Origin of the sequence: Nesterenkonia sp. LB17, from assembly GCF_022565915.1 — a bacterium.
In the GTDB taxonomy this organism is placed as follows: Bacteria; Actinomycetota; Actinomycetes; order Actinomycetales; family Micrococcaceae; genus Nesterenkonia.
Window position 1 is genome coordinate 721,993 of sequence record NZ_JAJOYX010000002.1, and the last position, 56,496, is coordinate 778,488.

The following is a 56,496-nucleotide window of genomic DNA, read 5'->3' on the forward strand; positions in this document are numbered from 1 at the left end:
GCCGGAGACTCCGGGCCGGGGAAAGACCCGCTGCACCCGATGATGGTGAGTTTCATATGGTGCGTAGCTCCACTTCAGTCATCCTGCGCTCCGGTCAGCATAGCGGGAGTGATGCGTCGGATCATGCCGGTGGGATAGGTCTCTCGGACGTGGTCGACCTGCCGCACTGCGAGCACCTCGGGGCCCAGGAAGCGCCGGGCGAGCAGCGCGAACGCCTCCGCGTCCCCGGTGGAGAGAAAGATGTGTTCCTTCGACGCGGCGGTCCCCGGTGCGTCGAGAGCCGGCGGGCGCTGGAGGTCCTGGCGGGTGAGCGCCCGGTAGAGATCCTTGGCGGTCTCCTCTGCGGAGGACACCAGTGTGACCTCCTCCCCCATCACGAAGGAGATCACGCCGGTGAGCAGCGGGTAGTGCGTGCAGCCGAGCACGAGCGTGTCGACGCCGGCGGCCTTCAGCGGCGCGAGATACTCCTGCGCCGCGTCGAGCAGCTCGTCCCCGGTGGTGACGCCGCGTTCGACGAACTCGACGAAGCGCGGAGCGGCCGCGGTGGTGATCTGCAGCGCCGGGGCGGCGGCAAAGGTGTCCTCGTAGGCCCGTGAGCTCACGGTGGCGGAGGTGCCGATGACCCCGATGCGTCCGTTGCGGGTGGCCGAGACGGCGCGTCGCACCGCGGGCTGGATCACCTCGATCACCGGGATCCCGTGACGATCGGTATAACGTTCGCGGGCATCGCGCAGCACCGCGGCTGAGGCGGAGTTGCACGCGATGACCAGGGCCTTGACCCCGGACTCGACGAGTGAGTCCATGACTCCCAGCGCATGGGCGCGGACCCGGGCGATGGGCAACGGTCCATAGGGACCGTGGGCGGTGTCACCGAGGTAGGTGATCGACTCCCCCGGCAGCTGGTCCAGGACCGCGCGGGCCACGGTCAGCCCGCCGACCCCGGAATCAAAGATCCCCACCGGAGCGGAGGCGTTCATGGAGCAGATGTCCCGGCACCGCCGCTCGCGTCGGGGTCTGCCTCGTCGGCGTTCTCATCGTCGTCGGCGGTCCCGCGCTCCGGCAGGAACTCGGTCATCGCGCTGAACAGGGTCTCCTGGAGCCAGGTGATGAAGGTGTAGATCTCGGCCATGAAGGCGTCGGTGTCCTTGGCGCTCGACCCGACCGCGAGGTCATGCACCCGCTCGGCGTCCTCGGCGCTGTGCAGCTGGAGCCGGCTGGCCAGGGTCAGCCGCAGATCGTTCAGCGCCCGGCCGAAGACCGGGGCGACGTCGTCGTCGATGCTGATCGGAGTGCTCTCGAGCAGCATCCGAGCGGTGCGCAGATCCGCGATCTTGGCCCCGCGCAGCGAGTTCTCACTGAGTCGACGGAAGTGGCCGGCCTCCTCCGGATCGGTGGAGGCATCGGGCAGGAGCCGCCGCAGCACGTCATCTTCGGGCGGTGCCAGCGGCTCCTCCCCGCCGAGACCCGCGAGCTCGGCCCGGAAGTGCGCGAAGGCGGGATCCTCGGCCGCGGATCCCGGCCCAGCCGGCGACCCAGACCCAGCCGGCGACGCGGACCCGTCCGGGGCTGCGGCCTCGTCCGCTGGATCAGCCTCGTCCTCGCGGCTCTCCAGAAGCTGGATCACATCGGCGCAGAGCGAGCTGAGCAGGCGGCGCTCATGCTGTTCGAGATCGGCGCGGTATCCCTTGGTGGTGGCGCGAAAAGCTGTCGCCACGGGTTACTCGGCCTCTTCCAGGGTCGCCTGCAGACCGTACTGGTGCATGGCCGTGACGTCCTGCTCGGCCTTCTCCCGCGGACCGTGGGAGACCACGGCGCGGCCCTCCTCGTGCACCTGCATCATCAGTTTCTCCGCGCGCGACTTGGAATGACCGAAGTAGCTGCGGAAGACCCAGCTGACATAGGTCATCAGGTTGACCGGGTCGTTCCAGACGACCACCTGGTAGGGGCGCGCCGCAGAGAGGAGCTGGGAGAACTCGGAATCGAGGCCAGTCTCCTCACGGCTGAGCGTGGATCCTTCGGCTGAACTCATGCTGAGTATTCTACGCTGGGACCGTGCCACCTGAATCTGCCTCCGCCCAGCCCGACGCTGCCCGCGCCACCGCGGCCTCCGCCACGCCCGCCGTCCGCTCCAGACCGACGGCGCCCTCCACCGCGCTGCTCACCGATCAGTACGAGCTGACCATGGTCCAAGCCGCGCTGGCCTCCGGGGCCGCTGGGCGGCGCTGCGTCTTCGAAGTCTTCACCCGCCATCTTCCCGCGGGCCGACGCTACGGCGTGGTGGGGGGCACCGGGCGCATGCTCGAGGGCCTCGCCCAGTTCCGCTTCGGCAGTGCCGAGATCGACTGGCTGCGTGACCGCGGCATCGTCGACGAGACCACGCTGGAGTTCTTGGCGGACTACCGGTTCTCCGGTGATGTCCACGGCTACGCCGAGGGAGAGATCTTCATGCCGGACTCCCCGGTGCTGCGCGTGGAGGCGAGCTTCGCCGAGGCCTGCCTGCTGGAGACCTACGTGCTCTCGGTGCTCAACCACGACTCGGCCATCGCGTCGGCGGCCTCGCGGATGACGGTCGCCGCCGGGGACCGGCCGTGTGTGGAGATGGGATCGCGACGCACCCAGGAGTTCAGCGCCGTGGCCGCGGCCCGGGCGGCCGCGATCGCCGGCTTCACCGCCACCTCGAACCTCGAGGCCGGGCGCCGATGGGGCCTGCCCACCCTGGGCACTGCGGCCCACGCCTTCACGCTGCTCCACGATTCGGAGGAGGAGGCCTTCGAAGCCCAGGTGCGAGCCTTCGGACCGGGCACCACGTTATTGGTGGACACCTACGACGTACAGACAGCGGTGCGCCGCGCCGTGAGCATCGCCGGGCCGGAGCTGGGCGCGGTCCGGCTGGACTCCGGGGACCTGGTCGAGCAGGCCGGCGAGGTCCGGGCGCTGCTGGACTCGCTGGGAAACACCCGTACCAAGATCATCGTCTCCTCCGATCTGGACGAACATGCCATCGCGCGGCTGCAGTCGGCTCCGGTGGACTCCTACGGGGTGGGCACGAAGCTGGTCACCGGCGGCGGCTCCCCCACGGCCGCGATGGTCTACAAGCTGGTGCAGCGCACCGACGACGACGGCGAGCCCGTCTCCGTGGCGAAGACCGCCCCCGGCAAGTCGAGCCTGGGCGGGGTCAAGCAGGCGGTGCGCAGCTTCGATGAGTCCGGCCGTGCCGACGCGGAGCTGATCGGGGTCGGCGCCGCGCCGCAGACCCATGGCCAGCGCACCCGCGAGCTGATGGTGCCGCTGGTCCGCGCCGGCGAGGTCGCACCCGAACATGTCGGGCAGGCCGGCGTGGCCGATGCGCGTCGGCGTCACGCGGCATCGCTCGCCGAACTCCCGCCCGCAGCGCAGCGGCTGCAGCATGGGGACCCGGTCCTGCCCACGATCTTCAGCTGATCGCCGGCAGGTCAGCAGCGTCGCCCGAGCCGCCGCCGACCGCGCACTGGTCTTCAAGGAGTTCGACCTCGCCGAGGCCGGGTAGAACCAGTAACGTGGTGGGTGTGCTGCTGTGAGTACCTCGCGTCGCACACCCATACCCGGAGCTTTCCGACCAGGAGGACGTAGTGGCCCAGGCGCTGATCATTGTCGATGTGCAGCAGGACTTCTGTGAGGGCGGGACGCTTGCGGTCGCGGGCGGCGCGCAGGTCGCCAGCGAGATCAGCGAATTTCTGGAGGACAGCTACGCCGAGTTCGACGCGATCCTCACGACGCAGGACTGGCACATCGATCCCGGACCTCACTTCTCCGACACCCCGGACTTCAAGGTGAGCTGGCCCGAGCACTGCGTGGCTGGCACCCCCGGGGCCGAGCTTCATCCGAATCTCGACACCGAACACGTCGATGCGCGCTTCCTCAAGGGCCTCTACTCCGACGGCTACTCAGGATTCGAGGGCCTGGAGGGTGATCCCGAGAAGGTGGGCAGCCTGGAGGGCGAGAACGGCTCCAAGGTCGGTCCCGCAGCTGCCATCACCGAGGGTTCAGCAGATCTCCACGCCTGGCTCCGCGCCCAGGACATCGACGCGGTGACCATCGTCGGCATCGCCACCGATCACTGCGTGCGGGCCACCGTGCTCGACGCGGTGGAGAACGACTTCCAGGTCCGCATCATCCGGGAGCTCACCGTGGGCGTCAGCGACGACTCGGTCGAACAGGCCTATGCCGAGTTCGACGCCGCCGAGGTCGAGGTCGTCAGCCTCGAGGACCTCTGAGAAGGAAACTCTGGCCAGGGGCAGCCGAGTCACAGGCCTCTCGCTCGGCTACTTCCGCCCGACGAACCACATCTGGATCTTCTTGAGCCGCTCCTCGAGCTGAACCTGTGTGGCCTGGCCCACCGCGGGTCCCCCGCAGGCGTCGCGGAGCTTGGTGTGGATGCTGCCCTGATGCATGCCGGTCTTCGCCGCATAGGCCGAGACCGACTTGTTCAGCGTGGCGCGCAGCGTCTTGAGCTGCCGGTGGTCCACCACCGGCTCCGCCGACGCCGCGGCGGCGGGTTTGCGGCGCAGCTGGTCCGCCTGGTGCTGGCGCAGCAGCGTGGAGACCTGCTCGGGCTCCAGCAGACCGGGGATCCCTAAGAAGTCCAGCTCCTCCTCGGAGCCCATGGCGCCACCGAGGCCGAACTCGGCGCCGTCGAAGAGGACCTTGTCGAAGGAGGCGTTGGAATGCAGCGCGGCGAACTCGCCGCGCTCGAGCTGATCTGAGCCACGCTCCTCCTTGTTGGCGGCATCGAGCAGCTCATCGTCGAGGCCCTCCTCGGAGTCCTGCGCCGCGGCGCGCGGGACGTCCAGCGCGTGGTCGCGCTCCTGCTCCATCTCATTGGCCAGGGTGGTCAGCACCGGCACCGAAGGCAGGAAGACCGACGCCACCTCCGCCTTCTTGCGCAGCCGCACGAAGCGCCCGACCGCCTGGGCGAAGAACAGCGGGGTCGAGGTGGAGGTGGCATAGACGCCCACGCAGAGCCGCGGCACGTCAACACCTTCGGAGACCATCCGCACGGCGACCATCCACAGCTTGGAGGGGTCATCGGAGAACTTCTCGATCTGGTTCGAGGCGCCCTTGTCATCGGAGAGGACCACGGTGGTCTTCTGCCCGGTCAGCTCGTCGAGCTGGGCGGCGTAGGCGCGGGCGGTCTCATGGTCGGTCGCGATGACCAGTCCGCCGGCGTCGTCGATCTTGTCTCGGACCTTCAGCAGCCGCTGATGCGCGGCCTTGAGCACCGAAGGGATCCACTCCCCTTCCGGGTTCAGCGCGGTGCGCCAGGCATGGTTGGTGATGTCTTTGGTGGCGGCGGCCCCGAGCTGGGCCTCCATCTCTTCCCCGGCGGAGGTCCGCCAGCGCATGTTCCCGGAATAGGCCATGAAGACGACGGGACGCACCACCCGGTCCTTCAGCGCCGGACCGTAGTTATAGGCGTAGTCCGCCTTGGATCGGCGCACCCCGGCGCCGTCCTCCACGTACTCCACGAAGGGGATCGGTGAGGTGTCGGAGCGGAACGGGGTGCCGGTGAGCGCCAGCCGCCGCACGGCGGGATCGAAGGCCTCCCGCACGCCGTCGCCCCAGGAGAGCGCGTCACCGGCATGGTGGATCTCGTCGAAGATGACCAGGGTGCGACCGGCCTCGGTCTTGTTTCGGTGCAGCGCGGGCTTGTTCGCCACCTGCGAGTAGGTCACGACGACGCCGATGTACTGGCGGCCATGGCGGCCGTCGGAGTTCTTGAAGTTCGGATCCAGGGCCAGACCCACGCGCCCGGCGGCATCGGCCCACTGCCGCTTCAGGTGCTCGGTGGGCGCGACCACGTAGATCCGGTTCACCTCACCGGATTCCACCAGCAGCTTCGCCACTCGCAACGCGAAGGTGGTCTTGCCCGCACCGGGGGTCGCGACGGCGAGGAAGTCCTTGGGCCGCTTCTGGATGTAGAGGTCGAGGGCCTCCTGCTGCCATTGGCGCAGGGTTCCCGCGGTGCCGTGGGCGGCACGGTGCGGATAGACCGGGGGTAGTGATCTGCCGACATCGGTGCCGACGTCGAAAAGCGTCTCAGACTGCTCCACTGTGTGCTTGGCTCAGCGCAGGTTCAGCTGCGGCCGAAGCCGAAGAAGCCGCGCTTGCCGCCGGAGTCCCCGCCGGACTCGCCGTCCCCGTCTCCGCCGCCCATCATCTCTTCGTAGATCTCTTTGCACTCCGGGCACACGGGGAACTTCTTGGGATCCCGCGACGGGATCCAGACCTTGCCGCAGAGCGCCACCACGGCGCCGCCCTCGAGGGCGGACTCCATGATGCGGTTCTTGTTCACGTAATGGGCGAAGCGCTCGTGATCACCGGGCTCGGAGAGCTGCTCCTGGTGCTCGCGCTCGATGGTGGCGGCTCCACCGGGTGCCGGCGCGGCGGCCGGATCAGCGGTGTGCATGCCAAACCGGGCGGGGGCGGGCTGGAGTCCGTTGTCATTGACCATCATGGGTCCTAGTCTAGCGAGCCTGCGAGAGCAGATCATCCCCGCGCGACGCGGTGTCAGCCCATCTGCTTCGCCTCCGCCGCCGCTGCTCCGAGCTCGCTGCAGCACCGGACCCGCCGCTCTGGGCCCGATCCGCGGCGCCTCAGTATTGGCTGACCTGCTGAAAGAGCTCCGGCTGACTGCGATCATAGACCCGCGCCCCGAGATGCACGCCGATCCAGACCAGCGCCAGACCCTTGAGGACCGATCCGATCCCTAGCACCCAGGCCAGCCATTGAGCGTCGCTGACCATCCAGATGATGACCAGGATCACCTCCGGCAGCATCAGCACCAGGGTCGCGATGAGCATGCCCAGCTGAACGATCATCAACCGGCCGGTGGAGCCCGAGGGCTGACTCAGCGGACCGTCCCCGGGCTTGGGGACGGGATAGGTGAAGCGGGCCGAGATCAGACAGGAGAGTCCGGCGGCGCTGAGCAGCATGCCGACACTCGCACCCACCAGCGCGGCTGCGGTGCCCGGTTCGGCGAACATCACCGCCGGGATCAGCGCCGCGAGCACCGTGGCCGGCAGGCCGAAGGCCAGCAGCCCGACCAGGCGTCCCACCCGGTCCGCCATGCCGGAGACGCCGCTGGTGATGTGCAGCGCGAAGGCGGAGTGGTCGTAGGAGATGTCCGCGGAGATCGCGAAGCCCAGGCTGAAGCCGAAGATCGGTCCCAGTGCGAGCAGCACCCAGGGCGCCTCGAGCTGGAAGTACATGACCACCGCGAGTACCACCAGTGCCGGCAGGACGACCAGGGTCCCGCCGTAGCGGGCGTCCTTGAGCCAATAGGTGCTGGCCCTCGCGGCCACCGCACCCCAGGGCGTGGCGGGGAAGCGTGCGAAGATCCCGAGTCCCTTCGCACTCCTGGACCCGGAGGAGCTCGGCACGGTGGGCTGTTCGGTGATCTTCACCAGGGCGGCTCGGATGACCACGAGGGCGACGGCCACCGTCGCTGCCAGGATCCCCAGCCGCAGCGTGAATGAGCCCCAGTGACCGGCCGCCGCGTCGGCAGGCAGAGCGGCCCCGGCGCCCAGCGGAGTCAGTGCGAGGAAGTTCACCACGGCGGGCAGCGCGTCGGCCAGCGACGCGAAGGCGCTCTGCAGCCCGACCATGATCGGGTAGAGCAGCACCATCAGGCTCAGCGCCAGCACGGCGAGGAAGTCCCGGGACCGGCGCCCGCTGAGCCAGGCGCTGATCGAGGTGGTCACTGCCTGGGAGACCAGGCTGTAGGTGATCAGCAGCAGCGGCAGCGTGATCGCCGCCGTCACGGCGGCCGCGGCGTCCCAGCGCCAGTGCAGCACCTGTCCGATCAGCCAGATCAGGGTGAGCACCGCTCCGATCGAGATCAGCCCGGTCAGCGCCAGCCCCAGGATCAGTCCCCGCCGGGGGATGCCGAAGGTGACGAACTGACGCGGGTTCATCGCGGCGTCGGCCCCTGAGATGAACACCGGGATGATCAGCCAGAGCAGGAAGACCGCCGAGCCCATCAGCACGCTGGCGGTGTGGACGAACTCCGGGTCGGCGACGTCGGCGCTGCCCTCCATCACCTGGAGCGCGAAGACCATCCCCACCATGCCCAGGCCGTAGAGCCCGGCGAAGACCGTGCCCAGGATGTGCCAGCCTGATCGGTTGAACCCGTTGAAGGTCAGATCCTTCTTGAGGCGTATCAGAGCTGCAACCATTCGAGCTCCTGATCTCCGCCTTCGAGTCCGACCAGCTCCACGAAGCGCGCCTCGAGGTCCGAACCATTGCGGACCTCCTCCAGGGTTCCCGAGGCCAGCAGCCGCCCCTCGGCGATGATCCCGACGTGGGAACACATCCGTTGGACGAGATCCATGACGTGGCTCGAGAGGATCACCGTGCCCCCGGAGGCGACGTAGGACTCCAGCAGGCCGCGGATCGTGCGCGCGGAGACCGGGTCCACGGCCTCGAAGGGCTCATCGAGCACCAGAAGCTCCGGTGCATGGACCATCGCCGAGGCCAGTGCGATCTTCTTGGTCATCCCGGCGGAGTAGTCCTGGACGAGTCTGCCCCGGGCATCTTCAAGACCGAGCACCCGCAGCAGGTCAGCGGTGCGAGATTCGACGGTGTCACGGTCCATCCCGCGAAGCAGCCCGGCGTAGGTCACCAGCTGCGCACCGGTGAGCTTGTCGAAGAGCATGACGCCGTCCGCGAGCACTCCCATGGAGCCTTTGGCCTCCTGGGGCTGCACCCAGACGTCGATGCCCACGACTTCTGCGCTGCCGGCATCGGGTCGCATCAGGCCCGTCGCCATGGACAGGGTGGTGGTCTTTCCCGCACCGTTGGGGCCGACGAACCCGTAGAAGGATCCGCGCGGCACGTCCAGGTGCAGATCCTCCACCGCGGGGGTCTGTCCGAATCTCTTGTTCAGGCCGCGCAGTCTCAGTGCGGGCGTGCTGACGCTGGCTGAATGCATGGACCGAGACTACCGAGCCCAGCTCAGCGGCGCCTCCGCCCTGAGAAGGACATCTCCTGACTCTTCGAGCGGGGTCGAGACGAGGCCTTCTAGAAGAGGGCGCGGGCGAGCTGCCTGCGCGAGGCGGAGACGCGGGGATCGGTGTCACCGGTGATGGAGTAGAGCTCGACCAGGTGAGCCCGTGCCGTCTCTCGATCATCACCGAAATGGGTCTGGATGAAGCGCACCAGGCGCGAGAAGCCATCTTCCACGTGACCGCCCAGCACGTCGAGGTCGGCGACGGCGATCTGTGCGGTGACATCGTCGGGGTTCGCGGCCGCGGCCTCACGGGCTGCGGCGAGATCGGCTCCGGTGGTCCGCTGCAGCAGCTTCACCTGGGCCAGGCCGATCTTGGCGTCCTCATCGTCGGGCTTCTCCTTGATGGCCTGCTCGTAGGCCTTCGCCGCAGCGGCGTAGTCGCTGTTCTCCAGAGCATCGAGCGCCTCCTGATGCAGCGGCGGCAGCTCCGGCTCCGCCGGGGGCTCCTGGCCCTCCACGACTCGGGTGGACTGCGCGGGAAGCTTCTGTGTCATGCCATTCTGGGTGGCCATCTGCACCATCTGCGTCACCAGCTGGGAAAGCTGCTCGGTAGGCACCGAGGCGTCGAACTCCCCGACCGGACGGCCGCCGATGAAGGCAGTGGCCACCGGGACCTGATCGGCGCTCTGGGCCAGCTCCGGGTGCGCGGAGGAGTCGATCTCGGCGAGCAGCAGGCGACCCTGCTGGGCGTCGACGAGGTCCTCCAGGGTGGACTTCATAGTCGCCGAGGCCGCGTCGGTGCCGTGGATGAGCACGATCACCGGAGCCTGCGAGGAGAGCTCCACCACCTGCTGCAGCTGCTGCGGCTGCACCTGGATGGCCCAGCTGTTGGGCGCTCCCGGTGCAGCCTGAGCGGCTGGGGCCTGACCCGCCGGGGCGGCGGGCGCGGACGCCCCGGGCGCACCGTCGGAGGCGAATCCGGAGAGATCCACTGCCCCCCTGGCGTCGACCCGTCGGGACTGGGGTTCCTGGGCGGAATCGGTCACAGAAGCGCTCCTTGCACGTCGGGGTCCATCATGGTGGTCCTGCAGATCGATCTCCGGCTGCGGAGATCAGTCGAGTACGTTGACCTCATTCACAATATCGTGGACTCCGAGCACGACGACCCGCTCGCCGTCCTCGGCCGGGATGTGCAGGATCATCGATTCACGATTGACGATGTCGACGTCGTCCGTGGTGGAATCGGTGCCCGCCAGATCCGCGGTCACGCCGGTGAGGTTGATCGAGGCGCCGTCCTCGGGTCGCAGCTGCGTGGTGGAGTCGAAGCTGCCCACTGCGATCACCGAACCATCAGGCAGACGCATCGCGGTGCTGCCCTCGCCGATGAACGGCCGGGTGTAGGAGATGCTCAGGTCCTCGGCGCTCTCGCTGAGCTCTTCCTGGTACGCCTGGAGGTCCTCGATGTAGGCGTTCTCCTCCACACTCATCCCGAAGTAGTACTCGCTGTTGTTCAGGAAGACGGCGACGCGCTCCATGGCGTGGTTGGCGGCGAACCGAGCTTCCTCGGCGTCGGGATCCACAGGCTCCACACCGCCGTCCTCGGCCGCGATGGCCGGGAACTCCGTGCCGGGGACCATCAGCACCGCCTGAATGAGCTCATAGTTCTCCCGAGGTGAAGCCTGCTCGATGACCAGCACCTGCGGGATCTCGGCCTCGGCGTCCTGGGTGATGACCACCGCTTGACGCGGGAAGTCGGTGCCGGAGGTCACCGCGGCGCTGAGGATCTCGGTGCCGATGGCGTCCGCGGTGACATCCTCGTCCATCTCGTGGTTCCGGTAGGTCAGTTCACGGACCTGCGCCGCATTTCCCGAAACTCGTGGCGAGAGCATCTCGGCATCGAACTCGGCGTCGGCCGCCGCGGTCTGCTCCGCGATGTCATCGACGATCCCCTGCAGCTGGGATTGGAGCAGCACCGAATATCCGGCGCCCTCGCCATCTTCTGCCTCAACCTCTTCTGCTTCGACCTCCTCGGTCTGCGCCGACTCGTCCTCGGCGGGGTCTTGAGCGGGATTCTCCGCATCGGCCATGAGCGCAGCAGGGCTCAGCGCCAGCGCAAAGGCCGCGGCAGTGGCCACCGAGCGGCTGCGCCAGGTGCGGCCTTCCTCGGTATCGTCCTCGGTGTCATCCTCGGTGTCATCCTCGGTGTCATCCTCGGTCGCTTCGGGAGCGGTCGGCTCCGGTCCCACCGGGTCGATGATGCCGGTGGCATCGGGATCCACCGGATCGGCTCCTCCGGCTGAGTCGGTGCGGGCAGTTTCGGTGCCGGCTGCGGCGGAGTCTTCGTCCTTGAGCGCCTCCGGGTCGTAGGTGCTCTCGGTGGTGGAGACCGAACCGAGGACCCCGGTCAGCTCTTCTTCGGAGGGATCGACGTGCTGGGGAGCCTCAGGGTGAGGGCTTTCGTGGGGCCCTTCGGTCTGGTTCATATCATCCTCGACTGTGGTGGTATCCGTGGCGCCAGCACCGGTTGCGGCAGCGGCACCGGTCGCGGCGGTGGCACCGGTCGCGGCGGTGGCACCGGTCGCAGCGCCCGCGGCGGGACCACCGACCCGGGTGGTCCCGGGGTCGGTCTCGGGGCTGCGGTCGCGGCGACGGGTGGCGAGTGCGCGGTAGAGCAGGAAGATGCCCACCAGGATGACCAGCGCGCCGAGCACGATCAGCACCGTGCCGAGCAGGCTCTCTTCCTCTTCGGGAAGCTCCACTGTGACGGCGCTGGGAGCGGGCTCCTCGCCGTCGCGGAAGATCAGCAGGCTCCACTCGCCGCTGTCATCGGGTGCGCTCCAGCGGTAGCGAAGATCACCCTCGGTGGTCTCGCTGGCGGCCCAGAGGTCAGAGCCGCTCGGATCCGGCACCGTGGTCTCACCCTCGGTGAACTGCGTCTCGATGGTGGACGGGGCATCATCCTCGCCCTCCTGCACCGCTCCGATGGTGACGTGCGCGGCGTCGCCGACCCAGGCCTCGATGTCCTGGGTGCGCGCCAGTGCGATGGTGTACTCACCCTCGGCGCTGATGGTGAACTCGTCGCGCTCCGCCTGAGGGTCGATCAGGTCTTCACTGATCACGGTCAGCGGGGCATCCTCCACCTCCTCGGTCTGCGCGGTGGGAACCTCGTCGGAGGCCCAGACGGTGAGCAGCCCCACTCCGATGCCCGCCATAAGCAGACCCAGGATGAAAGCGATGATGGAAGCGGGGAGACGCACGGGTGAGGAGTCCTTGATCGGAGGAGGAGGCGGTGGTTCAACCTCTTAGAATACCGAACATAACAATAGGATCACAGTCTGGGCGCCCGCTGGACGGATTTCCGCCAGACCATGGTGTCCCATGGACGGCGCGTGGCTAAGCTGACCCCGTGACAGAGTCCGAGCATGATCCTCAGGAGCTGGGCCCCGACGGGCAGTCCGGCAGCGGCGAACAGGACCGCTCAGCCGCTCCCCGTCGACGCCTGTTCGGCCGTGGACCCTCGAGACGTCGTCCGCGCGGCCTGCAGTACCGCATGCGCATGATTCGGTCAGCCCGTGCGCTCAAACCACCGGCGGCGCTTCCCGAGTTCGACCGATATGGCCTGCCCCCGGTCTCGGCGGAGTCCACGCAGAACGCCGCCGCCCCCTACGCGTCGCGCCCGATCTACACCGGATTCATGCTCGCCCTGGGCGTCGGCCTCGCGCTGTTGGTCTTCTTCGTGGCCCAGGCCAACACGCAGCTGCTGTTGTGGATCACCGCCGCGCTGTTCATCGCCATCGGCCTCGATCCGGTGGTGCGCAGCCTGGAACGGGCAGGCCTGCCGCGGCCCGCGGGGGTGGCTGTCACGATCACGGCATTCCTCGCCGTCGTGGCGACATTCATCGCGGCTCTCGCCCCGATGGTGACGGAGCAGACGTCCACCTTCGTGCGCTCGCTGCCGGTGCTGGTCAACAACATCTCCGGCTCTGAGTGGTTCCGGAGCGTCGAAGATGAGTTCCAGGTGCAACAGATCATCGACACCGAGGTCAACCGGTTCATCTCCGACCCCACGAACATCACCAATGCCCTCGGCGGGCTCTTCGGAGTCGGGACGGCGATCCTGACCACCGGACTCGGCACGCTGGTGGTGTTCGTGCTGGCGATCTATTTCCTGGCCTCACTGCCGGTGATGACCGCATGGGCCTACCGTCTCGCACCGCGCTCGAACCGCGGCCGGGTCCAGCACCTCGGGGATCGGATCCTGGACGGGGTCGGCCACTACGTGATCGGTCAGGCCGGTGTCGCGGTGCTCAACGGGCTTGTCGCATTCCTCGCGATCAGCATCGCCGGCGTGCCCTTCGGCGTGCTCTTCGCAGTGGTGGCCGGAGTGCTGGCCTTCATCCCCCTGGTGGGGCCGGTCACCGGCGGCACGATCGTGACCCTGGTCGCCCTGACGGTGGACTGGCAGACCGCCGCAACCTTCGCCGCCATCTACTTCGTGTACCTGCAGGTCGAGGCGTACTTCGTCTCGCCGCGCATCATGGCCCGCGCGGTGCGGATCCCCGCCGCCGTCGTCGTGATCTCGGTCATCGCCGGCGGCACGCTGCTCGGGGTGCTCGGGGCTCTCATGGCGATCCCGACCGCCGCCGCGGTGATGCTGCTGACCCGCGAGGTCCTGATCCGCCGCCAGGACGCCCGCTAGCCCGGAACCCAGTCAGGCCGCGCGGCGCAGCGCAGACCGGTCGGTCGCGCGGCGCAGCGCTACTCCGAGGCCATCGGCCCGGTCCAGGTGGTCGGCAGATCCGCGGTCACGCCCAGGACGGTGGACGCGATGTCCTCGAGCACCAGGCGGGAATACCGCTCCCCCACCCAGAGGTGCTTGGCACCCTCGACGCCGCGCAGCTGAGCCTGGGTGATCGGGGCGAAGCGCTGCCGCGCCTCCGCAGGTTTGAGGAAGTCATCAAGCTCGGGCACCAGGATGCGCAGCGGGCGCCCATCCTCGTTCCAGGCCTCCAGGTGTGCCGGCTCGGCGCGGTGCAGCGGAGGCGAGAGCAGGATCGCGCCTTCCGTCTCCGAGCGTGCGGGCTCGTCGGTGCCATATTTGAGCACCAGCTCGGTGCCGAAGGACCAGCCGAGCATCCAGCGGTGGGGCAGTTCGCGCTGCGCGGCGAACCGGATCGCGGCGGCCATGTCGAGTCGCTCCTCGACACCTCCGGAGAATTCCCCCTCCGAGGTCCCGCGCGGTGAGCTGGTGCCACGGGTGTTGAAGCGCAGCACCGCGATGTCTGCCAGTGCAGGGAGCCGGTAGGAGGCCTTCTTGTAGATGTGGGAGTCCATGAACCCGCCGTGGGTGGGCAGCGGGTGGAAGGTCACCAGAGTCGCCTCGGGCCGAGCATGCAGGGGCAGCGCCAGCTCACCGACCAGGGTCAGCCCGTCCTCGGTCTGCAGCGTGATCTCCTCACGCCGCGCCGGCAGCACCGACTTGGGTCCCAGCTCCTCGTCGTGGACCTCGGTGTATTCAAATCTCTGAGCAGACATGACCTCAGCCTATCCGCCAGCAGTGGCTGTGCCAGTGGCGTCGCTCGGCGGCCGCGTGCTCATCGCCGAAGATCGAATCGGCCCGCCAGGCGACGACGTGAGCGGTCCCTGCCGGCACGGGAAGGTGACATCCCGGGCAGGTGTAGCTCTTCTGCGCTGCGGAGGCGGAGATGTGCCGCACGTGATATTCCCCGTCACGGCGGCGCACCGTCCCGGAGGAGAATGCGCCCTGACCGAAGACCCCCGTGGACAGCGGTCGGTGCTCGCGCTGCCACTTCGACGCGCGCCTTCCGGGTCCCTTCGCTGACTTGGCCATGGGCTCCATTGTTTCAGGTGTGGGGCTCCGGATACCACGACACAGCTGGGCCACTGGTCCCGGGTGCGGCCCTTCCCCCGAGACCGGGTAGGATCAGTCACCGTGCGATTGGTAATTGCGACCTGTTCAGTGTCATATTCCGGCCGGCTCAACGCCCACCTGGCCCAGGCCACGCGCCTGCTCATGGTGAAGGCCGACGGCGGCGTGCTCATCCACTCCGACGGCGGCTCCTATAAGCCGCTCAACTGGATGTCCCCGCCCGCCACGATGCGGGTGACCGCGCCCGACGCGCAGCAGCGTGAGGCCGGTATCACCGAGGTCTGGAACGTCTCGGCGACCAAGAGCGACGACACCCTGTCCATCCTGATCAGCGAGGTCCACGAGGACGTCTCGCATGATCTCGGCGTGGACCCGGGTCTGGTCAAGGACGGCGTGGAGTCCGATCTGCAGCGGCTGCTCGCCGAGCAGATCGAGCTGCTCGGCGCCGGCCACCGGCTCATCCGTCGGGAGCACCCCACCCCGATCGGTCCGGTGGACATCCTCGCCCGCGGCCCACAGGGCAGCGTCGCCGTGGAGCTCAAGCGTCGCGGCGACATCGACGGGGTTGAGCAGCTCACCCGCTACCTGGACCTGCTCAACCGCGATCCGCTGCTGGCGCCCGTGCAGGGAGTCTTCGCGGCCCAGCAGATCAAGCCCCAGGCACGCACCCTCGCCGAGGACCGCGGCATCCGCTGCCTCGTGCTGGACTATGACGCGATGCGCGGGGTCGACGACGCCGACTCGCGCCTCTTCTAGCCGGCTGAACCTCCGGCCCGAAACGTCGGGAGGCTCACCCCTGGGGTCGGCGTCGCCGCAGAGCCGGCTGTCCCGGCCGGACTCGGCATCGAGCTCGCGCACCATGGCGGGCATCTCGCCCCTGGACCATCTCGACGCCCCTCGCGTTCGGCAGCGCCTGATGCGCCGCCATGAGCTGGCGAAGCTGTCCATGAGCTTCGCGCACGCGCGCACAGACAGGATGAGCTTCGCGCACGCGCGCACAGACAGGCGGGCCCCCGGCCTCCGTGAGGAGTCCGGGGGCCCGCCTGGCGATGAGGTGGATCAGTCGATGATCGGGTCAGCTCTGCGTGAGCTCGGCCTCGTCCGCGACGATGGTCACCTGATCGGAGTCCACCGAGAAGAAGCCTCCGGTGACCTTCGCGTTCACTGGGGAGCCCTCGACGGGGTTGATGACCAGCTCACCTTCGGCCAGCAGCGAGAGCACCGGAGTGTGACCCGGCAGGATTCCGATGTCACCTTCCACTGTGCGCGCGCGCACCGACTTGGCGGCACCGGACCAGACGGCGTGGTCGCTGGCGACCACCTGAACGTCGAGTTCGGCCATGATCAGGACCTCTTCTTGATCTCGGCGTAGAGACGCTCGACATCATCGAGGCCGCCGACGTTGTAGAACGCCTGCTCCGGGATGTGGTCGAGATCACCGTTGGCGATGGCGTTGAAGCCCTCGATGGTGTCCTTGATCGCCACAGTGGAACCGTCGACGCCGGTGAACTGCTTGGCGGTGTAGGTGTTCTGTGACAGGAACTGCTCGATGCGGCGGGCGCGGGAGACGACGATCTTGTCTTCTTCGCCGAGCTCATCGATGCCGAGGATCGCGATGATGTCCTGCAGCTCCTTGTTCTTCTGCAGGATCTGCTTCACCCGAGTCGCGGTGTCGTAGTGCTCCTGACCCACGTACTGCGGGTCAAGGATGCGCGAGGTCGAGCTCAGCGGGTCCACAGCCGGGTACAGACCACGCGAGGCGATTGCACGGGAAAGCTCCGTGGTCGCGTCCAGGTGGGCGAACACGTTCGCCGGCGCCGGGTCGGTGTAGTCATCGGCGGGGACGTAGACGGCCTGCATCGATGTGATGGAGTGGCCGCGGGTCGAGGTGATGCGCTCCTGGAGCACACCCATCTCGTCGGCAAGGTTCGGCTGGTAACCCACTGCTGAAGGCATGCGCCCCAGCAGCGTGGAGACCTCGGAGCCGGCCTGCGAGAAGCGGAAGATGTTGTCGATGAAGAGCAGCACATCCTGGTTCTGCACATCGCGGAAGTACTCCGCCATGGTCAGCGCACTCAGTGCCACACGCAGACGCGTGCCTGGCGGCTCATCCATCTGACCGAACACCAAGGCGGTGTCCTTGAGGACGTTGGCCTCTTCCATCTCGACCCAGAGGTCGTTGCCCTCACGGGTGCGCTCACCGACACCGGCGAACACCGAGGTGCCGCCGAAGTTGCGGGCCACACGGGTGATCATCTCCTGGATGAGCACCGTCTTGCCCACACCGGCGCCGCCGAAGAGGCCGATCTTGCCGCCCTGGATGTATGGGGTCAGCAGGTCGATCACCTTGATGCCGGTCTCCAGCATCTCGGTGGAGCCCTCGAGTGCCGCGAAGTTCGGAGCCGGGCGGTGGATCGGCCAGCGATCCTGAACCTCCAGCTCGGAGATCGGCATGTCCAGGGTCTCGCCCAGGACGTTGAAGATGTGTCCCTTCACGGACTCACCCACGGGCACCGTGATGGCTGATCCGGTGTCGTGCACGGGGGTGCCGCGCACCAGGCCGTCGGTGGCCTGCAGCGAGATCGCACGGATCAGGTTGTCGCCCAGGTGTGCAGCGACCTCGAACGTGATCTTGCGGGTCACGCCGCCGAGGGTGACCTCGGAGTTGAGCGCGTTGTACATCGATGGGATGGAGTCGGCGGGGAACTCAATGTCCACGACCGGACCGATCACCCGGGCGATGCGACCAGTCGCACCCGGCTGACCGGCTGCTCCGGAGCTCTGCTCTGCAGTAGTGGCAGTCATCTCTCTCACTTCACTTGATCTTGGATGATGTCAAAACGTCTGTTGTTGGCCTGCGGGGGTACCCGTGGGCTAGCTCGCGGCCAGAGCGTCGGCACCCGCGATGAGCTCGCTGAGCTCCTGGGTGATCTCGGCCTGGCGAGCGTTGTTGCGCAACAGGGTGAACTTCTTGATGAGGTCGTCCGCGTTGTCGGCAGCAGACTTCATCGCCCGCTGGCGAGCCGCGAGCTCCGACGCCGAGGCTTCCAGCATCGCCGCGAAGATCTTGGACTCGATGTACCGCGGAAGCAGCGCATCGAGGACCTCTTCGGCGGCGGGCTCGAAGTCATACAGCGGGGTGGGCTCGTGCTTGGCTTCCGCATCCTGCTCCACGAAGGCCAGCGGCAACAGACGTCGCACCACCGGCTCCTGCTTCACCATGGACTGGAACTCGGTGTAGACGAGATACAGCTCGTCCACGCCGCCCTCCTCGGTGGGCTGCAGGAAGCGATCGACCAGCGTGCGGCCGATCTCCTGAGCACGTTCCACCTCGGGGGCGTCCGTGTTTCCGGTCCATACCTGGTCATACTCCCGCTCACGGAAGTCATAGAACGCCTGCGCCTTGCGTCCATAGAGGTAGGGGCGGATCTCCTTGCCGTCCTCCCGAAGGCGCTTGGTCAGGGCTTCGCCCCGCTTGAGCACGTTCGTGGAGTAGGCGCCGGCGAGTCCGCGGTCGCTGGTGACGATCAGCACTGCCGCGCGGGTGGGGTTCTCCACCTTCGTGGTCAGCACGTGATCGATGTCGTTCTGCGAGGCCACGGCGGAGACCGCACGTGTGATGGCATCTGCGTATGGCGAGGCTGCCCGCGCACGGCTGCGTGCTTTGCCGATGCGAGACGTCGCGATCAGCTCCATCGCCTTGAAGATCTTCTTCATCGACGAAGTCGATGCGATCTTCTGGCGGTAGACCCGAATCTGGGCTCCCATGCTTGTCCTTCCTTGATGTCGTTCAGCAAGTGATTCTGCTCAGCTGCGGTGTGGACCTCAGCTGCGTGCGGGAATCTCTTCCTGGCTGATCTCGTCGGCGGACATCGCGTCGGTCTGCTCGTTGCCCACGATGGACGTGGCACCCTCGGCGTGGAATTCCTTCTTGAACGCGACCATGGCTTCTTTGAGCGCACTGACGGTGTCGTCCTCGAGCTTGCCCGAGGCGGCGATGTTGGTCAGCACGTTGGTCTTGCGACGCAGGTAGTCCAGCCAGTCCGTCTCGAAGCGCTTGATGTCCGCAGTCTCGACATCGTCCAGGTGACCCTGGGAACCGGTCCAGATCGATGCGACCTGATCCTCGATGGCGTACGGCGTGTACTGCGCCTGCTTGAGCAGCTCGGTCTGGCGCTCGCCGCGCACCAGCTGCTGCCGGGTGGCGGGGTCGAGGTCCGAGGCGAACATGGCGAAAGCCTGCATGTCCCGGTACTGCGCCAGGTCCAGCTTCAGCGTGCCGGAGACCTTCTTCATGGCCTTGAGCTGAGCGGCACCACCGACGCGGGACACCGAGATGCCCACGTCGACTGCCGGACGCTGGTTGGCGTTGAAGAGGTCCGACTGCAGGAAGATCTGACCGTCGGTGATCGAGATGACGTTGGTCGGGATGTAGGCCGACACGTCGTTGGCCTTGGTCTCCACCAGCGGAAGTCCGGTCATCGAACCCGCGCCGAGCTCGTCGGAGAGCTTGGCACAACGCTCGAGCAGACGAGAGTGGAGGTAGAACACGTCGCCGGGGTACGCCTCGCGTCCCGGTGGGCGACGCAGCAGCAGCGACACCGCACGGTAGGCCTCAGCCTGCTTGGAGAGGTCATCGAACACGATCAGCACGTGCTTGCCGCCGTACATCCAGTGCTGGCCGATGGCCGAACCGGCGAACGGTGCCAGGTACTTATAGCCGGCGGGGTCAGATGCCGGGGACGCCACGATGGTGGTGTACTCCAGCGCGCCGCGCTCTTCGAGGGTCTGCCGCACGGCCGCGATGGTGGAGGCCTTCTGGCCCACAGCAACGTAGACGCAGCGAACCTGCTTGGTGACGTCGCCGGATTCCCAGTTGGCCTTCTGGTTCAGGATGGCGTCGATGGCGATCGCGGTCTTGCCGGTCTGGCGGTCACCGATGATCAGCTGACGCTGACCGCGGCCGATCGGGATCATGGCGTCGATGGCCTTGATGCCGGTCTGGAGCGGCTCGTGCACGGATTTGCGCTGCACCACCGAGGGAGCCTGGAGCTCCATCGGACGGCGACCCTCCGGGGTGATGTCGCCCTTGTCATCGATGGGCGTGCCCAGCGGGTCGACCACGCGACCCAGGAATTCGTCACCGACCGGGACCGAGAGGACCTCGCCGGTGCGGGTGACCTCCTGGCCCTCCACGATGCCGGAGAACTCGCCGAGGATCACGACGCCGATCTCTCGGGTGTCGAGGTTCTGGGCCAGGCCCAGGGTGCCGTCTTCGAAGCGAAGAAGTTCGTTTGCCATGGTCGAGGGAAGTCCCTCGACTCGAGCGATGCCGTCAGCCGCGGAGATCACGCGTCCGACCTCGACGCGCTCTGCGCTGCCGGGATCGTAGGATGCGGCGAAATCGTTCAAGGCGTTGCGGACGTCGTCGGCGTTGATGGTCAAGTCGGCCATCTGCAGTCCCTGCTCTCCTCAGTAATGGCCGCGAGGTGCGGCCGGGTGGTTCAAAGATTCACGTATGTGTTGAGCCAGTCTGAAGAAGACTAGCTGGCCAGTCTCCGGTGGAGATCATTGAGTTTGGTGGCCACCGTGCTGTCGACCACCTCATCACCGACCTGGACTCGGATGCCGCCGACCACAGCAGGGTCGAGCACGACGTCGAGCTTCAGCTCTCGACCGAAGTAACGGTCCAGGCTTGCCCCGAGCCGCTGCATATAGCCGGGGTCCAGCTCCTTGGCGACGGTGACCAGTGCGATCCAGCGCTGCTGGCGTGCCGCGATCTGCTCGGTGAAGCGCTCGACGAGCTGCGCGGGTCGAAGCCCGCGCGGCGCCGTCACAGCACGATCGATGAGCAGCCGCGCCTCGGCGCTGGCTCCCGGGGAGAGCTGGGCTGCGAGCTTCTGCTTGGCCTCAGGCGTTGCCTGGGCGTCAGTCAGCGCGCGCTGCACCTGGTGCGAGGAGGCCACGGTCCGCCGGAAGTCCAGCAGTGCCGACTCCAGCTTCTCCAGACCTGCCAGGCCCTCGCGCTCGGCCTGCACCACCACCACGACGACGGCGAGGATCTCGACGGCGTCGCCGAGGTCGCGCTCCTTGCTCCAGCGTCGCGAGACGAGGGCATCGAGGACTTCCGTCGTCGTGCCCCTGACCTTCGCGCCGAAGAGGCTGCGTGCCATCGCCACCCGGTCCTGAGGATCGCGGGAGGGGTCGGTGAGGCTGCGGCGCAGCCCTGCCGAGGAATCGAGCACATCCAGTACAGCGAAGAGCTCACGGGCGACCTCAAGGTCGGCCTGCGCCAATGAGGGCGCGAGCTCCTTCTGCACGGCTGCGAGGGATTCGGTGGTCACCGCTGCCATTACTGTGCTGCTCCTGTCTGGCCAGCCTGGGCTGACTGATCAGCGTCGAGATCCGCGAGGAAGCGATCGACCACTCGCTGGGAGCGGGTGTCGTCCTCGAGCGCCTCGCCGACGATCCGGCTCGCGAGCTGTGTGGCCAGCGAACCGACCTCAGCCTTGAGCGAATGCGCAGCCGATGCCCGTTCTGCGGCGATCTGCTGCTGGGCCTGCTCGGTGATGCGGGCCGCCTCAGCGGCGGCCTTCTCCTTGTGCTCGGCGACGATCTCGGCACCTTCGGCGCGAGCTTCCTCGCGCATCCGGCTCGCCTCTGCACGGGCATCCCCAAGGTTCTTCTCGTACTCGGCCTTCATGGCTTCGGCCTCAGCCTTGGCCTTCTCAGCCTCGTTGAGTCCACCTTCGATGGCCTCGGTACGGGCCTGATAGGCCTTCTCGAATGCTGGCACGATCCATTTCTGGACCACGAACAGCAGCACCAGGAAGCCCAATAGCACAACCAGGAATTCCCAGAAGTTGGGGAGCAACGGGTTGGCGTCACCTTCTGCTGCCTGGATCAGAGATGCACTGATCATGTGTTCACCCTTTTTTCAGTAGTCTGACGATCTCAGAGGGCCCGGAGTTCCGGTGCCCGTCCCAGAAGAATCGGACCAGCGTCAGAGCACGAAGGCGAAGACGATGGCAAGGATGAAGACCGCCTCCGCCAGCGCGAAGCCGAGGATGGCGATGGGCTGCAGCACGCGCTGCGCCTCAGGCTGGCGGGCCACACCGTTGAGGTAGGCCGAGAAGATCATGCCGATGGCCAGTGCAGCGCCGAAGCCTGCGAGACCCATGCCGACCATGTTCAGAGTGCCGTCCATATGTGTTGCTCACTTTCTGTCTGAGTCCCCGTGCGTACCACGCGGACGGTTCTAATGTCTGGCCTACCGGCATGTGCCGGTCCGCCGCTGCGCCTCGACGTCCTGGTAGGAACGCCGAACCGCATAGAGGGAAAAATCAGTGGGCGTCTGCCTCGATCGAGCCCTGGATGTAGATCGCTGTCAGCAGCGCGAAGACGAAGGCCTGAAGGACCATCATGATCAGCTCCAGGAAGTACAGCGGGATGGAGCCGACGAGGATGAGCGCGCCCAGGCCGTAGTCGGCCAGGCCGCCCTGCTGGGCGACGAGGAACTCGACGCCGGAGCCGGCGAGCATCACGATGATGTGCCCGGCGAGCATCACGGCCATGAGTCGCAGCGAGTGCGTCAGCGGGCGGATGATGAAGTTGGAGAGGAACTCCAGGACCACGAGCAGCGGCAGCAGCCACTTCGGCACGCCTGAGGGCACCGTCATGAGCTTGATGAACTTGGGGCCGTGGGTCTTGAAGCCCAGCGCGATCCAGGTGATCCAGATGATCAGGGCCAGCGCGTAGGCGGGGCCTGCGTGGGAGAACGTGGGCAGCTGCAGGCCCGGGACGGCGCCGAAGATGTTGTTGACCAGCACGAAGAAGAACACCGCGAAGAGCAGCGGGATCCACTGCCGGAAGTGCTTCTCGCCGAGGATGTCGCGTCCCAGGGTGTGCCGGACGAACCCGTAGCCGGACTCGGCAAGGTACTGGGTGCGCGACGGGACGAGGGACTGCTTCCGGATCGCCCACATGAAGAACCAGGAGATGACGATGACCGAGAGGATGACCATCAGCATGTTCTTGCCGAAGCCAGTCCCCCACTCCGCCATCCAGGGAAAGATCTCCGGAAGGTGCGTCTCAGAAATCGTGGGCGGCTGGAATCCACCTTCATTGGTGGCCATGGGCGCAAGCGAATGCAACGCTGGTCCTCTCTGCGGTGTCCGTCAGTGGGTTTCAACCCCGGGCATCGGAAGCCGGATCAACTCCGTCTCGCCTTTTATGTGGACCGCCAGTCTATGAGCAAGACTTCCGAAGACGGTCCACGGGCAACTCCCCCACGCAGGTGTTGGAAAACACAGAACTGGTGTGGGAAGTCACCGAAAGCCTACCAGAACAACGACCCCCGGCACTGCCGGAGGACCACCGACGAAGGCGGTCCCACCACACCGAAAGCCGTCCTGACCCGGGTCATCAGTCGTTGAGTCGGTGCCGCAGCGCACGCTGGGCGGCGGCCCGGTTGACCCGCAGCGCACGACGGCGGAGCCAGGGCCCCAGCGTGAGCACCACCGCGGCGCCCAGGCTCAGCACCATGCCCAGAGTGACCAGCCACCAGGGCAGGAAGTTGAAGGAGACGGCTCCGAAGGCGAACAGCGCAGACCAGAAGTAGAGCAGCAGCACCGCCTGCGGGTGGGAATAGCCGCCGTCGACCAGCTTGTGGTGCAGATGGCCACGGTCAGGGGTGAAGGGTGAGGCGCCCCGAGCGGTGCGTCGGACCACCGCCAGCGCCAGGTCCAGCAGCGGCAGCAGGGTCACCGCCAGGGGCAGCAGGATCGGCATGTACGCGGGGATGTTACGGAATCTGAAGCCCTCGGCGAGCTGGCCGACGTCGGCGGTCACTGCCAGCGCCCCGGCCGCCATGACCAGGCCCAGCAGCATGGCCCCGGTGTCGCCCATGATGATCTTCGAGGGGTAGAAGTTGTGCGGCAGGAAGCCCAGACACGAGCCCACGAGCACCGCCATCAGCAGCGTCACCAGGTTCGAGGCGTCGAAGGCGTTGATCGAGAGCGTCAGCAGGTAGCTGTAGATGAAGAACGCGGCGCCGCCCAGCGCGGCGACTCCGGCAGCCAGTCCGTCGAGCCCGTCGATGAAGTTGAAGGCATTGATGGTCAGCACCACCACGAACACGGTCAGCATCGCCTGCACCAGCGGCCCGCCGACTCCGAGCCAGCCCACCGGCATGACCTCGAGCTGGATCCCGTGGAGCACCAGGATGATGGCGGCGCCGACCTGTCCGCCGAGCTTGACCATCCAGGGGATGTCCCAGGCGTCATCGGCCATGCCGACCAGCAGGATCACCACCATCGCCGCGAAGACGCCGCGCACGGGGGTCAGGTCGGCGAAGATCCCACTCAGATAGGGAATCGTGGAGGCGGCGGCGAGACCGACGACCATCCCGAGGAACATCGCCACCCCGCCCCAGCGCGGCTTGATCTGGTTGTGCACATCACGTTCCCGGATCGGGGTGTAGATGCCCAGCTTCAACGCGATGGTCCGCACCGCGGGGGTGAGCAGATAGGTCACCACCATCGAGACGGCGAGGACGGCCAGGAAATAGATCATGAGTGCGAGTCGGACGCCTCTGCCTCGGGCGCCACGCTGGCTACGACGGCCTGCAGCTCGGCCAGGGGCAGGGCCCCGGTGCGCACCACGCGGGGCGGCGTCACCGTGGCGTCGATGATGGTCGACGCGGCGGATGAGCCGCGGTCACCGGCGTCGAGGTACACCGCGACCGACTCGGCGAGCATCTGCTGGGCCTCGGTGACGGTGGTCGCGGCGGGCATTCCGGTGCGGTTGGCCGAGGAGACCGCGAGCGGCCCAGTGGCGTTGAGCAGATCCAGGGCGAGCTCATCGGCCGGCATGCGCAGCGCGACGGTGCCATGGGTCTCCCCCAGGTCCCAGCGCAGCGAGGGCTGGGCGTTGAGGATCAGCGTCATCGGGCCGGGCCAGAACGCCTGCGCCAGGGTCCTGGCCTCCTCGGGCACGTCGATGGCCAGCGCGTCCATGATCTCGGGGCGACCGATCAGCACCGGCGGCGGCATGGTGCGACTGCGGCCCTTGGCCGCGAGCAGCACCGCCACGGCCTGCGGGGAGAACGCGTCGGCGCCGATGCCGTAGACGGTGTCGGTGGGGAGGACCACCGTCTCCCCTCGAGAGAGCGCGTCCTGCGCCGCGGAGATGCCCTCGGCGCGGGAGGCGGGGTCCGTGCAGTCGACTGTCTGGCTCACGCGCGCCATTCTTCCACGCCGACGGCGGGATACGGGTCAGCCACGAGACCTGCGTCAACGGCGGGAGCTGGGTCAGTGACCGCGCTGGTGGCGCGATCCCGGCCGGTGAGGTCCTGGTGCGTGCTCACCTGAGCCAGCGAGCTGTCTGCCTTGCAGTGCTCGGCCAGCGCCTGCGCCTGAGCTTCGGCGTGTTCGAGGATGAACCAGCCTCCCGGCACGAGCAGCCGCTTGGCGGCGGCGATCACCGCATGGGGCATGGTGAGCCCGTCGGCGCCCCCGCCGTAGAGCGCCAGCTCCGGATCATGCACCCGCACCTCCTCCTCACGCGGCACCATGCCGGCGGGGATATAGGGCGGGTTGGACACGACGACGTCGAAGCTGGACTCCCACTCCTCGGGCACCTCACGCAGGTCGCGCTGGTGCAGGGTCACTCCGAGCGGGGCCAGATTCAGCTCCGCCCAGGCGACGGCCTGGGTGGAGAGCTCCACGGCGTGGACCTCGGCCGAGGGGTGTTCTGCGGCGATGGCGGCGGCCAGGGCGCCTGAGCCGGTGCCGAGATCGACCACGCGGGGCCGCCAGGAGGGTGGGCGCTGCGCGGCCATCCGGGCCAGCTGTTCGAGCGCCGCCTGGGCGACCTGCTCGGTCTCGGGGCGCGGGATGAAGACTCCGGGGCCCACCCGCAGCTCGAGGTGCCGGAAGGGCGCCAGTCCGGTGAGGTGCTGCAGCGGCACCCGGTCCGCACGTTCGGCCACCAGGTCGGTGATCCGCTCGGCGTCGGCAGCGGTGACCGAGCTTGAGGCTATGGCCATCGCGGCGAGGCGTCCGCGCGGGACGCCGAGCACGTGGGCGGCGAGGATCTCGGCGTCGACCCTGGGACTCGGAACGCCCGCTGCGCGGAGCCGGGCGGCGGCGTCGTCGATGAGCTGATCGGCCGGGTGGTCCCCCGGCTGGGCACCGGCTGGCTGATGTGTGGGCATGGGACTCAGTCCTGGGTGTCGTTCAGCGCCGCGAGCCGCTCCTGCTCGTCGAGCTCGACGCAGGACTGGATCACGGCCTCCAGGTCGCCGTTGATCACGGTGTCCAGGTTGTAGGCCTTGTACCCGCTGCGGTGATCGACGATCCGGTTCTCCGGGTAGTTATAGGTGCGGATGCGTTCGGAGCGATCCATGGTGCGGACCTGGGACTTGCGCACCTGCGCATTGTCGGCGTCGATCTGTTCCTGCTGGTGGGCCAGGATGCGGGAGCGCAGCACGCGCATCGCAGCCTCCTTGTTCTGCAGCTGGGACTTCTCGTTCTGCATGGCCACCACGATCCCGGTGGGCAGGTGGGTGATCCGCACCGCGGAGTCCGTGGTGTTCACACTCTGACCTCCGGGCCCGGAGGAGCGGTAGACGTCGATCTTGAGGTCGTTCTGGCTCAGCTCCAGCTCCTCAGGCTCGTCGACCTCTGGCAGGACCAGCACACCGGCCGCCGAGGTGTGGATCCGGCCCTGGGACTCGGTCTCGGGCACGCGCTGGACCCGGTGCACGCCGCCCTCGAACTTCAGGTGCGCGTAGACGCCCCGGGCCGGGTCATTGGTGGAGGACTTGATCGCCATCTGCACGTCCTTGTAGCCACCGAGGTCCGAGGGGGTCGAGGAGATGATCTCGGTCTTCCAGCCCCTGGCCTCTGAATAGCGGGTGTACATGCGCAGCAGGTCTCCGGCGAAGAGCGCGGCCTCATCGCCCCCGGCACCGCCCTTGACCTCGATGATCACGTTGCGCACGTCGTTCTCGTCGCGCGGGATCAGCATGCGCAGCAGCTTCGCCGCGGCCTCCTCGAGCTGGGCTGTGAGCGCGGGGATCTCGGCGGAGAACTCGGAGTCCTCCTGGGCGAGCTCCTGGGTGGTCGCCAGGTCCTCGCTGAGCTGCTTCCAGGTCTTGTGCGCCTCAGCCACACCGTTGAGCTGGGCGTAGCGGCGTCCCAGCCGGCGGGCCAGCGACTGGTCGGCGTGGACCTGTGGGTCGGCGAGCTGCTCCTGAAGTTCGGCGTGCTCGGCGAGCAGCGTCGATACGGAGTCGAACATCCGGGCGTTGATCTCTTCGCTCATGACTGGATTCTCTTTCATTTCCGTGGCTGAAGCGCGAACGGAGCGCTGGCGGACCGGGCTGGTACAGGCGAAGCCCGGGGTGAGCGCATGCTCTCCCCGGGCTTCGCCTGATGAGTCGGCTAGTTGCCTTTGTCTCCGAGCGTGGTCTTCGACGCCAGCATCAGGAACTCAGCGTTGGACTGGGTCGCCTTGAGCTTGTTGATCAGCAGCTCAAGACCCTGCTCCTGCTCGAGTCCGGAGAGCACGCGGCGCAGCTTCCACATGATCTTGACCTCCTCAGCCGAGAGGAGGTTCTCCTCACGACGGGTGGAGGACTCGTTCACGTTCACGGCTGGGAAGATCCGCTTGTCCGCCAGGCGGCGGGACAGCCGCAGCTCCATGTTGCCGGTGCCCTTGAACTCCTCGAAGATGACCTCGTCCATCTTGGACCCGGTCTCCACCAGCGCGGTCGCGAGGATGGTCAGCGAACCGCCATGCTCGATGTTGCGCGCTGCACCGAAGAACCGCTTCGGCGGGTAGAGCGCGTTGGCGTCGACACCGCCGGAGAGGATCCGACCGGAGGCCGGAGCCGCGGTGTTGTAGGCGCGACCCAGTCGGGTCATGGAGTCCAGCAGCACGACGACGTCCTTGCCCAGCTCCACCAGTCGCTTCGCGCGTTCGATGGCCAGCTCGGCGACGGTGGTGTGGTCATCGGCCGGGCGGTCGAAGGTCGAGGCGATGACTTCGCCGTCGACCGTGCGCTGCATGTCGGTGACCTCCTCGGGCCGCTCGTCGACCAGGACCATCATGAGGTGGACCTCAGGATTGTTGGCCTTGATCGATTTCGCCAGGGCCTGCAGGATGATCGTCTTGCCTGCCTTGGGCGGGGAGACGATCAGGCCGCGCTGGCCCTTGCCGATCGGAGCGATCAGGTCGATCACGCGGGGGGCGATGTCCTTCGGGTCACCCTCGAGGCGCAGACGATCCTGCGGGTAGAGCGGAACCAGCTTGCTGAACTCGACACGATCGGTGTTGGCCTCCGAAGGGCGGCCGTTGACGGCGTCGAGCTTCACCAGCGCGTTGAACTTCGCGCGCTTCTGCGGGTTCTCCCCGTCGCGGGGGGCGCGGATGTGTCCGTGGACGGCGTCACCCTTGCGCAGGTTGTGCCGCTTGACCTGGGCCAGGGAGACGTAGACGTCGTTGGGTCCGGGGAGGTAGCCCGAGGTGCGCACGAAGGCGTAGTTGTCGAGCACATCCAGGATGCCCGCCACCGGGACCAGGACATCGTCCTCGGTGACCTCGGTGTCGTCGACCTCTGGATCGCGGCCGCGGCGACGGTTGCTGCGGTCGTTGCGGTCGTTACGGTCATTGCGGTCATTGCGGTCATTGCGGTCGTTGCGGTTGCGGCTGCGCCGGTTGCGACGCTCCTCGTCACGGCCGCCGTCGCTCCGCTGACCCTCGCTGCGCTGGCCGTCATTGCGCTCGCTGCGGCTGCTGTCGCGGCCGCCGTCGCTGCGCTGGCCGTCGCTGCGATCGCTGCGCTCGCTGCGGTTGCCGCGGCCACCGTCACGACCGTTGTTGTCGCGGTTGTTGTCGCGATTGCGTCGGCCGCGGCCTTCGCCGTCGTTGCGCTGGCCGTTCTCCTGAGTCTGGTCCTGAGTCTGCTCGTTGGAGCCCGACTGAGAGTTCGACTGCTGGGAATCCGACTGCTGGGCGTTGGACTGCTGGGTCTCGGCCGGCGCAGTGTTCTGCTGCTGGCTCCCGTTGTCGTCGCGGTTGCGGTTGCGGCGGTTGCGGTTGCGTCCGCGGGGCTGAGAATCGCCGCCGTCATCGCTGCCGTTGTTCTCGCCACCCTGCTGATCAGCGCGCCGGTCGATGCCGTTGCTGTCATTGCGGCCGTTGTCGCGAGAGTTCTCGGTGCGCGTGTCATCGGTGCTCGCGGCGTTCTCAGCGCTGTCCGCGGTGGAGCCGTTCTGCTCTGCGGCAGCTTCGCTCGCCTTGGACCGGCGGCGGTTGGGGCGCTTGGCGGCAGGCTCCTCGGAGCTCGCGGTCTGCCCATCATTGCCGCCCTTGGCGTCGTCGTTCTCGCGGCCTGCGGCGGCCGCCTGGTCCTGCTTCTTGTCCCGTTCGGCGACGGCGCCTCCGCGCTGATGAGAGGAGATGGCCTCCACCAGAGCAGATTTGCGCATCCGGGAGCTTCCGGTGATGCCCAGCTGTGAGGCAAGCGCCTGCAGCTGAGCGAGCTTCAGACCGGCAAGCCCGGAGCTCTTGGCCTCGGGTGCAGCGGACTCGGCCTTCTCGGGGCTCTGAGTCGCAGTGGTCTCAGCGGTGGTTTCTGTCACGAAGGTTCCTTCCCCCTCGTCAGGCAGGCCCGGCGGATGCGCCGTCCTGCGATGTCTTCAACGGAGCGTCAGAAGTCCGTTGGCTTATTTCAGTTTCTTTCGCGCATACACCGTCGGGGAGACTTCTTGCACGGTCCTCGTCCCCGGCGGGGAGTGGGATCATCGCGGGACTCTGCTGATTCACTCTGTTGAGGAGTCTGCACCGTCCAGCGCGCAGGAAAAAGCGCAATTCGCGCGAAAGAACATCATGGTGATCTCTACAGGGCCAACTCAATGGATCTGGGGAGAGAGCGTGCGGGGCACGCCATCAACGCTGATGTGCCTCCACTGTAGCACCCGCGCCCGCGATCGGCAGGATTGAGGGGGTGAACACATGGCCCCGCGCGTCGGGCCCGCCAAGTGCCGAGATCTGTTGTGCCGCGGCGCTGGCCTGGGCGTCGGAGTCAGCGAGCACAAGCACCGTGGGTCCCGCGCCGGAGATCACGGCGGCGAACCCCGCTGCGCGGAGTCCGTCCACCAGAGCCATCGACCCGGGGAATGCGGGACGGCGCTGTTCCTGATGCAGCGCGTCCTCAGTGGCGTCGAGCAGCAGCTCCGGAGCGCTGGTGAGGGCGTGGACCAGCAGCGCTGCGCGCGCGGAGTTCTGCGCCGCGGCGGAATGATCGACCTGGGCGGGCAGGAGGTCTCGTGCCACCTGGGTGGACTGCTCGAAGTTCGGCACGGCCACCACGGTGCGCAGGTCCGGGTGCGGGATCAGCGGCGCGGTCTTGAAGGCTCCGTCTCGGGGGTGGACGGCGGACCCGTCAGGCTCACCGGCGGAGCCCAGCGCGGTGGCGGCTGCCTGCCAGGAGATTGCAACCCCTCCGCGCAGCGCCGGGACGTAGTTGTCCGGATGGCCCTCGATCCGGGAACCGATCTGGAGCTTCTCGTCGTCGCTCAACCCGTCTGGGAGCAGCGTGTGCGCGGTCATCACGGCCGAGGCGACGGCCGCTGCCGAGGATCCGAGCCCGCGACTGTGTGGAATGTTGTTGACCGCTCGGACCTGAAGGTCGGGGAGGCTGAAGCCCTTGGCGTTGAGGATCTTCTCGACCAGGGTGACCACCAGGTGGGATGCATCGCGGGGCAGCGTTGCGGAACCCTCACCCTCCACCGTGATCTCCACCTGCGCGGTGGTGCCGCTCCGCGGCGCGGCGTGGACGGTGATCTCATCGTAGAGACCCAGTGCCAGACCCATGGTGTCGTAGCCGGGGCCGAGATTGGCGGAGGTGGCCGGCACCTTCAGGTGGAAGGACGCCGGGGCGGCCAGCGGCTCACGAAGGGCAAGGTCGTTGGCACCTTCCGCGTCATGTCCCTGCGCGGCAGGTGGCGTCGCGGCCGAGGGGGCCAGTGCCTGTTCAGGGGCGAGGCCCTGTCCTAGCTTGTGCATGCTGGGCTGCCCGCTCATCGAATCAGAGCCCCAGCTGCCGGGCCACGGTCTCGACATCCTGCGGGACCATGGTCGGGGTGACGTCCGAGCCGTCGGCGTTCTTCAGCGCCCAGTCTGGATCCTTCAGGCCGTGACCGGTCACGGTGATCACGATCGTCTTGTCCGCCGGCATCTCACCGGCGGAGTGCTTCTTGATCAGTCCGGCGACGCCGGCAGCGGAGGCGGGCTCCACGAAGACGCCCTCCTTGGAGGACAGCCAGCGGTGCGCGACGAGGATCTCCTCGTCGGTCACCGACTCGATGACCCCGGCAGACTCATCCCGAGCGGCCTCGGCCTTCTCCCAGGAGGCGGGATTGCCGATCCGGATGGCCGTTGCGACCGTCTCGGGCTCGGTCACCGGGTGGCCCATGACGATGGGCGCGGCGCCCTCGGCCTGGAACCCCCACATGATCGGGGTGTGGCTGGCCACCGCGGCGAGCTCCTCACCGGTGCCTCCCCCGTAGGGGTTGGTCCAGGGCTGGGAGTACTCCTTGTAGCCCTTCCAGTAAGCGGTGATGTTGCCGGCGTTGCCGACCGGAAGCAGATGGTAGTCCGGGGCATCGCCGAGTGCGTCCACCACCTCGAAGGCTCCGGTCTTCTGGCCTTCGATGCGCGCCGGGTTCACCGAGTTCACCAGGAAGACCGGGTAGTTCTCGGAGAGCTTGCGGGCGATGTCGAGACAGCCGTCGAAGTTGCCGTCCACCTGGATCAGCTCCGCACCGTGGGCGACCGCCTGGGAGAGCTTGCCCATCGCGATCTTGCCCGCCGGCACCAGGACGGCGCAGGTCAGACCGGCCTGGGTCGCGTAGGCGGCGGCCGAGGCGGAGGTGTTGCCGGTGGAGGCGCAGACCACGGCCTTGGCGCCCTCGGCCACCGCGGCGGTGATCGCCATGGTCATGCCGCGGTCCTTGAAGGATCCCGTGGGGTTCATCCCTTCCACCTTCAGGTAGACCGTGCCGGAGACCAGCTCGGAGAGCGCGGGGGCGTAGACCAGCGGGGTGCCGCCCTCTCCCAGGGTGATGACCTCGGTGGTCTCCTCCACGGGGAGTCGGTCTGCATACTCACGGATGACTCCGCGCCATTGGTGCGCCACGAGTGGGGGCTCCTTCATCGTCGTGCTGGTGGGATCTGCTCTGTGTGGGCTGGGCCCAGGACTACTGTTCGACCTCGACGCGAAGCACCGAGTTCACTGCCAGGACCACGTCCAGGGCGCGCAACGTGGACACGGTGTCGGAGAGGTGCTTCTCCTTCGCCAGGTGCGTGACGATCTGCACGACGGCGCCGCGTTCGCGCGCCGCCTCGGTGTCCACCTCACCGTCGGTCGATACGCTTCCGGGCTGGCGCATGGATTCGATGGAGACGTGGTGATCGGCCAGCACGCGGGCCACCTCGGCGATGACACCCTCACGGTCAGCGACTTCCATATCAATGTAGTACTGCGTGCGGGCGTCATCCACCGGCAGTGCGCGAACCGTCTGGGAGTCTCCGTTGGTGTCGGTGGTCCCGGGGTGGTCCGGTCCGCTGTGCAGTCGGCGCGCCACGGAGACCACATCACCCATGATGGCCGAGGAGGTGGGCAGCCCGCCGGCTCCCTGTCCGTAGAACATGAGCTCCCCGGCGTTCTCGGCGACTACGAAGACCGCGTTGAAGGCTCCGCGGACGCTTGCAAGCGGGTGGGTGCGGGGCAGCAGGGTGGGGTGCACGCGCAGGATGGCACCGTCGTCGTTCTTCTCGACGATCGCCAGCAGCTTGATCACATAGCCGGAAGCCGCGGCGGCCTCGATGTCGGCGGAGGTGACGGAGGTGATGCCCTCGCAGTAGACGTCGTCGATGCTGAAGGGCGCGTGGAAGGCCAGCGCGCCGAGGATCGCGGCCTTGGCTGCGGCATCGTGGCCCTCGACGTCGGCGGTCGGGTCGGACTCGGCGTACCCGAGCCGCTGCGCCTCGGCCAGCGCGTCGTAGAAGGCGGCGCCGGTGGAGTCCATCTGGTCCAGGATGTAGTTGGTGGTGCCGTTGACGATGCCCATCACCTTGGTGATGCGGTCGCCGGAGAGGGATTCCTGGATCGGGCGCAGGATCGGGATGGCCCCTCCGACCGCGGCTTCGAAGCGCAGCAGGGCGCCGGACTCTGCGGCGGCCTGGCTGAGCTTTCCGCCCTGGACCGCGAGCAGCGCCTTGTTTCCGGTCACCACTGCGGTGCCGGCGCGCAGCGCGCGCTCCACCAGGGTGCCGGCGGGCTCGAGGCCGCCCATGAGTTCGATGATCAGGTCTGCCTCGTCCACCAGCGCCTCGGCGTCGGTGGTGAGCAGCTCGCCGGGGATCTTCCAGTCGCGCGGGGCCTCGACGTCGCGGACGGCGACGCCGATCAGCTTGATCGGGGCACCGACCCGCGAGGAGATGAGCGCCCGCTCCTCGACCAGGGTGCGTGCGACCTGTGAGCCGACGTTGCCTGCGCCGAGCAGACCGATCTTCAGCGGCTCTGCGGTGGTCCTTGCTGCGGACATCATGACCTCAATCCCTTGTGCCTGTTCGGTTCCCGGCGCTGCGCGCGTGCTGTGTGTCAGTGTGCGGCAAAGCCGGTGTCACGCCCGAGCATGTCCTGCTCGGTCTCTCGGCGGATGAGCACCTGGGAGGCGCCGTCTGCGACGGCGACCACTGCGGGTCGAGTCAGGTAGTTGTAGTTGCTCGAGAGCGAGTGGCAGTATGCGCCGGTGGCGGGAACGGCAAGGAGATCATCCCGGGCCGTCGCCGTCGGCAAGTATACGTTTCGCACGACGATGTCGCCGGACTCGCAGTGTTTGCCCACGATGCGAGACAGCGCGTGGTCTCCGGTCACCCGGCGCGAGGCGAGCACCGCTGAATAGTCGGCGTCGTAGAGCACGCCGCGGGCGTTGTCGCTCATGCCGCCGTCGACGGCCACGTAGCGCCGGGACACGGTGGTGCCGTCGGGGGCGTCGACCTGGACGTCCTTCTGCACCCCGACTCGGTAGAGCGTGACCCCGGCGGGGCCGACGATGGCCCGGCCGGGCTCGATGGAGATCCGTGGGACGCTCAGTCCGTGCTCCGCGCAGGCCTGCTTCACCGTGGCGGCCAGGGCTGCGGCGATTGCTTCGGGGGCCCGCGGGGTGTCGGCCTCGGTGTAGGCGATCCCGTGTCCCCCGCCGAGGTCGAGCTCGGGCAGTTCCACGCCGTAGGCCGCACGCAGGCTGGCCAGGAAGGCGATGAGCTTCTGCGCGGCCAGTTCGAAACCGGCAGGTTCGAAGATCTGCGAGCCGATATGGGCGTGGATTCCACGGAGTTCGACGCCGGGAAGCTCCAGTGCGCGCGAGGCTGCTGTCCAGGCGGGCGAACCGAGGTAGGGGTTGGTGACTTTCGCCTCTGCCCCGGCAGCGTCTGCACCGGACGCGTCTGCACCGGACGCCGGGGTCAGGGAGAGGCCGAACTTCTGATCCTCGTGCGCGGTGGCGATGTATTCGTGGGTGGAGGCGTGCACGCCGGGAGTCAGCCGGAGCATGACCGGGGCGCGGGTGCCGGCTGCCACGGCCAGCGTGGAGATCCGTTCAAGCTCATCGAGGGAATCGGCGATGATGCGGCCGATCCCAGCGTCGAGGGCGCGCTGGATCTCGGCGTCGGACTTGTTGTTCCCGTGCAGTCCGATCTGCCTCGGCGGAACCCCGCCGGCCAGGGCGAGGGCCAGCTCGCCGCCGGAGGCGGTGTCCACGCAGAGCCCCTCCTCCACGGCCCAGCCCGCCACATGGGTGCTCAGGAAGGCTTTGCCGGCATAGAAGACGTCCACCTCGGCCTCAGGGGCGAAGGCTGCGCCGAAGGCCTCGCGGAAGCTGCGGGCGCGGGCCCGGAAGTCTGCCTCGGAGAGCACGTAGAGCGGCGTGCCGTGCTGGGCGGCGAGGGTCACGACGTCGACCCCGCCGATCACCAGGCGGCCCTCGGCGTCGCGGTGCGCGTCGGCCGGGAGCAGCGCCGCCTCGAGGTCATCGGTGTCCCGACGGGCGGTGAGCCAGGCCGGTGCCAGCGGATGCGCGCTGGGGGTGGTTGATTCTTCGGGGGCAGAGCTGCGGGTCGTGATGGCGGCTCACATCCTTTCGGGTGCGGTGACGCCGAGCAGCGCCAGTCCGTTGCGCAGCACCTGGGCGGTGGCGTCGTTGAGCCAGAGCCGGGTGCGGTTGAGATCGGTGACCGGGTCCTGGACGCCGTCGGGGCTGACGCTGGGCGCCACCCGGCACACGGCGTACCAGCCGTGATAGGCGCTGGCCAGGGACTCCAGGTAGCGCGCCACCCGGTGGGGTTCGCGCAGCTCGGCTGCCGAGGCCACCACGGAGGTGAAGCGTCCCAGGTGGGAGAGCAGCTCCTCCTCGGTCTCATGCGTCAGCAGCCCGGCATCGAAGCCGTCGCGGTCCACTCCGGCGGCCTCGGCGTTGCGCGCGGCATTGCGGGAGCGGGCATGGGCGTACTGGACATAGAAGACCGGATTGTCATTGGTCCGCGACTGCAGCAGCTCTGGGTCCACGTCGATCGGGGAGTTCGCTGGGAACCGGGCCAGCGTGTAGCGCAGCGCGTCGGCGCCGAGCCAATCGATCAGGTCGGTGAGCTCGATGATGTTGCCGGCGCGCTTGGACAGCTTCGCGCCGCGGATCGACATCAGCTGCCCGATGAGCACCTCGATGTTGCGCTGCGGATCGTCACCGGCGCAGGCGGCGATGGCCTTGAGCCGGGAGACGTAGCCGTGGTGGTCCGCGCCGAGCAGGTAGATCTTCTCCGTGAAGCCTCGCTCCCGCTTGGAGAGGTAGTAGGCGGCGTCGGCGGCGAAGTAGGTGGGCTCACCGTCGGCCTTGAAGAGCACCCGGTCCTTGTCATCACCGAAGTCGGTGGTGCGCAGCCAGACGGCGCCGTCGCGGTCCTCGATGTGGCCCTGCTCGCGCAGCGTCTCCACCGCGGCGGCGACCTTGCCCTCGGCGTGGAGGGCCTGCTCGGAGTAGAAGACGTCGAAGTGCACGCCGAACGCGGTCAGGGTGTCCTTGATCTGACCCATCTGCGCCTGGAAGCCCAGCTCGCGCACGATCGGCAGCGCCTCTTCGCGGGGCATGTCCTTGACGTCCGGGCGGGCGGCGAGGATCTCGTCGGCCAGCTCGATGACATAGTCACCGGGGTAGCCGCCCTGCGGGACGTCCTCGCCGTGGATGCGGGAGAGCACCGAGTGGCCGAAGACGTTCATCTGGTTGCCGGCGTCGTTGACGTAGTACTCGTTGGCGACCGTGGCGCCGGAGGCGCGCAGCAGCCGGCCGATGGCGTCGCCGAGCGCGGCCCAGCGGGTGTGCCCGATGTGCAGCGGTCCGGTGGGGTTCGCGGAGACGAATTCGACGTTGACGCTCCGCCCGGCCAGCGCCTCGTTGTGACCGAAGGTGTCCCCTGTTTCGACGATCGTGCGGGCAAGCTCCCCTGCGGCGGCGGAGTCCACGGTGATGTTGATGAACCCGGGGCCCGCGATCTCGATGCGCTCCACGCCGGCGACCTGCTCCAGCCTGGCGCCGACGATCTCGGCGAACGCACGCGGGGGCATCCCGGCCTTCTTGGCCAGCTGCAGGGCGATGGTGGTGGCCCAGTCGCCGTGCTCGCGATTCTTGGGGCGCTCGATGACGACGTTCTCGGGGAGATCGACGCTCAGCTCACCGGCTTCGACAGCCTCGGCGAGCACGCTCTTGACAACGGTGGAGAGTTCTTCTGGAGTCACCGGAACAGTCTACGCGGTCCGCCCCGGGAGCCGGGTCAGCACAGGATGGCTCAGCTGAGCAGACCGAGCACACCGCTGATGCTCAGGTAGACGCCGAGTCCCGCCAGGGTCAGGCCGCTGCCCATCTCGATGCGTCCGGTCACCACGGGGTTCGAGAGCCAGGAGTTCGCGGCATCGACCAGCAGCACGACACCGATCAGGTAGAGCCACATGCTGGCGGCCACAGTGCCGCCGAGCACCCCGATCGCAAAGGCCGGGGAGGCTCCGACGGGAGTGAACTGCGGGAAAAGTGCCAGGAAGAACAGACCGACCTTCGGGTTGGTCATGCAGCTGCCCAGCCCGATCAGGAATGTGCCGCGGAAGCTGGTGATGTCGCGGCGGGTGCGACGGCGGGGGGAGTCCTCCGATCCGCGAGCGCCTGGGCCCTCCTCCGCTGCGGGGGGTTGGGGATCGTAGGGGCCCCCGACCAGCACGGGAACTTCGACGTCGGCGCGGGCCAGTCGGTGCGCCTTCAACGTGATCGAGGCGCTGCGCACCGCGCGGGCACCGAGGAAGATCACGTAGAGGCCGCCGACGAGGCTGAGCAGCTCATAGGCCACCGGGGAGGCCTGGAACAGCGCCGCCAGGCCGGTGGCGGCCAGCGCCGCCCAGATCAGCGCGGCCACTGAGGATCCGGTCGCCGCGCCGAGGCCTGCCCGGCGGGAGAGCAGCGCATTGCGCAGAGACAGCATGGTGTCCTGCCCCGGGGTGATAGCCAGGACGGCGGAGACGGCGAGCAGACCGAAATAGCTGGAGAGTGTCACAGCTCCATCCTGGGACACCACACCGATCAGGACAAGCAGATAAAAGCTTAAGACTGTTCGGTATAAACGAATCTGCGCCATACTGGTGCCATGTTGAACCCTCACAGGCTGCGCGTGCTGCACTCTGTGATCGCCACCGGCTCGATCCAGGGCGCCGCGCGCAGCCTGCACTTCTCCCCCGCCACGGTGAGCCAACATATGAGCATCCTTGCGCAGGAGACCGGGCTCAAGCTCTTCGAGCGCAGCGGTCGCGGACTCACCCCGACGACGGCGGCACTGTCCCTGGCACGGGGCAGCGCCGCCGTGCTGCAGGGTCTCGACGAGCTGGACCGTCAGGTGGAGAGCCTGCGGCTGGGCCGGTCCAGCCACCTGATGCTCGCCAGCTTCACCTCCGCGGCGAGGGAGTGGCTGCCTCGTGTGGTCGCCACCCTGCGCGCCAAGGACCCTGGGATGACGGTGCAGATCAGCCTCAACGAGCCCTACGCCGAGAAGACCGGACGTCCGGTGGACATCGACATCCGCAATGAGTCACCGCTGGAGCCCGAAGAACACTTCAAGGGATATCTGCGGCACCTGCTTCGGCACGAGGACTTCGCCGTCGTCGTTCCTGCTGATCATCCGCTCGCGGACTCTGCGACGGTGGAGGTCCAGGAGCTCAGCAATCAGATGTGGGTGGACCATGACATCAAGGACAGCCCCAACGGCAGGATGATCCGCACCGCCTGCCAGGCCGCCGGATTCGTGCCCCAGTTCGCGGCCCGGCTCGATGACCACAACGCCGCCCTGTCTCTGGTGGCGGCTGGACTCGGGATCACCGTGCTCCCCCACCTGGCTCTGCGCGATCTCCCGCTCGGCACGGTGGTCCGCCCGCTGCGAAATCCCAAGGTGCAGCGCCGGATCGTCGCCCACGTGAAACAAGATCGCGCAGGCGAGGAGCTGGTCGTGGCGGCACTTGAGGTGCTGCGCGAAGAATCCGAGAAATCACTCGACGAAGAACCCTTGACCTGACCCCTCAGCAGTCCTAATGTACAACCACATGGTTATACGTTCTGAGGTGTCGGCTCCCCCCAGTGACGCCCAGGTGGACCGGATCTTCCGGGCCCTGGCAGACGCCACTCGCAGGGACATCGTCAGGCGCACCCTCGGTGAGGAGGCAACAGTCTCCGCCCTGGCCGCGCTCTATGAGATGTCCTTCGCCGCCGTGCAGAAGCACGTCAGCGTCCTCGAAAGCGCCGATCTGGTGACCAAGCGCCGGCAAGGGCGCGAACGCCTGGTCCGCGGCAACCCTGACACCATCCGTGGAGCCCAGGCACTGCTCGATGAGTACGCGCGCATCTGGCAGGGCCGCATCTCCCGCCTGGACGCCCTCCTGGCGGACACCACGACGCAAGACACCAGTGGGCAGCACTGATACAGAAAGGCTCGTCATGCCCATCACCTCAGTCACCAAGGACGCCGAAGCATTGACCATGACTGTGGTCTCCGACTTCTCCGTGCCGGTCCAGCGGCTCTGGGACGCCCACGCCGACCCCCGCCAGCTTGAGAAGTTCTGGGGACCCGAAGACTGGCCGGCAACCTTCACCCGCCACGACTTCCACCCCGGGGGCCGTTCGCACTACTGGATGACCGGCCCGGACGGCACTCGGGCCGCGGGCTACTGGGAGTTCCTCGCCATTGACCCCGGGCGCTCCTTCGAGGTCACCGATGGCTTCGCGGACGAGTCTGGCACACCGAATCCGGAGATGCCGCAGATGCGCCTGCGCCTGACCTTCGCCGAGACTCCGCATGGATCCAGGCTGACCTCGACCTCCTGGTTCAACTCCACCGAGGACTATCGGCAGCTGCTCGAGATGGGCATGGAAGAGGGCCTGACCTCGGCCATGGGCCAGATGGATGCGGTCCTGGAGGATCTCTCCTCCTTCGCCGCCGGCAGGGGCGCCCAGACCCAGATGCTCACCGACACCAAGGTGCGGATCAGTCGGATCATCCGCGGAACTCCCGAGAAGGTCTGGCAGGCCCATCGTGACCCAGACCTGATGCGGCGCTGGCTCCTGGGCCCGGACGGATGGCGCATGAGGGAATGCCAGCTCGGCGAGAAGGTCGGCGAGAGCTACCGCTTCGTCTGGGAGCGGGAGGAGGACGGTTCGGACAGCTTCGCCTTCTTCGGCGAGCTCAAAGAGCTCGACGCGCCCCACCGTGAAGTGACCACCGAAAACATGGAGGGGATGCCCTGTCCCCCCAACATCAATGAGCAGACCCTGACACCGGTCCACGGCGGCACCCTTCTCACCGTGGTGATCACCTACCCCGACAAGGAGACCCGCGACATCGTCCTGGGAACGGGCATGGCAGACGGCATGGAAGCCAGCTACGCCAGGCTGGAGGCGGTCTTGACAGCCTCCTCCCGGTCATAGCGGCAGGCTCATCCCGACCACGCCCCCGACCAATATCAGTGAGGACCTGTATCGATGCCGCAGCCATTCACCATCACCCTGCCGATCGCTGATCGTCGCCGCTCCCACACGTTCTACCGGGACGGCCTCGGGCTCGATCCGGTGGGTGACGTGGCGCAGGACGGCCTCCCCGAACCGCTGCAGTTTCGACTGCTCGGGGAGGCCTACCTCTGCCTGGTCCCCACCGAGGCCTTCGACTGGGTGCTGGGTCCCCGCGAGCTGTCCCCGGCGGAACACAGCGAGTGCCTGCTGGGCATCGCCCTCGCTGATGCCCAACAGGTCACCGCCATGACCGAACGACTGGTCACAGGCGGGGGCACGGTGCTCACCCCACCCACCCACCAGCCCTGGGGATTCGAGTCCCTTGTGGCGGACCCAGATGGTCACACCTGGCAGCTCTACGTCGGGTGAGCCAGAGATCTCCTCGGCCCGATGGGAAGGAGCACCCCAAGCGGCTCATCATGGTCCTCGGCGGTGCATCAATGCAACCGCGTTCCGGCCGGTCGGAGATCTCAGGAGCGGACCTGGCGATCGCCTTCCTCGTCACCGCTCTCTTCCTCGTCACTCGCTGCACCGTCCTTCTGCGAATCCTCACCCTTGGGGCGCCGTACCAGCAGGTAGGTCGCGCCGAAGAGCAGCACGCCTGCGCCGATCGCCGCGGCGATCGCCCACTCCTCCCCCACCAGATCGTCCAGGAAGGACCGCGCAGGGGACTCTGGATCGACGAGGGCGACCACCACGAAGGCGGTCACGACAAATGTGGCCAGAATCGTCCCCAGTCGCCGCCACCACCGCGAGGATCCGACCTTCTGCAGAGAATGCCCGGCCTTGGCCACCTGTTTGGCGCGCAGCACCCGCAGCGCCCCGACGCTGCGCAGAAGACGCAGGAGCTGCATGGGACCGACGCTGAAGACCACGCCGACGATGACCAGCACGCTCAGACCCACGAGCCACCAGTTGCGGCGCAGCCAGTCGATCTTCTTGGGCGACACCAGGAACAGCACGATGGTCTCGAAGATCAGCACCACACTGGTGATCCAGAGCCCCACGTGGCCGATCATCTCGAAGGGCTCATCCAGGAGGGTGAGGAAGACCGCGGGGACCGACACCACGGCCGCGATCAGCACCGGCCAGGCAAGCCTGTCCTCCCAGCGCTCTTCGAGCTCGCGGGCTCGGTCCTGGGACGCTCTGCCGCTGGCAGTCTCGGCGAGCTCTCCCGCGGCGGCGGAAGCACGCTGCCTCTTGGACTCTGGACCGCGCTCGTGTTCGTCGGCGGAGGTGGGTGCGGAAGTCATAGTCCCAGGGTAGAGGGGTTCTCAGCCGGTTGAGCGAGGCATCGGGCCGCCGAGGTGTGCGACCGCGCCGCGGCACTTCGCAGTCGATCGATCGTGAGTCGCCTGGTCCCGCGCGGCGAGATCCTCGGCCAAGGCGCAAAAAAAGGCCCGCATCCTTGCCGAGACAAGAATGCGGACCTGATTTCTCTGTGTGCCCCCGGCGGGAATCGAACCCACGACTTTTGGTACCGGAAACCAACGCTCTATCCCCTGAGCTACGGAGGCCCGCCAGCTGTGCAATTCAAGGAACCGAGTTCCTCGAGCAACTGACCGATTCAGATTACCAGCACCGCACCGGTTCCACCTAGCCGGTCACCGAGGTGGTGTAGCTCCACAGCTCCGCGGACATCCCCACGGGCTTCTTCGGCGACTCCCCGGAACCGGACTCGCCGCCGCTGTGGGACTTCTGGAAGTCCTGCGAGGTGCGCCAGTTCTCAAACGCCTCCTCCGTGGCCCAGCGGGTGATGACCAGCCAGGTCGTGCGCTCGTCGGCAGGCTTGAGCAGCTCAAAGCCCTCGAAGCCTTCGGTGCCCTCCATGGAGTCGCGGCGAGCGGCGAACCGCTTGCCGAGTTCATCGCCGGAGTCGGCAGGGACAGTGATGGCGTTGATCTTGATGATGCTCATAGGGCCATCTTCGCAAAGTCAGCGGCGTCCGCAACAGCAGCCGCGCGAATCCACGGTGAGCTCGGGACGGCAGCCTCGTGCCGCGGAGCCCGCGCCGCTGTCATCGTCCCGCCGCGTAGCCCTGGGCGCCACGGGCGTTGGCCGCGGCGCGCAGCCGCCCGGTCTGCGGGTCCCGCGTGACGCAGGAGAGTCGTCCCAGCGCCCAGTCCCCCGCCGTGGTGACCTGGTGTCCACGGCGACGCAGTCCTTCGATGAGCTCGGCACCGAGTCGGTCCTCCACCACGGCCCCGCCGGGCTCCCATGCGCGCGGCCAGAAGGAGCCGGGCATCGACGTCGTATGCAGGGTGGGGGCGTCGATGGCCTGCTGGGCGGTGTGTCCTCCGATGAGCATGCGCAGCAGCATGGGCAGCTGCCACTGGTCCTGCTGGTCTCCGCCCGGGGTGCCCAGGGCGATCAGCGGAGCGCCGTCCTTGAGCACCAGCGTAGGGGTCAGTGTGGTGCGCGGACGCCTCCCCGGTTCCAGCCGAGAGGAGGAGCGTTCATCGAGCCAGGTCATCTGCAGCCGGGTGCCCAGGCAGAAGCCGAGCCCCTCGATCACCGGTGAGGACTGCAGCCACCCCCCGGAGGGGGTTGCGGAGACGATGTTGCCCCAGCGGTCGACCACGTCGAGGTGACAGGTGTCCCCCTTGGTCTCCCCGGCCTTGGAAACGGTCGGCTCGCCCGCACCGGCTCCGGCGACGGCGTCGGCCACGTTGACCAGGGCAGGCAGCACCTGGTCGGCGCCGGGGACCTTCCCCGGGCGGAACTCTGCGGAGGCTCGCTCGCTGATCTGCTCGCGACGCTGCGCGGCGTATTCATCCGAGAGCAGGTGCTCCAGGTTCACCGGGACATCGCCGTAGTAGGTGTCTCGGTCCGCGAGGGCCAGCTTCTGCGCCTCCAGGATCAGGTGGGCGCCGATCTCGGTGCCGGGGTCCAGCTGCTCGTCCGGGTAGCCTTCGAGGATCTTCAGCGCCTGCAGCAGCGCTGGGCCCTGGCCCCAGGCGCCGGACTTCGCGATGGTGTGGCCGCGGAACTCGATTGAGACCGGGGTTTCGTATCCGGCGCTGTGGGCGGCGAAGTCTTCGGCGGTGATCACCCCGGCGTAGTCGCCGCCGTCGGAGTGCCGATGCGGGGTCTTCACGAACTCCGCCGCAGCCTCGGCGACGCGTCCGGTCTTCCACTCACTGCGTGCGGCTTCGATCTGCGCCACCCGGCTCGAAGCACCCTGCCCGGCGGCGATGAGGTCGCGCAGCACCTGCGCATACTCGGGGTTGCGGATGCTCTGCCCGGGCTCGGGGACCTTGCCCTCGGGCATCCACAGCGCGGCGGAGGTCGGCCAGTGCTCCTGGAAGAGCTCGGCGACGGCCCGGATCGCCCGCACCGCCCCGGGCAGGATCGGATGCCCGTCCTCGGCGTAGTCGATGGCGAAGGCGAGCACCTCTGCGAGGTCCCAGCTGCCGTGGTCGCGCAGCAGCACCAGCCAGGCGTCGACGGCGGCCGGGACGGCGGCCGCGAGGGCACCGGCACCCGGGACGTTCTCGAGCCCGAGCGCACGGTAGTGCTGGATCAGGGCCCCTGCGGGTGCGGGCCCCTGGCCCATCAGCACCTGCGGCGTCGACGGTGCGCCGGCGGTCGCGAAGATCCCGACCATGTCACCGCCGGGACCGTTGAGGTGCGGCTCCACCACATGCAGGACGAAGGCCCCGGCGACGGCCGCGTCGAAGGCGTTGCCACCGCGTTCCAGCACCGCCTGCGAGGAGGCCGTGGCGAGCCAATGCGTGGAGGCGGTCATTCCGAAGTGACCCTCCAGGGTGGGCCTGGTGGTGAAGGTCTCGGCATGGGTGAACGTCATGGGCACTCCTGAGGCGTCGACGCGACGATCGAGCAGGACACCCACCCGCCGCATTAGTTGCTTTTGCAAACCAGCCTACGGGATGAGCGGGGTCAGAAGAGCGCCGGCTGGGCAGGACCGGCCGCGGTCGGTGCCGACGCTCCCTGCTGGGCCACCGGGGAGTCCGGGTCATTGCGCTCGCGCCACATCAGGTCCACCGGCTTGTCGAAGCCATGACGACGCCGGGCGGCGCGGGCGGAGTCGGCGAGCCAGTGCCGATACTCCTTGGAGGCGTAGGAGCCGCCGCCGTAGATCCGACGATACTTCGCCACCAGCGCCGGGTACTCGCGGGCCAGCCAAGCCATGAACCATTCCCGGGCGCCGGGGCGCAGGTGCAGCGCACCGGTGGTCACATAGCTCGCACCGGCGTCGGCCAGTGCGGCATGGAGGGTGTCGATGCGATCGTCGCCGTCGGTGAGCCAGGGCAGGATCGGCATGGCCAGCACCGAGCATTCAAGCCCGGCGTCGGTGATGGAGCGGATCAGATTCAGCCGTGCCCGGGGATCCGGGGTGCCCGGCTCCACCTTCTGCTGAAGCTCCGGATCCATGACCGCCAGGGACACCGCGACCGAGACCGGCACCTGTTTGGCGGCCTCCTGCAGCAGCGGGAGGTCGCGCTTGAGCAGCGGCCCCTTGGTCAGGATGGAGAAGGGCGTCCCAGAATCCGCGAGCGCCCTGATGATCCCGGGCATCAGCTGGTAGCGACCCTCCGCGCGCTGATAGGGGTCGGTGTTGGTCCCCAGCGCCACGTGCTCGCGCTTCCAGGACGGCCGATTCAGTTCGGCGCGAAGCACCTCGGCGACATTGGTCTTCACGATGATCTGCGTATCAAAGTCCCTGCCCGCGTCCAGGTCCAGGTACTCGTGCGTCTTCCGCGCGAAGCAGTTGTGGCTGACCACACCGTTCGCGATGAAGTCCCCGGTGCTGGTGGTGATGTCGATCAGCGGCTCGCTGCGACTGAGCGCTTCGATGCCGGTGATGCGCAGAGCCTCGGTGGTCCCGACCGCACCTCCCAGCACGCTCGCTTCGAGAGGGGATTCCTCCGCCTCGGAATCCAGCTCAGGAGACATTCCGAGTCCGAATCCCATGAGCCGGTCGTGCTCCGTCAGACATGGGCGCGGTGACCCACCCTCCGGGCGAGCCACGTACTTCCACCCGCGCTCTGCCAGGAAGCGATGGTCGCCGCTGGCCACGATCTGAGTGCCATCGCGAAGCGTGATGCGGAATGCGGGCTTCTCGGTCCCCCATTTCGCTGAGACCTCCGAGCGGACCAACCGGCGATTCCTGCCGTCGAGCTCGGTGCCGACGACGACGTCGCCCACCCTGACCTCACGCAGCAGCTTCTGCCGCCCGTCGGCCATCAGGATCAGCGTCTCGGGGCTCAGGCAATACACGCACTGATGCAGACATCCGCGGGTGGGGTTCACGGTCCAGGAGAAGGGCATGTTCGACTGGCCAGGCACCTTGTTGAGCGCGGTCTTCGCCGCCACCTCGTGGAAGGTCACGCCTTCGAACTCCGGGGTGCGCACCGAGCGCAGGAGTCCCTTGAGCGGGATGAGGGCCGCACCCTCACCCTCCTGCACTGCCTGTCCCTGCCACCTCATACGGTTATTCGAACATACTTTCGAATGCCTGTCGAGATGGACTCGCCCTCGAAGCCCGGCGCGCTGAAACTCCCGGACACCTGACTGGGCCCGGGGCACCAGCCTCAGCTCACCAGCAGCAGGACCCCGCCCAGCCCGGTTCCCACCGCAAGCACCGTGCCGCCGGCACCGAGCAGCAGCGCGGGTCCTCCCTGGCGCAGCAGGCGACGCAGGTCCACCGAGGCGCCGACGCCGACCATCGCGGTGGTCAGCAGCATCGTGGTCACGTCCGCGGAGAAGTCCAGGGTGGACTCGGGCAGATCGGTGACCGAGCGCAGCACCATCATCACCAGGAAGCCCAGCACGAAGAGCGGGATCAGCGGCGGCCGCGATCCAGCGCCCTCCTCGACGCCCTCCCCGGCTCCCTGCGCAGCTCCGACCGCCCGGCGGCGACGCCCGGCAAGGCTGATGCCGGCGATCACCGGCGCCAGGAGCACCACCCGGGCGAGCTTGACCAGGGTCGCGGTGGCCAGCGCCACCGCCCCGACCACTCCGCCGGCGGCGACCACCTGTCCGACCTCATGGATGCTGGCGCCGATCCAGACGCCCATCTGTTCCTCGCCGAGGCCGAGCAGGGTTCCCAGCGCCGGCAGCGCGAGCAGCGCCAGGGTGCCGTAGAGGGTGACCACCGCGACGGCGGCCGCAGCGGCCGCCTGGACCGGGGCACCGTCGTCGTCCTTGCCGTCGCCTCGGTCGATCGCCGCGGCGGCTGCCGCCACGGCTGAGGCCCCGCAGATCGCGGTGCCGGCGGCCAGCAGCGTGGTCATCCCCTTCGGTGCGCCCAGCAGCCGCCCGAGGGCGAGCATCCCGAAGAAGGTCACCCCCACGGTGAGCACGACGACCGCGAGGACCGCCCACCCCAGGCCGAGCAGGTCACCCAGCGCCAGCTGGAGGCCGAGCAGCACGATGCCCACCCGGAGCAGCTTCTTCGCCGCCCAGCCGAGACCACGCTCGGCCCAGAACGGCACCCAGCCCAGGCTGCGCAGCGCGATGCCGGCAAGGACTGCGACCAGCAGCCCGGAGATCACCGGAATCTGCTCGGCGATCAGCCGGTGCGCGGCGATCGCGAAGATGAGAGCCAGCGCCGCGCCGGGGAGGATCTCCGCGGTCTGGCACCAGAGCCGGGTCAGCCGCGAGGTCAGGTTGGAGGTCAGGGCGGTTAGTGGAGGCACCGGATAAGCATAGGACCACTGGCCTAGACTGAGCGGGTGCCGAATCAGCTGAACACCGAGACCCCGACCGCCGCTCCGCATGAGTCGATGAAGCCGGGGGCCGCACAGCAGGATGCAAGGCCGCAGGAGTCAGCGCCGCACCCGCAGGCGGGCCGCGAGGCCTTCAGCTTCGAGGTCGAGGCCCGGATCGAGGGGGCGCTGGGCCGCACCGGCACCATCCGCACTCCCCACGGGGACATCAAGACCCCGGCCTTCATCCCGGTGGCCACCAAGGCCACGATCAAGACCGTGCGCCCCGAGGAGATGCTCGAGATCGGCGCCCAGGCCGCCCTGGCCAATGCGTATCACCTGAATCTGCAGCCGGGCACCGATGTGATCGACGCCGCGGGCGGGCTGGGCCGGTTCATGAACTGGCCGCTGCCCACCTTCACCGACTCCGGCGGATTCCAGGTCATGAGTCTGGGCGCGGGGTTCAAGAAGGTCATCACCATGGACGCCTCGGTGGTCCCCGATGACGCGGCCGTCGCCCCGAAGAAGGTGCGCCTTGCCCTGGTGGACGACGACGGCGTGACCTTCAAGTCCCATATCGACGGCACCACCCACCGGTTCACCCCGGAGATCTCGATGAAGCTGCAGCACGAGATCGGCGCGGACATCATCTTCGCCTTCGACGAGCTGACCACGCTGTTCAACACCCGCGACTACCAGGAGACCTCCCTGGAGCGCACCCGGCTCTGGGCCGAGCGCTGCCTCTCCGCGCACCGCAGCCTCACCGCCGAGCGCAGCCACCGCCCCTACCAGGCACTCTTCGGGGTGCTCCAGGGTGCCCAGTACGAGGATCTGCGGCGCAAGGCCGCGAAGGATCTGGGCTCCATGGAGATCGAGGGGCAGAGCTTCGACGGCTTCGGAATCGGCGGCGCCCTGGACAAGGAGAACCTCGGGGTGATCGTGAGCTGGATGGCCGAGGAGCTCCCGGAGAACAAGCCGCGCCACCTGCTGGGGATCTCCGAGCCCGAAGACTTCTTCACCGCCATCGAGAACGGGGCAGACACCTTCGACTGCGTCTCCCCCTCTCGAGTGGCGCGGACCGGACGGGTCTATCACCCCGATGGTCGCTACAACATCCCGCAGGCTCGCTTCAAGCGCGACTTCTCCCCCATCGATGAGGAGTGCACCTGCTACACCTGTCAGAACTACACCCGGGCCTACCTGCATCACCTCTTCAAGGCCAAGGAGATGCTCTACAACACGCTGTGCACCATCCATAACGAGCACTACACGATCAAGATGGTCGATGACATCCGGGCCAGCATCGAACAGGGCCGGTTCTACGAGTTCCGCGACGCCACCCTGGGCCGCTATCAGGCTGGGTCCACGCCGTAGCCGGATGACCTCAGGTCGGACCGTGGAGGTCCACCTCCTCCGAAGGTCATTTCTCAAGATTCGCAAGAACCTGTCCTTGGTCAACCGATGACTGCTGAGAGAACAGTCGCAACCGTGAAGACGAGTTGCGCATTCTGCGCGAATCCCCGGCGCGATCCGGGGCGTGCGGTCCGGAGAAGAGGCTCTCTTCCAGCGTCTCTGGCCCCTCTCGGTGCTGACCCGCCGGCGGCTGGAGCGGCAGGTGAAACATGTCCGATCGCGCCTCGCGCCACAAGTGCCCTCAGCCGCAGCGGCACCGGTGCTGCCAGTCGGTGCCAGCGTGAGCAGCTGTGCCATCCACCAGATCCACACTCAGCGCAGTGATGCACTCCCCCTGGCGCGGAGCCGGCCGGACTCCACACCCTGGACATGACCGAGCATCTCTGCTCCGAGGAGACCTGCCCGGCGGTGATCGGCAAGATCACCGCGTACTGGGACAAGAGCCGTCTCTCGAACCACCGCATCGAATCGCTGGCGCAGCTGCTGGACGCCAAGCTCCGCGAGGAGATGCCGGACCTCTTCTGAGTCTTCGACGCCCGGTCGGGCCGGTGGGGCCGGTGGGGCCGGTGGGGCCGGTGGGGCCGGTGGGGCCGGTGGGGCGACTCTGGCAGGACGGGCGGGAACTACGACTGATGTGGCGGGCGCTCCAGGTCGCCCTGCTTTCTAGGGTTTGCATCTTTCTGCCGGACGCTCTAGGTTTCAGCAGACAACGAATCATCCAGAGCGACTGAGAGACCTAGCTCAACGACGTCGCAGCAACCCCACCCCTTCAGGGTGAGCAGGTGCTACCGCTGGGAACGATGAAAGGTGAGATGTTCCATGCCCAAAGCGGCTTCAAGCGCACAAGAGAACAGACTGAATCCGAGGTACACCGAGGCACCCCTGCGCACCTCTTCGAAGACTCTGCGGGTCGCTGGCACGTGGACGGGCCCAGTACGGACCGAACTCACCGTCCGGGACTTCAGCTTCGTCTCTGACCAGCCTGTGGTGCGCGGTGGCAGCGATCAGGGCCCCGCGCCGATGGAGTACCTGATCGGCGGTGTCAGCAGCTGCATCGCCGTCGCGGTCGAACAGCTGGCCCATCGGCGGGCCCTGCCACTCACCGACATCTCCACATACACCCTGGCACGTCAGGACACTCGCGGGTTGGCTGGGCAAGCAGATGTGCAACCCTATTTCTACGTGTACCGGTTGCAGCTGGTCGTAGAGACCAGCGAACAGGACTCCTCTGTCCTGACAGACTTCGCCCAGTGGGCCGAACACATCTGCCCCGCGATCAATCTCTTGCGCGACGCGCACATCGACCTGGAAGTCGCGTGGGCATTCGTGCACAAGAACTCCCATGGCCTCGCCGAAGCTCTGGCGAATCGTGCCTGGGGCTACGAGGTGGACGGGGACGCCAGCCACGGGGACTTGATCTTCGAGGTCCTCAACGCCGATGCCACCCCAGATCTCGTGGAGATGGGCTCGTGACGACGGTCGGACTCTGGACGATCGGCCTGGCACTCGCATACACCGCCTGGCTCATACTCGGAAGCCGCATCGCTGTGGGCCGCTCGGGACGCGGAGGATTCTTCGTCAGCGGTCGCAGTTTCAGCCCTTGGACCGTCGCGTTCTGCATCACGGGACTGTTCTCAGGATCCTCCTACATCGCGATCGTCGAGCTGAGCTACCGAACAGGCGTGTCCGCGGTCTGGTACGGCGTGGCCGAAACGGTGCAGATCTTGCTGATCGCGCTCCTGCTGGTCAAGCCCCTGCGAGAGAAGCTCGTGGTGACGGTCACCGGCATCATCGGGGACCGATTCGGCCGCGGAGCCCAGGCCATCAGTTCTGTGATCACCGGTCTGACGTTTCCGATGTATTCAGTGGCCACCAGCATCGCCTTCGCGTCCGCCCTCTTCGCGGTCACGGAGATCCCACTGTGGCAGTGCATCGCTCTGACAGCGATCATCCTGCTCGCCTTCCTGACCTTCGGCGGCATGCGCTCCGTGGCATTCTCCCAGACCATGAATGTCCTGATGATCTTCGTGATGTTCATCGTGGGCATCTGGGCGTTCCTGGTCTCACCCGGGCCCAGCGGTCTCGAGACCTTGGCTGAGGAGCAGCCACAGATGTTCGATGTCTCGAACGCCGGCATATCGCTGATCGTTGCCTGGTTCGGCACCTTCATCGTCAATGTTCCCCTGGCTCAGGCCGCCTTTCAGATGTCGATGTCGGCGCGGAGCCCGGAAGACGGCCAGAAGGGGCTCTTCCTCGCGGCGATCATCGGCATGCCCCTGATCCTTCTCGGAATCGTCGTCGGCGTCGCCGCCTCGATTGTGGTCCCGGATGCATCGCTGCCCCTGGTGGGCATCGCCGAGTACATCGCCGGTTCCCTTCCTGCTTGGGCTGCGGCCGTATTCTTCGTGGGACTCTGGGCATGCGCCCTGGGCTGGGCGGGACCCTGCCAGTTCTCTGGAGCCACCTCGCTGGGCCGGGACCTCGGGAGCGCGCTTCGTCCCCGAGCGACCCAGGTGGAGCTGGTGCGCTACACGCGGATCGCGCTGGTGGGGCTCACTGTCCTGATGGTGATCTTCAGTCTCCTGCGCGCCGAGGAGTCAGCCTGGTGGAATGTGATGGCATGGACTCTGCGCAACGGCGCCACCTTCGCTCCGGTTCTCGCGGCGTTCTTCTGGCCGCTCGCCACCCGCTCCGCGGCGCTGACCGCACTACTCGCTGGATTCAGCGCGGGACTCGGCTGGTACGCGCTCTCGGGGTTCAGTGCCACGGACTTCTTCCTCGGAACCCATCCGGTCTGGGTCGCCATGATCGCCAATCTCGCAGGCATCGTTCTAGTCACGCTGATCCAGGGCAGCTGGCGACTGACCCTTCATGCAGCGCGGCGCAGAAACGGCGGACTCGTTCTTCTGGTCACGGGTCTCGCCGCGGTCCTGAGCATGAACATCTCAGCATGGCTCAACAGCTACGGTTTGATGGGACTGGCACTCTTCCTCATCACTCTTGGTGTCTTCGCCGCTGCGGTCCTCCTCGCCGAGTCTCCGACGGCGACCCACACGAAGACCCAGCTGTGGGGCTCCCGGACCGAACCAGTGACCGCGCAGAACACCTCGCCACTGTAATTCTCGCGACACCAATGCCTGCTGCCGTTCGACCCGTCAGGGGAAGTCACACCTAGAGCTGGCCCAGCAGCTCCCGCCAGATCACCTTCCAGTGTTCGGCCTCCTCGGGCGAGCGCAGCTTGGTGTGTCCGACGCCGAGCGAGGACTTCCCTGCGGACTTCCCCGAGATGGTCACCGCGACCCGGGAGCCGTCGACCAGCCCGGCGCGCCAGTAGCGCCAGCGGTCGGTGGAGGAGGTGCCGGGCTCTCCCTGGAGCGCGACACCGCCGAAAGAGTCACGCCCGCCGACGAGAGCGACCCATGCCCCCAGCGCGGCGTCCATGTCACCCGGATAGGTCTTGGAGACCGAGGCCTGAAACTCACCGGTACGAGACTCCCCCGGGCGGCGCAGGTCACGGTGTTGTTCGTAGGCGACCGCCACGCTCTGGGCCCACCAGCCACGGTTCTCCACGTCCATCGGCATATGGTCATAGACGATTCCGACGATCTCGCGGTGCGGCAGGGCAGCAGCTCCGGCGTCGTCGAGGGCGGTGACCCACTGCGCCCAGGCCCGTCGGGTGGTCCGTTCGATCGCTGCGGTGCTGTGACTCCTGACCATGGGCTCGAGCCTACGCCGCTGGTGCTCGCTTGCCAGCCCTGGCCGTCGGCGGACCTGCCCCGGCGCGTGACTTGACACGCCCGTGGAGCTCAGCCGGCGCGTGCCCTCAGGCGGCGTCGACGGAGTTGACCGGCATGTGCGGGAAGTACTCCCAGAGTTCGCGGAGTCTGCGGAACTGCAGGTCATCGTCGAGCCCTTCGAGGACGGAGACGACGGCAGGCCGAGCACCTGAGGCGGTGGCTGCCGCCACCAGATCCTTCGGGACGGTCGGTTGGGCGGTGAGCGTGAATGCGGTCTTGACAGCTTCGACGACTTCAACTCGGGTGACAGCGTGCATGGTGTTCCTTCCAAGAGGGTTCTGCATGGGGTGCCCGCAGCCCTCGGCGATCGGTCACATCCGTGCGGAGACCGATGCGTTGATGCTGCCCGGAGGATCCGGGAGCAGGTTCGGATGGTCGCGCTGGACGGTGCGCAACCTCCACGGGTCTCTGAACAACGCCACGGGGGTGCCGTCGTTGCGGTAGAGGACTTCGCAGTCCTGGCGTTCGCGCAGGATCGCTGCGGCATCCTCGTCGATGTCACGAGCGACCGAGTAGTCCAGCGCGTCGAAGGAGACCGAGGCACCGAAGTCAGATTCCATGCGGGCGGAGACGACCTCGAACTGCATCGGGCCCACGGCGCCCAGGACAGGACGCTGCTGGCCGCGGCGCTCGGAGTAGAACACCTGGATGACGCCTTCGCGGTCCAGCTGCTCGATGCCCTTGCGGAACTGCTTGTGCTTGCTGGCGTCCCCGGTCTTGCCGACCCGGAAGTGCTCCGGGGCGAAGGGCTTGAACGGCGGGAACATCACCGACTGGCCCGCGTAGAGGGTGTCGCCCGGGCGAAGCGTGGAGGCGTTGACCAGGCCGACGACGTCGCCGGGCCAGGCGGTGTCCACCGTGGTGCGGTCGCGGCCGAAGACCTGCTGGGAGTACTTGGTGGGGAAGGGCTTCGCGGACTGGGCGTGGGTGGCGACCATGCCGCGTTCGAAGACTCCGGAGCAGATGCGCATGAATGCGATCCGGTCGCGGTGGGCCTTGTCCATACCGGTCTGGACCTTGAAGACGTAGCCGCTGAAGTCGGAGGTGAGCGAATATGGGGTGCCGTCGGCGTCCGGGCGGGCCTGCGGGGGCGGACCCTGCTCCATGATGAAGTGCAGCAGCTCTTCGACGCCGATGTTCTGCACCGCCGAGGCGAAGAACAGCGGGGTCGCCTCCTGGGCCAGGAATGCGTCGCGGTCGTAGAACTCGTCGTCGACCTCCAGCAGCGAGGACTCCTCCACCGCGGTCTGGAACTCGACCGGGTACTCGGCCTGAGCGACCTCGGCGGAGAGTCTTTCAGCGAGGACCTTCTTCGCGCCGCCGGGGGCGCGGGTGTAACGGTTCATGGTCATCTCGTCGGGGTGCAGCAGTCCGAGCATGTGCCCGGAGTCTCCGACGGGCCAGTTGCGCGGCATCGAGCGCATCCCGGTGCGGGTGAGGATCTCATCGACCAGCTCCAAGGCGTCCTGGCCCGGGCGGTCCCATTTGTTGATCACGGTGATGACAGGCAGCCCGCGGGCCTTGCAGACCTCGAAGAGCTTCATGGTCTGGGCTTCCATGCCCTTGGCCGCGTCGATGAGCATGATCACCGCGTCCACGGCCGCCAGCACGCGGAAGGTGTCTTCGGAGAAGTCAGCGTGCCCGGGGGTGTCCACCAGGTTCACGATCGCATCACCCACGGTGAACTGGAGCACGGCTGAGCTCACCGAGATCCCGCGGGCCTTCTCCATCTCCATCCAGTCCGAGACGGTGCCGCGGCGTCCGGCCTTGCCGTGGACCGCGCCAGCCTCGGTGATCGCGTTCGAGTGAAGCAGCAGCGCCTCACTCAACGTGGACTTGCCCGCATCGGGATGCGAGATCACCGCGATGGTGCGGCGAGACAAGGCCTCGTCCAGAATCTGCTTCGTGTCTGCTTCCATCACGCCTCTGACTCTACGCTTCCGCGGGGAGAGAGTTTAATCCATCCCGGGCCGTGAGGCCACCGTCACAGCGCTGATCCGGTGCAGACCCTCTTGAACGACCCGGCGAACGGGCCCCCCAGCTATCTGTCTCACGTTTATGCCGTCCGAGACCTCCCTCCTCGGGACGAGGACGGCCGGGCTCTCACGTGCGGCGGATCGACTCGTCCGCGAGATCGAGCACCTGGTCCAGCACATCGATCCCGAAGATCAGCTCCTCTTCCGTGGTGTTCAGCGGCGGGCAGATGTGCAGCCGGTTCATGTTCATGAAGGGCAGCACTCCGCGGCGTCTGGCCTCGGCGACCAGCTGATTCATCACCGCGGGGGTCTGACCATAGGGGGCCAGCGGTTCGCGGGTCTCCTTGTCCTTGACCAGTTCGATGGCCCAGAACATCCCGACCCCGCGCACATCTCCGACGCTGGGGTGCCTGTCCTTCAGCGCGGCCAGCCGGGGTCCGATCACGTCTTCTCCCAGCTTCAGCGCGTTCTCCACCATGCCCTCCTCGCGCATCGCGCTGATCGCGGCCACCGCGGCGGCGGCGGCGAGCGGGTGCCCGGAGTAGGTCAGTCCTCCCGGATAAGGCCGCTCGGCGAAGCTCGCGTAGATCGCATCGTCCATGGCGACGCCGCCCATCGGCACGTAGCCGGAGTTGACCCCCTTGGCGAAGGTCACGATGTCGGGCTCGATCCCGTAGTGCTGATGCGCGAACCACTTGCCCGCACGGCCGAAGCCTGACATGACCTCATCGATGATCAAGACGATTCCGTGCTCGTCACACAGCTCCCGCACTCCCTGCAGGTAGCCCGCCGGAGGCAGGTAGATCCCGGCGGTCCCCGGGATCGCTTCCAGAATGATCGCCGCGACCTGTCCCGGCCCTTCCAGCAGCACCAGGTCGCGCAGGTGATTCAACGCGCGTTCGGCCTCCTGCGCCTCATCGGCGGCGTTGAAGTAGGAGCGGTAGGTGTAGGCGGGCAGGAAATGCTCGACGCCGGCGTCGTCGTCGGAGGCTGTCCTTCGCGGGTCACCGGTCAGGTTCACGGCCAGGTGGGTGCCGCCGTGGTAGGAGCGGTAGGCAGAGAACACCTTGCGCCGACCGGTGTGCAGCCGCGCCATCCGCACCGCATGCTCATTGGCGTCGGCCCCGCCGTTGGTGAAGAAGACGTGGTTGATGTCTTGAGGGAGAAGCTCGGTGATCAGCCGGGCTGCTTCGGATCGGGCCTCGTTGGCGTGCTGGGGGGCCACCGTGCACAGCTTCTCCGCCTGGGCCTTGATCGCCTCGATGATCTTGGGGTGCTTGTGTCCGGCGTTGGTGAAGACCAGCTGGGACGTCAGGTCCAGGAGCTTGTTGCCCTCACCGTCCCAGATCCAGGAGCCTTCGGCGTCGAGCACGGTCATCGGGGTCAGCGGCTCCTGCGCGCTCCAGGAGTGGAAGACGTGACTGCGGTCCAGCTCGTAGGCCCGGCGGCCCGCGTCGATCTCGGCGGCGCTCGGACCGGCGTCGAACCCGGTGGTCCCGGTGCTCTCAGTCTTTTCGGTGGTATGGGCTGTCATCATGCTCTCCTGCTCTGAAGTCCTGGTCGGTCATTCTGCGGGACGCCCAGCTGCCGGCCGCTCTCGGCTGGATCACCCCGGGGATGGTGACCACCTTGCCATGGGTGTAGACCTGGATCCTCCCGATGTCGTGGGCGTGGCTGCCGCCCAACAGCGGATTGCGCCAGCCGTCGAATGGTCAATGGAGCATCGGCACGGGGGTGGACCGGGGCCGAACTCGGGCCGATCCGGGGCGTGGGGGGCAGGAGATCGAGGCGAGTGGGCAGAGTCGGGCTGGGGTGCATCGGTGGGGTGCCTGTTAGCCTGTGCCCATGCCCGCTCGTCGGACGGCTCTCGCATGCGTTGCGCTGCTATATGCCCTGACAGCGTGTGGCAGCGGGGGCCCGGAGGACAGCCCCCAGGCCGAGGACGCGACTCCAGACTCACTCGAGGAGACGGACAGCTTCCCCACCATCAAGTTCAACCAGCCGTTGACGGGGGACGTGACGGCGGCGCAGCTCGAGGACTGGACGGCTCGTGGCCTGCTGCCTTTGGCGCCGGCCCATGGAGGCGCCTTCGAGACGATGACCAATGCCCTCCGGGCCGCCGAACCAGCCCCCGACGTCGTGATCTTCGGTGACTCCATGACCCAGCAGGGGGTGGACCCCGCTGAGCTGGGCCGACTGCTGACCGCGGAGACCGGTGAGGAGGTTTCGGTGTTCAACGGCGCCAGCAGCCGGGCGCGCTGGGGCATCAACCTCCTGTTCGCACGCTACGTGGTCAGCCTCGAGGATCCACCAGCAGTCGCGCTGATGGGCATCTCAACCCGCGCCGCGGAGCGCGACGGCTATTACACGGAGGAAGGGTCGAGGTCGGCGTTCTCTTCGATGGTGGAGGGGTGTGACCGGCCGCTCGGCGACACCTGGGGGGAGAAGGACACCGCGCGGTGTGAGCGCGACGTCGCAGACCCGCTGTATCGGTTCCGCCTCGGCGGGGAACAGGCGGCGCGGGCCCAGGAGGGTCAGCCGGCGCAGACCAGCCTGCGGATCGACGCGGACAGCAGGCTGCGGTCCGACGGTTTCATGATCCATCC

53 protein-coding genes, 1 tRNA gene and 1 riboswitch (2 of these 55 cut by a window edge) are annotated in these 56,496 nt (G+C 67.5%); of the genes, 13 read left to right on the plus strand and 41 right to left on the minus strand.

All coding sequences use genetic code 11. From position 1 onward, the window contains the following. The 4 genes in view from LTH96_RS06990 to clpS are tightly spaced (at most 18 nt apart) and all read right to left on the minus strand, a layout consistent with a single transcriptional unit that may run on beyond the window. Positions 1 to 56: the beginning of an MBL fold metallo-hydrolase gene (locus LTH96_RS06990; protein ID WP_241464994.1), read on the minus strand. 778 nt of this gene lie to the left of the window's left edge; 56 of the gene's 834 nt are visible here — the first part of the coding sequence; it begins with the start codon at positions 54 to 56; its stop codon lies off the left edge, out of view. A gap of 18 nt (positions 57 to 74) precedes the next feature. After that, positions 75 to 977: a glutamate racemase gene (gene murI / locus LTH96_RS06995; protein WP_241464995.1), complete on the minus strand. Its 903-nt coding sequence runs from the start codon at positions 975 to 977 to the stop codon at positions 75 to 77. Continuing rightward, on the minus strand, positions 974 to 1,714 hold the full coding sequence (locus LTH96_RS07000; RefSeq protein ID WP_241464996.1) for a DUF2017 family protein: 741 nt from the start codon (positions 1,712 to 1,714) through the stop codon (positions 974 to 976). Before LTH96_RS07000 ends, murI begins: the two co-directional genes overlap by 4 nt. A gap of 3 nt (positions 1,715 to 1,717) precedes the next feature. Next, positions 1,718 to 2,029, minus strand: coding sequence for an ATP-dependent Clp protease adapter ClpS (gene clpS / locus LTH96_RS07005; RefSeq protein WP_241464997.1), 312 nt, complete (start codon positions 2,027 to 2,029; stop codon positions 1,718 to 1,720). Between the two features lie 152 nt (positions 2,030 to 2,181). Here clpS and LTH96_RS07010 point away from each other — a divergent pair, with 152 nt between their 5' ends. Next, positions 2,182 to 3,441: a nicotinate phosphoribosyltransferase gene (locus LTH96_RS07010; RefSeq protein ID WP_241465105.1), complete on the plus strand. Its 1,260-nt coding sequence runs from the start codon at positions 2,182 to 2,184 to the stop codon at positions 3,439 to 3,441. A gap of 167 nt (positions 3,442 to 3,608) precedes the next feature. After that, positions 3,609 to 4,253 carry an isochorismatase family protein gene (locus tag LTH96_RS07015; RefSeq protein ID WP_241464998.1) on the plus strand — a complete coding sequence of 215 codons (645 nt, stop codon included), beginning with the start codon at positions 3,609 to 3,611 and terminating at the stop codon, positions 4,251 to 4,253. 48 nt (positions 4,254 to 4,301) lie between these two features. On the opposite strand, the gene LTH96_RS07020 is transcribed toward LTH96_RS07015, so the two are convergent. From LTH96_RS07020 to LTH96_RS07045, 6 genes are all read right to left on the minus strand, one after another. Next, positions 4,302 to 6,089, minus strand: coding sequence for a DEAD/DEAH box helicase (locus LTH96_RS07020; protein WP_241464999.1), 1,788 nt, complete (start codon positions 6,087 to 6,089; stop codon positions 4,302 to 4,304). 23 nt (positions 6,090 to 6,112) lie between these two features. Continuing rightward, positions 6,113 to 6,445 (minus strand): DUF3039 domain-containing protein, encoded by a 333-nt coding sequence (locus tag LTH96_RS07025; protein WP_241465106.1) that lies wholly within the window; start codon positions 6,443 to 6,445, stop codon positions 6,113 to 6,115. A 187-nt stretch (positions 6,446 to 6,632) separates the two neighbouring features. Then, a complete protein-coding gene (locus LTH96_RS07030) occupies positions 6,633 to 8,213 on the minus strand; it encodes a transporter (RefSeq protein WP_241465000.1) in 1,581 nt (526 codons plus the stop codon). Beyond that, the gene (locus LTH96_RS07035) at positions 8,198 to 8,968 is read right to left on the minus strand and encodes an ABC transporter ATP-binding protein (RefSeq protein WP_241465001.1); all 771 of its coding nucleotides are present in this window, start codon (positions 8,966 to 8,968) and stop codon (positions 8,198 to 8,200) included. Before LTH96_RS07035 ends, LTH96_RS07030 begins: the two co-directional genes overlap by 16 nt. A gap of 89 nt (positions 8,969 to 9,057) precedes the next feature. Then, positions 9,058 to 10,032: a tetratricopeptide repeat protein gene (locus LTH96_RS13295; protein WP_241465002.1), complete on the minus strand. Its 975-nt coding sequence runs from the start codon at positions 10,030 to 10,032 to the stop codon at positions 9,058 to 9,060. A gap of 66 nt (positions 10,033 to 10,098) precedes the next feature. Beyond that, complete coding sequence (locus LTH96_RS07045; RefSeq protein ID WP_241465003.1) at positions 10,099 to 12,243, minus strand: hypothetical protein; 2,145 nt, start codon at positions 12,241 to 12,243, stop codon at positions 10,099 to 10,101. A 149-nt stretch (positions 12,244 to 12,392) separates the two neighbouring features. On the opposite strand from LTH96_RS07045, the gene LTH96_RS07050 reads away from it, so the two are divergent. Next, positions 12,393 to 13,685: an AI-2E family transporter gene (locus LTH96_RS07050; protein WP_241465004.1), complete on the plus strand. Its 1,293-nt coding sequence runs from the start codon at positions 12,393 to 12,395 to the stop codon at positions 13,683 to 13,685. Between the two features lie 59 nt (positions 13,686 to 13,744). Here LTH96_RS07050 and LTH96_RS07055 read toward each other — a convergent pair whose 3' ends face one another. Together LTH96_RS07055 and LTH96_RS07060 are read right to left on the minus strand one after the other, a co-directional pair. Then, positions 13,745 to 14,521 (minus strand): alpha/beta hydrolase, encoded by a 777-nt coding sequence (locus LTH96_RS07055; protein ID WP_241465005.1) that lies wholly within the window; start codon positions 14,519 to 14,521, stop codon positions 13,745 to 13,747. 4 nt (positions 14,522 to 14,525) lie between these two features. Then, positions 14,526 to 14,837 (minus strand): hypothetical protein, encoded by a 312-nt coding sequence (locus LTH96_RS07060; RefSeq protein ID WP_241465006.1) that lies wholly within the window; start codon positions 14,835 to 14,837, stop codon positions 14,526 to 14,528. A gap of 102 nt (positions 14,838 to 14,939) precedes the next feature. Between LTH96_RS07060 and nucS the strand changes: the two genes are divergently transcribed. Next, a complete protein-coding gene (gene nucS / locus LTH96_RS07065; protein ID WP_241465007.1) occupies positions 14,940 to 15,632 on the plus strand; it encodes an endonuclease NucS in 693 nt (230 codons plus the stop codon). Between the two features lie 319 nt (positions 15,633 to 15,951). Here nucS and LTH96_RS07070 read toward each other — a convergent pair whose 3' ends face one another. From LTH96_RS07070 to LTH96_RS07160, 19 genes are all read right to left on the minus strand, one after another. After that, a complete protein-coding gene (locus LTH96_RS07070; protein ID WP_241465008.1) occupies positions 15,952 to 16,218 on the minus strand; it encodes a F0F1 ATP synthase subunit epsilon in 267 nt (88 codons plus the stop codon). 2 nt (positions 16,219 to 16,220) lie between these two features. Beyond that, positions 16,221 to 17,681: a F0F1 ATP synthase subunit beta gene (atpD, locus tag LTH96_RS07075; protein ID WP_241465009.1), complete on the minus strand. Its 1,461-nt coding sequence runs from the start codon at positions 17,679 to 17,681 to the stop codon at positions 16,221 to 16,223. A 69-nt stretch (positions 17,682 to 17,750) separates the two neighbouring features. Then, a complete protein-coding gene (locus tag LTH96_RS07080) occupies positions 17,751 to 18,644 on the minus strand; it encodes a F0F1 ATP synthase subunit gamma (RefSeq protein ID WP_241465010.1) in 894 nt (297 codons plus the stop codon). A gap of 57 nt (positions 18,645 to 18,701) precedes the next feature. After that, complete coding sequence (atpA, locus tag LTH96_RS07085) at positions 18,702 to 20,330, minus strand: F0F1 ATP synthase subunit alpha (RefSeq protein WP_241465011.1); 1,629 nt, start codon at positions 20,328 to 20,330, stop codon at positions 18,702 to 18,704. A gap of 89 nt (positions 20,331 to 20,419) precedes the next feature. After that, positions 20,420 to 21,229 carry a F0F1 ATP synthase subunit delta gene (locus LTH96_RS07090; protein ID WP_241465012.1) on the minus strand — a complete coding sequence of 270 codons (810 nt, stop codon included), beginning with the start codon at positions 21,227 to 21,229 and terminating at the stop codon, positions 20,420 to 20,422. Next, positions 21,229 to 21,798, minus strand: coding sequence for a F0F1 ATP synthase subunit B (locus LTH96_RS07095; RefSeq protein WP_241465013.1), 570 nt, complete (start codon positions 21,796 to 21,798; stop codon positions 21,229 to 21,231). The genes LTH96_RS07090 and LTH96_RS07095 overlap by 1 nt, the downstream gene beginning before the upstream one ends. 81 nt (positions 21,799 to 21,879) lie before the next feature. Beyond that, on the minus strand, positions 21,880 to 22,083 hold the full coding sequence (locus LTH96_RS07100) for an ATP synthase F0 subunit C (protein WP_036476452.1): 204 nt from the start codon (positions 22,081 to 22,083) through the stop codon (positions 21,880 to 21,882). A gap of 136 nt (positions 22,084 to 22,219) precedes the next feature. Further along, positions 22,220 to 23,011, minus strand: coding sequence for a F0F1 ATP synthase subunit A (gene atpB / locus LTH96_RS07105; protein WP_241465014.1), 792 nt, complete (start codon positions 23,009 to 23,011; stop codon positions 22,220 to 22,222). A 289-nt stretch (positions 23,012 to 23,300) separates the two neighbouring features. After that, positions 23,301 to 24,449: an MraY family glycosyltransferase gene (locus tag LTH96_RS07110; RefSeq protein ID WP_241465015.1), complete on the minus strand. Its 1,149-nt coding sequence runs from the start codon at positions 24,447 to 24,449 to the stop codon at positions 23,301 to 23,303. Continuing rightward, entirely contained in the window at positions 24,446 to 25,123 is a 678-nt protein-coding gene (locus tag LTH96_RS07115; RefSeq protein ID WP_241465016.1) for an L-threonylcarbamoyladenylate synthase, read from the minus strand. Before LTH96_RS07115 ends, LTH96_RS07110 begins: the two co-directional genes overlap by 4 nt. Then, positions 25,111 to 26,091, minus strand: coding sequence for a peptide chain release factor N(5)-glutamine methyltransferase (gene prmC / locus LTH96_RS07120; protein WP_241465017.1), 981 nt, complete (start codon positions 26,089 to 26,091; stop codon positions 25,111 to 25,113). The genes LTH96_RS07115 and prmC overlap by 13 nt, the downstream gene beginning before the upstream one ends. 5 nt (positions 26,092 to 26,096) lie before the next feature. Continuing rightward, the gene (prfA, locus tag LTH96_RS07125; RefSeq protein ID WP_241465107.1) at positions 26,097 to 27,179 is read right to left on the minus strand and encodes a peptide chain release factor 1; all 1,083 of its coding nucleotides are present in this window, start codon (positions 27,177 to 27,179) and stop codon (positions 26,097 to 26,099) included. Positions 27,180 to 27,322: 143 nt separating this feature from the next. Next, positions 27,323 to 29,524 (minus strand): transcription termination factor Rho, encoded by a 2,202-nt coding sequence (rho, locus tag LTH96_RS07130; protein ID WP_241465018.1) that lies wholly within the window; start codon positions 29,522 to 29,524, stop codon positions 27,323 to 27,325. Between the two features lie 307 nt (positions 29,525 to 29,831). Beyond that, on the minus strand, positions 29,832 to 30,950 hold the full coding sequence (thrB, locus tag LTH96_RS07135; protein WP_241465019.1) for a homoserine kinase: 1,119 nt from the start codon (positions 30,948 to 30,950) through the stop codon (positions 29,832 to 29,834). A 22-nt stretch (positions 30,951 to 30,972) separates the two neighbouring features. Then, a complete protein-coding gene (gene thrC, locus LTH96_RS07140; protein ID WP_241465020.1) occupies positions 30,973 to 32,082 on the minus strand; it encodes a threonine synthase in 1,110 nt (369 codons plus the stop codon). 61 nt (positions 32,083 to 32,143) lie between these two features. Further along, positions 32,144 to 33,493: a homoserine dehydrogenase gene (locus tag LTH96_RS07145; RefSeq protein WP_241465108.1), complete on the minus strand. Its 1,350-nt coding sequence runs from the start codon at positions 33,491 to 33,493 to the stop codon at positions 32,144 to 32,146. A 56-nt stretch (positions 33,494 to 33,549) separates the two neighbouring features. Next, the gene (locus LTH96_RS07150) at positions 33,550 to 35,073 is read right to left on the minus strand and encodes a diaminopimelate decarboxylase (protein WP_241465109.1); all 1,524 of its coding nucleotides are present in this window, start codon (positions 35,071 to 35,073) and stop codon (positions 33,550 to 33,552) included. A 6-nt stretch (positions 35,074 to 35,079) separates the two neighbouring features. After that, on the minus strand, positions 35,080 to 36,735 hold the full coding sequence (gene argS / locus LTH96_RS07155) for an arginine--tRNA ligase (protein ID WP_241465021.1): 1,656 nt from the start codon (positions 36,733 to 36,735) through the stop codon (positions 35,080 to 35,082). Between the two features lie 50 nt (positions 36,736 to 36,785). Further along, a complete protein-coding gene (locus LTH96_RS07160) occupies positions 36,786 to 37,538 on the minus strand; it encodes a LysE family translocator (protein WP_241465022.1) in 753 nt (250 codons plus the stop codon). A 90-nt stretch (positions 37,539 to 37,628) separates the two neighbouring features. Here LTH96_RS07160 and LTH96_RS07165 point away from each other — a divergent pair, with 90 nt between their 5' ends. From LTH96_RS07165 to LTH96_RS07180, 4 genes are read left to right on the plus strand one after another with little or no spacing between them, the layout of a single operon-like run. Further along, complete coding sequence (locus LTH96_RS07165) at positions 37,629 to 38,546, plus strand: LysR family transcriptional regulator (protein WP_241465023.1); 918 nt, start codon at positions 37,629 to 37,631, stop codon at positions 38,544 to 38,546. A 16-nt stretch (positions 38,547 to 38,562) separates the two neighbouring features. Then, positions 38,563 to 38,949, plus strand: coding sequence for an ArsR/SmtB family transcription factor (locus tag LTH96_RS07170; protein WP_370642753.1), 387 nt, complete (start codon positions 38,563 to 38,565; stop codon positions 38,947 to 38,949). 16 nt (positions 38,950 to 38,965) lie between these two features. Beyond that, positions 38,966 to 39,952 (plus strand): SRPBCC family protein, encoded by a 987-nt coding sequence (locus LTH96_RS07175; protein WP_241465025.1) that lies wholly within the window; start codon positions 38,966 to 38,968, stop codon positions 39,950 to 39,952. Between the two features lie 54 nt (positions 39,953 to 40,006). Then, positions 40,007 to 40,402 carry a VOC family protein gene (locus LTH96_RS07180; RefSeq protein WP_241465026.1) on the plus strand — a complete coding sequence of 132 codons (396 nt, stop codon included), beginning with the start codon at positions 40,007 to 40,009 and terminating at the stop codon, positions 40,400 to 40,402. Between the two features lie 101 nt (positions 40,403 to 40,503). Here LTH96_RS07180 and LTH96_RS07185 read toward each other — a convergent pair whose 3' ends face one another. The 6 genes from LTH96_RS07185 to LTH96_RS07210 form a co-directional block, all read right to left on the minus strand. Further along, positions 40,504 to 41,286 (minus strand): hypothetical protein, encoded by a 783-nt coding sequence (locus LTH96_RS07185; RefSeq protein WP_241465027.1) that lies wholly within the window; start codon positions 41,284 to 41,286, stop codon positions 40,504 to 40,506. Positions 41,287 to 41,477: 191 nt separating this feature from the next. Beyond that, positions 41,478 to 41,550, minus strand: a tRNA-Arg gene (locus LTH96_RS07190). Between the two features lie 79 nt (positions 41,551 to 41,629). Then, entirely contained in the window at positions 41,630 to 41,950 is a 321-nt protein-coding gene (locus LTH96_RS07195; protein ID WP_241465028.1) for an antibiotic biosynthesis monooxygenase, read from the minus strand. Positions 41,951 to 42,050: 100 nt separating this feature from the next. After that, positions 42,051 to 43,841 (minus strand): gamma-glutamyltransferase family protein, encoded by a 1,791-nt coding sequence (locus LTH96_RS07200; protein ID WP_241465029.1) that lies wholly within the window; start codon positions 43,839 to 43,841, stop codon positions 42,051 to 42,053. 92 nt (positions 43,842 to 43,933) lie between these two features. Further along, a complete protein-coding gene (locus tag LTH96_RS07205) occupies positions 43,934 to 45,484 on the minus strand; it encodes an Rv2578c family radical SAM protein (RefSeq protein WP_241465030.1) in 1,551 nt (516 codons plus the stop codon). Positions 45,485 to 45,588: 104 nt separating this feature from the next. Next, the gene (locus LTH96_RS07210) at positions 45,589 to 46,695 is read right to left on the minus strand and encodes a putative sulfate exporter family transporter (RefSeq protein ID WP_241465031.1); all 1,107 of its coding nucleotides are present in this window, start codon (positions 46,693 to 46,695) and stop codon (positions 45,589 to 45,591) included. Between the two features lie 87 nt (positions 46,696 to 46,782). Between LTH96_RS07210 and tgt the strand changes: the two genes are divergently transcribed. The 4 genes from tgt (at position 46,783) to LTH96_RS07230 (ending at position 51,236) form a co-directional block, all read left to right on the plus strand. Further along, positions 46,783 to 48,078 (plus strand): tRNA guanosine(34) transglycosylase Tgt, encoded by a 1,296-nt coding sequence (tgt, locus tag LTH96_RS07215; RefSeq protein WP_241465110.1) that lies wholly within the window; start codon positions 46,783 to 46,785, stop codon positions 48,076 to 48,078. Between the two features lie 408 nt (positions 48,079 to 48,486). Beyond that, positions 48,487 to 48,642: a hypothetical protein gene (locus LTH96_RS07220; protein WP_241465032.1), complete on the plus strand. Its 156-nt coding sequence runs from the start codon at positions 48,487 to 48,489 to the stop codon at positions 48,640 to 48,642. A gap of 186 nt (positions 48,643 to 48,828) precedes the next feature. After that, a riboswitch (SAM riboswitch) is annotated at positions 48,829 to 48,924 on the plus strand. A gap of 12 nt (positions 48,925 to 48,936) precedes the next feature. Next, a complete protein-coding gene (locus LTH96_RS07225) occupies positions 48,937 to 49,590 on the plus strand; it encodes an OsmC family protein (protein ID WP_255728009.1) in 654 nt (217 codons plus the stop codon). Further along, positions 49,587 to 51,236 (plus strand): sodium:solute symporter family protein, encoded by a 1,650-nt coding sequence (locus tag LTH96_RS07230; protein ID WP_241465034.1) that lies wholly within the window; start codon positions 49,587 to 49,589, stop codon positions 51,234 to 51,236. Before LTH96_RS07225 ends, LTH96_RS07230 begins: the two co-directional genes overlap by 4 nt. A gap of 52 nt (positions 51,237 to 51,288) precedes the next feature. Here LTH96_RS07230 and LTH96_RS07235 read toward each other — a convergent pair whose 3' ends face one another. From LTH96_RS07235 to LTH96_RS07250, 4 genes are all read right to left on the minus strand, one after another. Beyond that, positions 51,289 to 51,834, minus strand: coding sequence for a hypothetical protein (locus LTH96_RS07235; protein WP_241465035.1), 546 nt, complete (start codon positions 51,832 to 51,834; stop codon positions 51,289 to 51,291). A 106-nt stretch (positions 51,835 to 51,940) separates the two neighbouring features. Next, positions 51,941 to 52,171, minus strand: a complete 231-nt coding sequence (locus LTH96_RS07240) for a hypothetical protein (protein WP_241465036.1) — start codon at positions 52,169 to 52,171, stop codon at positions 51,941 to 51,943. A gap of 54 nt (positions 52,172 to 52,225) precedes the next feature. Next, on the minus strand, positions 52,226 to 53,833 hold the full coding sequence (locus tag LTH96_RS07245) for a peptide chain release factor 3 (RefSeq protein WP_241465111.1): 1,608 nt from the start codon (positions 53,831 to 53,833) through the stop codon (positions 52,226 to 52,228). Positions 53,834 to 54,017: 184 nt separating this feature from the next. Beyond that, positions 54,018 to 55,424: an aspartate aminotransferase family protein gene (locus LTH96_RS07250; RefSeq protein WP_370644415.1), complete on the minus strand. Its 1,407-nt coding sequence runs from the start codon at positions 55,422 to 55,424 to the stop codon at positions 54,018 to 54,020. A gap of 311 nt (positions 55,425 to 55,735) precedes the next feature. Here LTH96_RS07250 and LTH96_RS07255 point away from each other — a divergent pair, with 311 nt between their 5' ends. Next, positions 55,736 to 56,496, plus strand: partial view of a hypothetical protein gene (locus LTH96_RS07255; protein WP_241465038.1) — the 5' portion only. Its footprint extends 415 nt past the window's final position; 761 of the gene's 1,176 nt are visible here — the first part of the coding sequence; the start codon lies at positions 55,736 to 55,738; its stop codon lies beyond the right edge, outside the window.

Coding starts and splice junctions, on each gene's coding strand:
- LTH96_RS07055 (WP_241465005.1), bottom strand. CDS start 14,521: ATGTCTGCTCAGAGATTTGAATACACCGAGGTCCACGACGAGGAGCTG.
- LTH96_RS07235 (WP_241465035.1), bottom strand. CDS start 51,834: ATGGTCAGGAGTCACAGCACCGCAGCGATCGAACGGACCACCCGACGG.
- prmC (WP_241465017.1), bottom strand. CDS start 26,091: ATGCCCACACATCAGCCAGCCGGTGCCCAGCCGGGGGACCACCCGGCC.
- LTH96_RS07095 (WP_241465013.1), bottom strand. CDS start 21,798: ATGATCAGTGCATCTCTGATCCAGGCAGCAGAAGGTGACGCCAACCCG.
- LTH96_RS07245 (WP_241465111.1), bottom strand. CDS start 53,833: ATGGAAGCAGACACGAAGCAGATTCTGGACGAGGCCTTGTCTCGCCGC.
- LTH96_RS07175 (WP_241465025.1), top strand. CDS start 38,966: ATGCCCATCACCTCAGTCACCAAGGACGCCGAAGCATTGACCATGACT.
- LTH96_RS07010 (WP_241465105.1), top strand. CDS start 2,182: ATGGTCCAAGCCGCGCTGGCCTCCGGGGCCGCTGGGCGGCGCTGCGTC.
- LTH96_RS07030 (WP_241465000.1), bottom strand. CDS start 8,213: ATGGTTGCAGCTCTGATACGCCTCAAGAAGGATCTGACCTTCAACGGG.
- LTH96_RS07195 (WP_241465028.1), bottom strand. CDS start 41,950: ATGAGCATCATCAAGATCAACGCCATCACTGTCCCTGCCGACTCCGGC.
- LTH96_RS07205 (WP_241465030.1), bottom strand. CDS start 45,484: ATGAGGTGGCAGGGACAGGCAGTGCAGGAGGGTGAGGGTGCGGCCCTC.
- LTH96_RS07115 (WP_241465016.1), bottom strand. CDS start 25,123: ATGGCGCGCGTGAGCCAGACAGTCGACTGCACGGACCCCGCCTCCCGC.
- LTH96_RS07220 (WP_241465032.1), top strand. CDS start 48,487: ATGACCGAGCATCTCTGCTCCGAGGAGACCTGCCCGGCGGTGATCGGC.
- LTH96_RS07100 (WP_036476452.1), bottom strand. CDS start 22,083: ATGGACGGCACTCTGAACATGGTCGGCATGGGTCTCGCAGGCTTCGGC.
- clpS (WP_241464997.1), bottom strand. CDS start 2,029: ATGAGTTCAGCCGAAGGATCCACGCTCAGCCGTGAGGAGACTGGCCTC.
- LTH96_RS07110 (WP_241465015.1), bottom strand. CDS start 24,449: ATGATCTATTTCCTGGCCGTCCTCGCCGTCTCGATGGTGGTGACCTAT.
- LTH96_RS07250 (WP_370644415.1), bottom strand. CDS start 55,424: ATGACAGCCCATACCACCGAAAAGACTGAGAGCACCGGGACCACCGGG.
- LTH96_RS07090 (WP_241465012.1), bottom strand. CDS start 21,229: ATGGCAGCGGTGACCACCGAATCCCTCGCAGCCGTGCAGAAGGAGCTC.
- LTH96_RS07240 (WP_241465036.1), bottom strand. CDS start 52,171: ATGCACGCTGTCACCCGAGTTGAAGTCGTCGAAGCTGTCAAGACCGCA.
- tgt (WP_241465110.1), top strand. CDS start 46,783: ATGAAGCCGGGGGCCGCACAGCAGGATGCAAGGCCGCAGGAGTCAGCG.
- thrB (WP_241465019.1), bottom strand. CDS start 30,950: ATGCACAAGCTAGGACAGGGCCTCGCCCCTGAACAGGCACTGGCCCCC.
- LTH96_RS07170 (WP_370642753.1), top strand. CDS start 38,563: ATGTACAACCACATGGTTATACGTTCTGAGGTGTCGGCTCCCCCCAGT.
- LTH96_RS07070 (WP_241465008.1), bottom strand. CDS start 16,218: ATGGCCGAACTCGACGTTCAGGTGGTCGCCAGCGACCACGCCGTCTGG.
- LTH96_RS07035 (WP_241465001.1), bottom strand. CDS start 8,968: ATGCATTCAGCCAGCGTCAGCACGCCCGCACTGAGACTGCGCGGCCTG.
- LTH96_RS07200 (WP_241465029.1), bottom strand. CDS start 43,841: ATGACGTTCACCCATGCCGAGACCTTCACCACCAGGCCCACCCTGGAG.
- LTH96_RS07080 (WP_241465010.1), bottom strand. CDS start 18,644: ATGGGAGCCCAGATTCGGGTCTACCGCCAGAAGATCGCATCGACTTCG.
- LTH96_RS07180 (WP_241465026.1), top strand. CDS start 40,007: ATGCCGCAGCCATTCACCATCACCCTGCCGATCGCTGATCGTCGCCGC.
- LTH96_RS07060 (WP_241465006.1), bottom strand. CDS start 14,837: ATGGCCAAGTCAGCGAAGGGACCCGGAAGGCGCGCGTCGAAGTGGCAG.
- atpD (WP_241465009.1), bottom strand. CDS start 17,681: ATGACTGCCACTACTGCAGAGCAGAGCTCCGGAGCAGCCGGTCAGCCG.
- atpB (WP_241465014.1), bottom strand. CDS start 23,011: ATGGCCACCAATGAAGGTGGATTCCAGCCGCCCACGATTTCTGAGACG.
- LTH96_RS07185 (WP_241465027.1), bottom strand. CDS start 41,286: ATGACTTCCGCACCCACCTCCGCCGACGAACACGAGCGCGGTCCAGAG.
- LTH96_RS07145 (WP_241465108.1), bottom strand. CDS start 33,493: ATGTCCGCAGCAAGGACCACCGCAGAGCCGCTGAAGATCGGTCTGCTC.
- murI (WP_241464995.1), bottom strand. CDS start 977: ATGAACGCCTCCGCTCCGGTGGGGATCTTTGATTCCGGGGTCGGCGGG.
- prfA (WP_241465107.1), bottom strand. CDS start 27,179: ATGTTCGACTCCGTATCGACGCTGCTCGCCGAGCACGCCGAACTTCAG.
- atpA (WP_241465011.1), bottom strand. CDS start 20,330: ATGGCCGACTTGACCATCAACGCCGACGACGTCCGCAACGCCTTGAAC.
- LTH96_RS07025 (WP_241465106.1), bottom strand. CDS start 6,445: ATGCACACCGCTGATCCGGCCGCCGCGCCGGCACCCGGTGGAGCCGCC.
- LTH96_RS07225 (WP_255728009.1), top strand. CDS start 48,937: ATGCCCAAAGCGGCTTCAAGCGCACAAGAGAACAGACTGAATCCGAGG.
- LTH96_RS07165 (WP_241465023.1), top strand. CDS start 37,629: ATGTTGAACCCTCACAGGCTGCGCGTGCTGCACTCTGTGATCGCCACC.